44 protein-coding genes and 1 tRNA gene are annotated in these 49,097 nt (G+C 71.4%); 12 read left to right on the top strand and 33 right to left on the bottom strand.

Going from position 1 to position 49,097, the window contains the following annotated elements; all coding sequences use genetic code 11:
- Positions 1–14 precede the first annotated feature (14 nt).
- On the bottom strand, positions 15–620 hold the full coding sequence (locus AB0B83_RS17220) for a transposase family protein (protein ID WP_357579015.1): 606 nt from the start codon (positions 618–620) through the stop codon (positions 15–17).
- A gap of 229 nt (positions 621–849) precedes the next feature.
- On the bottom strand, positions 850–1,356 hold the full coding sequence (locus AB0B83_RS17215; RefSeq protein WP_357579014.1) for a DUF2690 domain-containing protein: 507 nt from the start codon (positions 1,354–1,356) through the stop codon (positions 850–852).
- Positions 1,357–1,982: 626 nt separating this feature from the next.
- Here AB0B83_RS17215 and AB0B83_RS17210 point away from each other — a divergent pair.
- Genes AB0B83_RS17210 through AB0B83_RS17200 form a run of 3 tightly spaced genes read left to right on the top strand, consistent with a single transcriptional unit; the run spans position 1,983 to position 5,545 of the window.
- Entirely contained in the window at positions 1,983–4,364 is a 2,382-nt protein-coding gene (locus tag AB0B83_RS17210; RefSeq protein ID WP_357579013.1) for a glycoside hydrolase domain-containing protein, read from the top strand.
- A gap of 27 nt (positions 4,365–4,391) precedes the next feature.
- Complete coding sequence (locus AB0B83_RS17205) at positions 4,392–4,787, top strand: hypothetical protein (protein ID WP_357579012.1); 396 nt, start codon at positions 4,392–4,394, stop codon at positions 4,785–4,787.
- A gap of 44 nt (positions 4,788–4,831) precedes the next feature.
- Positions 4,832–5,545, top strand: a complete 714-nt coding sequence (locus AB0B83_RS17200) for a hypothetical protein (RefSeq protein WP_357579011.1) — start codon at positions 4,832–4,834, stop codon at positions 5,543–5,545.
- A gap of 302 nt (positions 5,546–5,847) precedes the next feature.
- Here AB0B83_RS17200 and AB0B83_RS17195 read toward each other — a convergent pair whose 3' ends face one another.
- Positions 5,848–6,627, bottom strand: a complete 780-nt coding sequence (locus tag AB0B83_RS17195; RefSeq protein ID WP_357579020.1) for a transposase family protein — start codon at positions 6,625–6,627, stop codon at positions 5,848–5,850.
- A 301-nt stretch (positions 6,628–6,928) separates the two neighbouring features.
- Between AB0B83_RS17195 and AB0B83_RS17190 the strand changes: the two genes are divergently transcribed.
- On the top strand, positions 6,929–7,789 hold the full coding sequence (locus AB0B83_RS17190) for an AfsR/SARP family transcriptional regulator (RefSeq protein ID WP_357579010.1): 861 nt from the start codon (positions 6,929–6,931) through the stop codon (positions 7,787–7,789).
- Positions 7,790–7,853: 64 nt separating this feature from the next.
- Here AB0B83_RS17190 and AB0B83_RS17185 read toward each other — a convergent pair whose 3' ends face one another.
- The 9 genes from AB0B83_RS17185 to AB0B83_RS17145 all read right to left on the bottom strand — a co-directional run bounded on the left by AB0B83_RS17185 (position 7,854) and on the right by AB0B83_RS17145 (position 19,754).
- Positions 7,854–9,134 (bottom strand): ABC transporter permease, encoded by a 1,281-nt coding sequence (locus tag AB0B83_RS17185; protein ID WP_357579009.1) that lies wholly within the window; start codon positions 9,132–9,134, stop codon positions 7,854–7,856.
- 3 nt (positions 9,135–9,137) lie between these two features.
- Positions 9,138–10,463 (bottom strand): ABC transporter permease, encoded by a 1,326-nt coding sequence (locus AB0B83_RS17180; RefSeq protein ID WP_357579008.1) that lies wholly within the window; start codon positions 10,461–10,463, stop codon positions 9,138–9,140.
- Positions 10,460–12,010 carry an ABC transporter ATP-binding protein gene (locus AB0B83_RS17175; RefSeq protein ID WP_357579019.1) on the bottom strand — a complete coding sequence of 517 codons (1,551 nt, stop codon included), beginning with the start codon at positions 12,008–12,010 and terminating at the stop codon, positions 10,460–10,462. Before AB0B83_RS17175 ends, AB0B83_RS17180 begins: the two co-directional genes overlap by 4 nt.
- Before the next feature lie 266 nt (positions 12,011–12,276).
- Positions 12,277–13,341: a BMP family ABC transporter substrate-binding protein gene (locus tag AB0B83_RS17170; RefSeq protein WP_357579018.1), complete on the bottom strand. Its 1,065-nt coding sequence runs from the start codon at positions 13,339–13,341 to the stop codon at positions 12,277–12,279.
- A 277-nt stretch (positions 13,342–13,618) separates the two neighbouring features.
- Positions 13,619–13,960 carry a hypothetical protein gene (locus AB0B83_RS17165; RefSeq protein ID WP_089003690.1) on the bottom strand — a complete coding sequence of 114 codons (342 nt, stop codon included), beginning with the start codon at positions 13,958–13,960 and terminating at the stop codon, positions 13,619–13,621.
- Between the two features lie 53 nt (positions 13,961–14,013).
- Complete coding sequence (locus AB0B83_RS17160) at positions 14,014–15,825, bottom strand: glycoside hydrolase family 13 protein (RefSeq protein WP_357579007.1); 1,812 nt, start codon at positions 15,823–15,825, stop codon at positions 14,014–14,016.
- A gap of 142 nt (positions 15,826–15,967) precedes the next feature.
- A complete protein-coding gene (locus AB0B83_RS17155) occupies positions 15,968–16,864 on the bottom strand; it encodes a sugar ABC transporter permease (RefSeq protein WP_357579006.1) in 897 nt (298 codons plus the stop codon).
- The gene (locus AB0B83_RS17150) at positions 16,861–18,501 is read right to left on the bottom strand and encodes an ABC transporter permease subunit (protein ID WP_357579005.1); all 1,641 of its coding nucleotides are present in this window, start codon (positions 18,499–18,501) and stop codon (positions 16,861–16,863) included. Before AB0B83_RS17150 ends, AB0B83_RS17155 begins: the two co-directional genes overlap by 4 nt.
- Positions 18,501–19,754, bottom strand: a complete 1,254-nt coding sequence (locus AB0B83_RS17145; protein WP_357579004.1) for a maltose ABC transporter substrate-binding protein — start codon at positions 19,752–19,754, stop codon at positions 18,501–18,503. Before AB0B83_RS17145 ends, AB0B83_RS17150 begins: the two co-directional genes overlap by 1 nt.
- 200 nt (positions 19,755–19,954) lie before the next feature.
- Here AB0B83_RS17145 and AB0B83_RS17140 point away from each other — a divergent pair, with 200 nt between their 5' ends.
- Both AB0B83_RS17140 and AB0B83_RS17135 read left to right on the top strand, forming a co-directional pair.
- The gene (locus tag AB0B83_RS17140; protein ID WP_357579003.1) at positions 19,955–21,043 is read left to right on the top strand and encodes a LacI family DNA-binding transcriptional regulator; all 1,089 of its coding nucleotides are present in this window, start codon (positions 19,955–19,957) and stop codon (positions 21,041–21,043) included.
- Between the two features lie 214 nt (positions 21,044–21,257).
- The gene (locus tag AB0B83_RS17135; RefSeq protein ID WP_357579002.1) at positions 21,258–22,892 is read left to right on the top strand and encodes a glycoside hydrolase family 13 protein; all 1,635 of its coding nucleotides are present in this window, start codon (positions 21,258–21,260) and stop codon (positions 22,890–22,892) included.
- A 158-nt stretch (positions 22,893–23,050) separates the two neighbouring features.
- On the opposite strand, the gene AB0B83_RS17130 is transcribed toward AB0B83_RS17135, so the two are convergent.
- From AB0B83_RS17130 to AB0B83_RS17105, 6 genes are all read right to left on the bottom strand, one after another.
- Positions 23,051–23,491 (bottom strand): hypothetical protein, encoded by a 441-nt coding sequence (locus AB0B83_RS17130; RefSeq protein WP_357579001.1) that lies wholly within the window; start codon positions 23,489–23,491, stop codon positions 23,051–23,053.
- Between the two features lie 87 nt (positions 23,492–23,578).
- The gene (locus tag AB0B83_RS17125) at positions 23,579–23,965 is read right to left on the bottom strand and encodes a GntR family transcriptional regulator (RefSeq protein WP_311413716.1); all 387 of its coding nucleotides are present in this window, start codon (positions 23,963–23,965) and stop codon (positions 23,579–23,581) included.
- Positions 23,962–24,885 carry a YihY/virulence factor BrkB family protein gene (locus AB0B83_RS17120; RefSeq protein WP_357579000.1) on the bottom strand — a complete coding sequence of 308 codons (924 nt, stop codon included), beginning with the start codon at positions 24,883–24,885 and terminating at the stop codon, positions 23,962–23,964. Before AB0B83_RS17120 ends, AB0B83_RS17125 begins: the two co-directional genes overlap by 4 nt.
- A gap of 134 nt (positions 24,886–25,019) precedes the next feature.
- Positions 25,020–25,577, bottom strand: a complete 558-nt coding sequence (locus tag AB0B83_RS17115; protein WP_357578999.1) for a 2'-5' RNA ligase family protein — start codon at positions 25,575–25,577, stop codon at positions 25,020–25,022.
- 46 nt (positions 25,578–25,623) lie between these two features.
- A complete protein-coding gene (trpS, locus tag AB0B83_RS17110; protein WP_357578998.1) occupies positions 25,624–26,649 on the bottom strand; it encodes a tryptophan--tRNA ligase in 1,026 nt (341 codons plus the stop codon).
- A 33-nt stretch (positions 26,650–26,682) separates the two neighbouring features.
- Positions 26,683–27,618: a hemolysin family protein gene (locus AB0B83_RS17105; protein ID WP_357579017.1), complete on the bottom strand. Its 936-nt coding sequence runs from the start codon at positions 27,616–27,618 to the stop codon at positions 26,683–26,685.
- A gap of 265 nt (positions 27,619–27,883) precedes the next feature.
- Here AB0B83_RS17105 and galE point away from each other — a divergent pair, with 265 nt between their 5' ends.
- Both galE and galK read left to right on the top strand, forming a co-directional pair.
- On the top strand, positions 27,884–28,867 hold the full coding sequence (gene galE, locus AB0B83_RS17100; protein WP_357578997.1) for a UDP-glucose 4-epimerase GalE: 984 nt from the start codon (positions 27,884–27,886) through the stop codon (positions 28,865–28,867).
- Positions 28,864–30,024, top strand: a complete 1,161-nt coding sequence (gene galK / locus AB0B83_RS17095; RefSeq protein ID WP_357578996.1) for a galactokinase — start codon at positions 28,864–28,866, stop codon at positions 30,022–30,024. Before galE ends, galK begins: the two co-directional genes overlap by 4 nt.
- A gap of 124 nt (positions 30,025–30,148) precedes the next feature.
- Here galK and AB0B83_RS17090 read toward each other — a convergent pair whose 3' ends face one another.
- The 9 genes from AB0B83_RS17090 to AB0B83_RS17050 form a co-directional block, all read right to left on the bottom strand.
- Complete coding sequence (locus tag AB0B83_RS17090; protein ID WP_311413709.1) at positions 30,149–31,453, bottom strand: GTP-binding protein; 1,305 nt, start codon at positions 31,451–31,453, stop codon at positions 30,149–30,151.
- Positions 31,453–32,364 carry a sulfate adenylyltransferase subunit CysD gene (gene cysD, locus AB0B83_RS17085; RefSeq protein ID WP_357578995.1) on the bottom strand — a complete coding sequence of 304 codons (912 nt, stop codon included), beginning with the start codon at positions 32,362–32,364 and terminating at the stop codon, positions 31,453–31,455. The genes AB0B83_RS17090 and cysD overlap by 1 nt, the downstream gene beginning before the upstream one ends.
- Positions 32,365–32,445: 81 nt before the next feature.
- On the bottom strand, positions 32,446–33,279 hold the full coding sequence (locus AB0B83_RS17080) for an inositol monophosphatase family protein (protein WP_151453458.1): 834 nt from the start codon (positions 33,277–33,279) through the stop codon (positions 32,446–32,448).
- A gap of 122 nt (positions 33,280–33,401) precedes the next feature.
- Entirely contained in the window at positions 33,402–33,992 is a 591-nt protein-coding gene (pth, locus tag AB0B83_RS17075) for an aminoacyl-tRNA hydrolase (protein ID WP_132231500.1), read from the bottom strand.
- A 105-nt stretch (positions 33,993–34,097) separates the two neighbouring features.
- The gene (locus tag AB0B83_RS17070; RefSeq protein ID WP_357578994.1) at positions 34,098–34,787 is read right to left on the bottom strand and encodes a 50S ribosomal protein L25/general stress protein Ctc; all 690 of its coding nucleotides are present in this window, start codon (positions 34,785–34,787) and stop codon (positions 34,098–34,100) included.
- Between the two features lie 420 nt (positions 34,788–35,207).
- Positions 35,208–36,188 (bottom strand): ribose-phosphate diphosphokinase, encoded by a 981-nt coding sequence (locus AB0B83_RS17065; RefSeq protein ID WP_132231504.1) that lies wholly within the window; start codon positions 36,186–36,188, stop codon positions 35,208–35,210.
- 55 nt (positions 36,189–36,243) lie between these two features.
- On the bottom strand, positions 36,244–37,821 hold the full coding sequence (gene glmU, locus AB0B83_RS17060) for a bifunctional UDP-N-acetylglucosamine diphosphorylase/glucosamine-1-phosphate N-acetyltransferase GlmU (protein WP_357578993.1): 1,578 nt from the start codon (positions 37,819–37,821) through the stop codon (positions 36,244–36,246).
- A gap of 63 nt (positions 37,822–37,884) precedes the next feature.
- Positions 37,885–37,956: transfer RNA gene (locus AB0B83_RS17055), tRNA-Gln, on the bottom strand.
- 8 nt (positions 37,957–37,964) lie between these two features.
- Positions 37,965–38,831 carry a helix-turn-helix domain-containing protein gene (locus tag AB0B83_RS17050; protein ID WP_357579016.1) on the bottom strand — a complete coding sequence of 289 codons (867 nt, stop codon included), beginning with the start codon at positions 38,829–38,831 and terminating at the stop codon, positions 37,965–37,967.
- A 135-nt stretch (positions 38,832–38,966) separates the two neighbouring features.
- Between AB0B83_RS17050 and AB0B83_RS17045 the strand changes: the two genes are divergently transcribed.
- Together AB0B83_RS17045 and AB0B83_RS17040 are read left to right on the top strand one after the other, a co-directional pair.
- On the top strand, positions 38,967–39,923 hold the full coding sequence (locus tag AB0B83_RS17045) for an acyl-CoA desaturase (RefSeq protein WP_357578992.1): 957 nt from the start codon (positions 38,967–38,969) through the stop codon (positions 39,921–39,923).
- A gap of 71 nt (positions 39,924–39,994) precedes the next feature.
- On the top strand, positions 39,995–40,684 hold the full coding sequence (locus tag AB0B83_RS17040) for a TetR/AcrR family transcriptional regulator (protein WP_357578991.1): 690 nt from the start codon (positions 39,995–39,997) through the stop codon (positions 40,682–40,684).
- Between the two features lie 12 nt (positions 40,685–40,696).
- Here AB0B83_RS17040 and AB0B83_RS17035 read toward each other — a convergent pair whose 3' ends face one another.
- From AB0B83_RS17035 to AB0B83_RS17010, 6 genes are all read right to left on the bottom strand, one after another.
- Complete coding sequence (locus tag AB0B83_RS17035; RefSeq protein WP_132231511.1) at positions 40,697–41,173, bottom strand: DUF4383 domain-containing protein; 477 nt, start codon at positions 41,171–41,173, stop codon at positions 40,697–40,699.
- Positions 41,174–41,403: 230 nt separating this feature from the next.
- Positions 41,404–41,859, bottom strand: a complete 456-nt coding sequence (locus AB0B83_RS17030; protein ID WP_357578990.1) for a DUF4383 domain-containing protein — start codon at positions 41,857–41,859, stop codon at positions 41,404–41,406.
- A gap of 115 nt (positions 41,860–41,974) precedes the next feature.
- Positions 41,975–43,780 carry an ABC-F family ATP-binding cassette domain-containing protein gene (locus AB0B83_RS17025; RefSeq protein WP_357578989.1) on the bottom strand — a complete coding sequence of 602 codons (1,806 nt, stop codon included), beginning with the start codon at positions 43,778–43,780 and terminating at the stop codon, positions 41,975–41,977.
- Positions 43,781–43,951: 171 nt separating this feature from the next.
- Positions 43,952–44,908, bottom strand: coding sequence for a 4-(cytidine 5'-diphospho)-2-C-methyl-D-erythritol kinase (locus AB0B83_RS17020; protein WP_357578988.1), 957 nt, complete (start codon positions 44,906–44,908; stop codon positions 43,952–43,954).
- Between the two features lie 10 nt (positions 44,909–44,918).
- Entirely contained in the window at positions 44,919–45,788 is an 870-nt protein-coding gene (rsmA, locus tag AB0B83_RS17015; protein ID WP_357578987.1) for a 16S rRNA (adenine(1518)-N(6)/adenine(1519)-N(6))-dimethyltransferase RsmA, read from the bottom strand.
- 55 nt (positions 45,789–45,843) lie between these two features.
- Positions 45,844–46,770, bottom strand: a complete 927-nt coding sequence (locus tag AB0B83_RS17010) for a TatD family hydrolase (RefSeq protein ID WP_357578986.1) — start codon at positions 46,768–46,770, stop codon at positions 45,844–45,846.
- Positions 46,771–46,852: 82 nt separating this feature from the next.
- On the opposite strand from AB0B83_RS17010, the gene AB0B83_RS17005 reads away from it, so the two are divergent.
- Both AB0B83_RS17005 and AB0B83_RS17000 read left to right on the top strand, forming a co-directional pair.
- Positions 46,853–48,085, top strand: a complete 1,233-nt coding sequence (locus tag AB0B83_RS17005; protein ID WP_357578985.1) for a hypothetical protein — start codon at positions 46,853–46,855, stop codon at positions 48,083–48,085.
- Between the two features lie 89 nt (positions 48,086–48,174).
- On the top strand, positions 48,175–49,026 hold the full coding sequence (locus AB0B83_RS17000; RefSeq protein ID WP_357578984.1) for an alpha/beta hydrolase: 852 nt from the start codon (positions 48,175–48,177) through the stop codon (positions 49,024–49,026).
- Positions 49,027–49,097: the final 71 nt, after the last annotated feature.

Below are 49,097 nucleotides of genomic sequence, written 5' to 3'. Positions count from 1 at the left end.
AAGACACGAGAGCATTACCGAGAAGCGACAGCCTTCCCGATTCCGGCCGGAGCCCTCGCCGCAGCTTGACAGTTACGCCCATCGGATGTCTTGTCCGCGAAGGTCATCACGTTCGCGCTGGTCAGCGCGTCGATGATGCCGTGGATGCGGGCAGCGGTCAGGTCGTGAGCCGATCCCGGTAGCGCCGGTGAAGCCCAGACGAGACGGCCTGCCGCGTCGGCGATGACCTGCACGTTCACGCCGTGGCGCTTGTGTTTTCCCGAGTAGTAGGGCTTCTGGTCGGCGACCCGGTCGATCGGAATCAGCGTGCCGTCCAGGATCGCGTACGCCAGCATGCGGATCCGCTTCATCGCGGTGACCAGGTCGTCGGCGGATGCCGCGAGCAGGGCGATCGCCTCCTGCACGTAGCGCCAAGCGGTGGCGACGCCGATCGCGAATCCGCAGGCCAGCCGGGTGTAGGTGTCGCCGTTACGTAGATGGGCAAGGGCGAGTAGTGCCTGGCGTCCCGCGTCGAGGCGCCGCCATCGCGATCGTTGCTGGCTACGGTGCTGGCGGATGCGGTCGGCCAGGTGGTTGAGGGTCCGGTTGGACAACGAGATCGTGGACGGGTAAGACAGCACAGGCGAGGCTCCCGGTCGGGGCATCGGGTTTTGGTCGATTTGCTGTCTTACCTGGAGCCTCGCCCTCATCGACCCCCGGGCTACGCACACCGCCCCTGACCTGCAAGGTCAGGATGAAGAAGGCTCAGTCAAGGCCATGCAGACTGAGGTTGGAGACGGAATGCGACAGGCAGGCAACGAGCACCGCCTGTCGCAATATGCCGCAGTCAAGGCAGCGGCAGGCCACCCGTCAGTAGATCCAGGCGGTGCAGTCCCAAGCCGAGGTCCCGATCCGCTCGCAGGAACGGTGCCGGTCGTCCGAGGTGTTCTGGGTCATTACCGTCCACCACGATCCCTCGAGGCCGGCTCCGACCTCTTTAGTGTAGTAGTGAGTGCGGGAGTATCCGTACGGGGTGTAGAGCTGCCGCTCGATGGAGATCGAAATGGATAGGCAACAGGTCGGCAGGTAGTCATCGATCGTCACCCGTGTCCAGATCGCGGCACAGTTCGACGATCGGCGCATCTCGACGCTGTAGCTGCTGTGCCAGAACGCCGCCCCGGACGGGGTCGTCGCCGTACAGCCGTTGGCGTTCGGGTCCTTGCCATTACAACTCGAACCGGAGCAGGCCGCCAGGGCCGGGGACGCCGGCCCTGCCACCACGGCCAGCCCGGTGCCGAGGGCCAGCACCGCCGCGAACACGGACAGAAGGCGCTTGGCTCGTTCCTTGAGAATCATTTCCGCCGTCACTTTCCACATCGATCCGTCAGTACGGTCTGATGAGTGGAAGGTAGGGCGAGCGGCCACCAATTCCTCACCGGCGGGCCATCATCCTGCTCTCGCGGCGCACCGAGGCTTCCCGGGTAACAGCCTCGACTCCGCGTACTGCCCCGTTTCAGGGCGGTTCACTCGTGTCTCGACGTGGAAGATCACCAAGGCGGCGACCGTGCCGATCTCCCAGTCCTGACCGCGAACATCGCCTGCGACCTGACCGCCTGGACCCGACAACTCGGCCTACACGACCAGCCCGGCCCCGGTGACGCCGAATCCGACACTCTGCCGAACCCAACACTTTGCGGCACCGGCCACCGCGCCCACCCGCGAAACTCACCACCTACGTCCGACGCCTCCTTCCCATCCCTACACCTGGGCCTGGGCCACACATTCGGGCACTGTCGGGCAACGCCGCTGACGACCTGATCCACCCGAACTGCTGCCACCAGCAGAAAGGCAGCCCGGGTTTGAGAGACCCGAGGCCGTCGCAGCGACGCTCGTATTCAAGGACGACATGATTGTCGAGCGATGGGACCACGATGTCGGTCAAAGCTAGGGTCCCTGCTCCACCACCGTCCGCAACTCCAGCGACGAGACCAGAGCAGGTGACGATGTCAGATCCGAAGGTGCTCGAGGCACAAGAGTGGGTGAACTCCACCTACCAGAGCGTGCCGTATTACAACCCCTGCCCGGAGAACGGCAAGACCGGCTGGGCGACGATGTACTCGCTCACCCGGGCGCTGCAACATGAGCTCGGAATCGAGGTCCTCTCCGACGCATTCGGTCCGGGTACGATGTCCCGCCTCGCCACGCTGGGGGACATCGGACCAGACACCACAAACGGCAACATCGTGAACATCGTCCAGTACGCGCTCTTCTGCAAGGGCTACTGGGGCGGCCCGGGTGACGGGGTGTACGGCGTCGACACCGCGTCGGCAATCGCCCAACTCAAGGCTGACGCCGGCTTGGACGCCTCCAACACCGACGTGCAGCCCAAGGTGTTCAAGTCCCTGCTCACCATGGACGCCTACATCCTGGTGTCGGGAGGTCGGGCGGAGGTCCGAAACATCCAGCGCTGGCTCAACGGCCGCTACCTGAGCAAGTCGACGTTCTATATCGTCCCGTGCGACGGTCACTACACGCGGGACGTGCAGCAGGCTCTGATGAAGGCCATCCAGTACGAGATCGGGATCCCCCAGGACCAGGCCAACGGCAACTTCGGCCCCGGCACCCAACAGGGACTGCGGAACAACGAGGTCGCTCAGGGATCATCGGGCATCTTCGTCCAGATCTTCAGCGCCGCGTGCGTCTTCAACGGCACGGTGCGAGATGACGGTGACTCCTACACGACGGTCTTCAAGAGCACCTTTGACGCAGCACTCGCCACGTACGTGGCGGCGTTCCAACGCTTCTCCGTGCTCGACGACCACGGTCGGGGCGACTACCGTACCTGGGCCCAACTTCTGGTTTCCACAGGTGATGCTGACCGGCCGGCACACGCCTGTGACACCCGCTACCACATCTCGGAAAGCCGGGCGCGGGCACTGGTGACCGCTGGCTATCACACCGTCGGCCGCTACCTGGACGAGGACGAGCCGAAGGAGATGCAGAAGGAGATCCAGCCGGGCGAGTTGAACGCCATCTTCGCAGGCGGCATGCGGATGTTTCCCATCTCGCAGTACCGCGGCAGATATCTGAGCGACTTCACGTACTCCCAGGGCTACAGCCACGCGGTCCGGGCCCACGACCGGGCCCTCGGCTACGGATTCAACCGCGGTACCATCATCTACTTCGCTGTTGACTACGACGCCACCGACGAAGAGATCACCAGCAACATCATTCCGTATTTCCGAGGCGTACAAGCCGGCCTGTCAGGCCGCGGCAAGCGGTATCTCGCTGGCGTCTACGGTTCTCGCAATGTCTGCTCACGCGCCACCAGCGAGGCGTACGCGCGGTTTTCGTTCGTGTCCGGGATGTCGTGGGGCTTCTCCGGCAACCTCGGGTTTCCAATGCCGGACAACTGGTCGTTTACCCAGATCAAGGAATTTCGGTTCACCGCCGGAGCCGACTCGTTCGACCTCGACCGCAACGTCCACCGGCCCGGTACCGACCCGGGGGTGGGCCCGGAGAACATCGGCGGCACCGGCACACCGCTCGCGGCATTCCTGACCTACATCGACCAACTCTACGCCACCGCTGTGTCGTACGGCCACGGCGCGGATCCGAATCGGCTCGTCCTCGATTTCCTGCGCTACCCCCAGTACGACGGGGAGCGCAGCGGGTGGAACACCCTACTGGATACCACAGGGGTCAGCAGGGAGTGGATCGCGTACGCGGTCGCGAACGGTCCCGCCAGACGGCCTACCTTCATCGATCCCGCGTACGGTGTGCAGGTGAACGTCGACCACCTCGCCGCCACGGCTTGCGCGGTGTATGCCAAGGGCAGTGGCGGCACGACTCCCGGCGGCTCGGGATGGCGGGGCGACTTCGGCGGTTGGGGCGGCGACCTGACGACCTTCTACGCCGACTGGTGGAACAACGAGGACTCCTACGCGTCCGGCTACGCGTTCTGCATGGACCGGCTCGCGAAAATCAACGTCGACTCGTCGTTCTCGTTCGGTGATCTGATAGAGGACGCTGACGGGTATCTCGTCGGCATGGCCCTGCGGGGTGGGGCAAAGGTGCACGAGGCGATCCGCGGCCATCTCGGTGGCACCGGCCATCTCAGCCGGTTCCGGAATTTCTTCACGCGGCGCTACGGCAGTACGGCCGGCGCCACCAGCGCAGCCCGTACGCTGCTCTGTGGCACCAACGACCTCATCACCGACGGCCTGCGGGTAATAGCGATTGAGTTGAAGACGCACGGTGCCCTGCTCCCGCACCTGCTGCCGGACAGCAAACTCAATCCATTCATTCAGGGATACGTCGACACGCTGCAGAACCTCGTAGGCCAGGAGGCGAGGATCAGCCGTCGCACCGTCCTCGGTCGCTAACCCACGGATAGGAGTCCTATGCTGCCTATGCTGGTCGTAGCCCTGACCGCGCCCGCCGCCGTCCTGGCCTTCGGGGCAATTCGCCGTAGGTCACGGGAGCTGCCTACCGCCCCACGTTTCTGGGTCCGGGCAGCCGGAATTCTCCTCCTCTCCGCAGCCGAGGTGTATCTGTTCGGCCTCGTGTATGTAGCGGTTTTCTGGTCCCACGTCCGCGATGTGTGCGTCTCTCGCTACCAGAACTGGGACAGCGCGTACGGCCAGGCACGCTACTGGCCGCTGGAACGAAAGTGCACGGCGCACATCGACATGGTGCCCGGATACGTCAACCCGCTTATCGTGGTTCTGCTCGTCGCGACGTCGGTGGCCGCCCTGCTGGCTCTCGGTCGAGCGGTCCTGAGCAGGAAACTTCGCGGCGCGTCGTGAGGCACCGATCCGACCTAGCCCAACTCTTGACAAGGAACGAAGCTATGAATGAGACGGATCCCCCCGGCCACCCGTGGCAGCGCCGGCGCTTGCTGGCCGTTATCGGTGCTGGCGTCGGCACCGCCGCGCTCGGGACGGTCCCGACCGGTGCCTCCGCCGCACCGCGCCCCAGCCGCCCCTCGGCGGCGACGCGGACCGACTGGGCGGCGGCCACCACCCAGAACGGATGGCCCGTCATCGACTCCGCCCGCGCGACCGGGCACCGGATCGAGGGGTCGAACGCGACGGTCGCGCTCGTGCCCGGTCCGGTGGCGATCGTTCTCCTGCATGTCGCCCGACGCTTTCATTACGAGGTCGACAGCGTCGAGGCCATCAACGGCCACCGATCGGACCGACGCGTCACCGCCGCCTACGAGTCGAACTACCTGTCCGGTAGCGCGATCGAGATCCTTCCCGGACGCTTCCCGATAGGCGCCCGGGATGGTCTCTTCCCGCACGAGCTGGCCACCGTCCGCGACATCCTCGCCGAGTGCGACGGGGTAGTGCGCTGGGGTGGTGACCATCGCACGCTGCCCAAGGAAGGGCACTTCCAGATCGACGTGCGGCCCGGCGACGGGCGCCTCCGGCGGATCGCGGAAAAGATCTCGTCCTGGACGGAGAAGCCGGGCCGAGGAGCCGGAACACCTCCGGACATCTTCAGCGGCTTCCGCCGCGCGGCAGCAACCGGTCTAGCCGACCGGCAGCGCGCCTCGGCGTGACGCGGATCGGTGTCGCCTCTCCTACTTCGCGCAGCGAGCGCGGGAGGGGCGACACCTTCGGCCAAGTTGCCCCGCACCGGCTGGCCCGCCGAGACAGAGGTCTCGACCTCGCCGAACGGGTGCTACTGGTGGTCGCGTGCCGACACAAACCTGACGATACGGCAGCCTACAAGCGACGCCTCGCCGGGACATATTGCACGGATCCTGCGCGACTACCGCCCCATCTCCCACACGTAGACGAAGCCATTTCTAAGGGACGTCTCGTAACTGGGTGGAGGCGTTGCCTGGTACCGGGTCGGTGGTCAGCCGGCGAGGATGATGTTGTGGAGGTTGGCGATGCCGGAAGCGGCGTCGGTCAATGTGTGGGCGGCGCGGCGGTAGTCGCGCAGAATCTTGAAGCACTTCATCCTGGCCAGGGCGTGTTCGACGCCTGCTCGGACGGTGCGGTGCTGGACGTTGAGGGCTTCCTTCCAGTCCGGCAGGTCGCTGCCGTCGGTGGGTTTGCGGTACGGCATGATCACCTCGGGGTTGCCGCGGTAGCCGCCGTCGGCCATCACTGGCCGGCCGTCCAGCTTCTCGGCGATGCCTGAGGTGCGGTAGACGATCGTGTCGTTGCGGTTGCCGGGCTGGGGGTCGCCGACGGCGATGACCAGGCGGGTGGAGGCGTCGATGGCGACCTGCAGGTTCGTCGAGTACCGGTAGTTCTTACTCCGGGCGGCCAGCCGGTGGTCACGCGTGGGGATCAGCGTCCCATCGACGATCGCGATCTGCTCGACCGGCCGCTTCCGCACCGGCGCCAGGGCCAGCAACGGCGCGAGGGTGTCGATGACCCGGTGCGCAGCCGAGTGCGACACCCCGAACAGCGGGCCGATCTGGCGCATCGTCAGGTTCGTGCGCCAGTACGCGGCCACCAGTAGCACCCGATCCGGCAGGTCAAGGGCCCACTGCCGGCCCGGCCGGCCGTCGGCGATGCCGTCACCGCCACGCTCGGCGACCAGCCGGACCAGCTTGCGGAACTGAGCGGGCTGCAGCCCGGTGAAAGGGAAGACCCACTCCGGCTGGGCTGCGGTGATCACCTGCAGCCGCGCATCTTGCCTGATCGTCCTCAACAGACAGACGCCAGGGTTACGAGACGTCCCTTAGGACGCTTATCCCCACAATAACATCCTCGCGGAATGACGCCTGTAGTCGCCAGACCACGCCTCACCTGAGTCAGGGTACGTCCTTCGGTCAAGATCTTGACAGATTGATGAGCCCCTCTGGAAGATGACTGCATCCGGGGCTTCGTAACACCCGGTAGCAACGGGGGATCATATGCGTTTCCGCGTCCTTGGTTTGCCATACATCGAGAGGGCGGCAGGGGTGGCCGGTCGGCGAACCACCGTGCTCGCGTCGATGCTGGCGTTGCATGCCAACACACATGTTTCCCTAAACCGGCTGATCGACGCCGTCTGGGAGGAGCGACCACCCGCGACCGCCCGCGAACAGGTACAGAACTGCATCTCGGCACTTCGGCGATCGCTGGCCGACGGACCGACGGCCATCGCGATCCAACGGCTCGGTGCGGGCTATCGGCTCGATGTCGACGCGGATGAGGTCGACGCGCACCGTTTCGAGCGCGACTATCAGACCGCCACCGCACGAGCCGCCACCGGAGACCTCGAAGCGGCATCTGATCTTATGCGGGCAGCGCTAGCGCTATGGCGTGGTCCGGCGCTAGACGGGATGGAGTCCGCAGAGCTCAGGGCACATGCCTGCCGCCTGAACGACATGCGCACGACGGCGACCGGGCGGATGTTCGAGCTCCAACTGAAGCTGAAGTGCCACAACGAGGTCGTCCCCGAGCTTCGCTCGCTGGCCCAGCTCCATCCTCTGCACGAGCCATACATGTTGCTGTTGACCAAGGCCCTGCTGCAGGGAGGTAGGCACTTGGAAGCACTGTCCGCCTATGACGTTTTCGCTAGGCAGTTGGCGGCCGAGCTAGGGGCGGACCCGGGTTTTCAAGCACAGGCCAGAAGGGCCGAGATCCTGGCAGCGCTCCATCACGCAGCGTCCCCAACCCAGGCGCGGAACGGCCTGAGTGCCGGCGACCTGGACGCCTTTACTCAAGCGGCCCGACTGCTCGCCGACGCAGGACCTCGCCCCGAGCACGAACTGCTGCGCCACTTGGAGAGGGCGGTGCTGCACATTCGGGCAGCATCCGTCCTGCTCGCCTCGCCGGGCGGAAACCAATCGCCCGCATGACAGCGACTCCGGCTGGCCTGGAGGGAACGGTTACTTCGCCCTTCCCTCCAGGCCGAGTCGAGTGTCAGCCCTTGATGTACGGCTTGCCGTCGGCGGCCGGCGCCCGGACCCGACCGACGAGCCCGGCCACCGCCAGGATCGTCGCCAGGTAGGGCAGCATGGCCAGGAACTGGTTCGGGATCACGCTGTTGATGGCGCCCAGGTAGGTGGCGAGCTGGTCGGCGAAGCCGAAGAAGAGCGCCGCGAGCAGCGCCCCCGTCGGGCTCCACCGGCCGAAGATCAGCGCGGCCAGGGCGATGAAGCCCTTGCCGCCGATCATGTTCTTGGTGAACGAGTAGAGCGCCAGCGTGTAGGACGCGCCGCCGATGCCGGCGACCACCCCGGCGAGCAGCACGTTGCGGTAGCGCAGCCCGAGCACCTTGACGCCCAGGGTGTCGGCGGCGGTGGGGTGCTCGCCGACCGAGCGGGTGCGCAGGCCCCACCGGGTGCGGAACAGCGCGATGTGGATGACCAGCACCAGCAGCAGGCCGAGGTAGAGGAAGATGTTGCCCCGGAACAGCGCCGGGCCGAGCAGCGGGATGTCCGACAGCAGCGGGATCTCCCAGTTGCCGAACCGGGGGGCGCTGTTGTACTTCTGCGCGTTGGTCTGCATCAGCCGCTCGTAGAGGAAGCCGGTGACGCCGACGGCCAGCAGGTTGAGCACGATGCCCATGACGACCTGGTCGACCAGGTAGCGGATCGAGAAGACGGCCAGCAGCAGCGAGATGAACGCGCCGCCGATCGCCGCCGCGACCAGACCCACCCAGACGTTGCCGGAGAGGCTGCCGAAGAGCGCGCCGCTGAAGGCGCCCATCAGGAGCTGCCCCTCGATGGCCACGTTGACCACGCCGGAACGCTCGCAGAGCACGCCGGCCAGGGCGCCGAAGACCAGCGGCAGGGCCAGGATGAAGGTGCCCCGGAGGATGTTGACCAGCGGCATGAAGTTCTGCCCGGCCGGCGCGTCGGAGACCTGCCAGCAGAGGAACGACAGCACGAAGCCGACCAGGCCGACGCCGAGCACGAGGGTGAACCAGCGCTTCGGCAGCCCGGCGAGCATCGCGACGCCGGCGGCGACCGCGACGAGGCCGAAGAGGATCGCGCCGAGGGTGCCGTGGATCTCGAGCGCGGCGCCGGCGGCGTCCTCGCTGAGGGTGAACCGGGCCTGCTCGCCGGTGGCGAGCGCCCCGAACAGCACCGTCGCCAGCAGGCCGAGGGCGAGCAGCACGGCGCCGACCTTGCGGGTACGGGTCCAGAAGCCCTGGTCGACGGGGGCGACCGCGACGTCTTCGACAGCCATGGTGGACATGAGTTACCAGCCCTTCGCCAGGCTCGTCTGCAACCGGGCGGCGCGGGCGGCCCGGAGCTGGAAGATCGCCTTCACCAGGGCCGGCGCGGCGATGAAGATGACGATCAGCGCCTGGAGCACGGTGACCAGCTCCAGCGAGATCCCCGAGTAGGACTGCATACGGTTGCCGCCGGCCTGGAGCGCGCCGAAGAGCAGCGCGGCCAGCGCGACGCCCCACGGCTTCACGCGGCCGAGCAGCGCCACGAGGATGCCGTCGAAGCCGATCTGGGCGACCACCAGCGGGGTCAGCGCGCTGGCGGTGGAGCCGAGCACCATGTTGGAGCCGCCGAGGCCGGCCAGGATCCCGGCGAAGACCATGATCAGGACGTACGTCCGGGTGACGCTGATGCCGGCGGTCCGCGCGGCGTCGGGGTTGGCGCCGACGGCGCGCAGCTCGAAGCCGAGCGTGGAGCGGTTGAGCAGCCACCACACCGCCCAGGTGGCCAGCACCGCCAGGATGATGCCGGCGTGCACCCGCAGCCCGTCGCCGAGCAGCCGGGGCAGTTGGGCCGAGCCGTCGACCGGCTTGCTGATCGCGTCCGTACGGTTCGGGTCCTGGACGCCGTTCTGCACGATGATCCAGGTCAGGAAGTACGTGGCGACGTAGTTGAGCATGATCGTGTTGATCACCTCGTGGGCGCCGGTGCGCGCCTTGAGGATGCCCGGGATGAAGCCCCAGATCGCCCCGCCGAGCGCGCCGGCGAGCACCGCGACGAGCAGGTGCAGGCCGGGCGGCAGCGGCAGCAGGAAGCCCGCCAGCGCGGCCAGGATCACGCCCATGGTGGCCTGGCCCTGGGCGCCGATGTTGAACAGGCCGCCCCGGAAGGCCAGCGCCACCGACAGGCCGGTGAAGACCAGCGGCGCGGTGTAGGTGAGCGTCTCCGAGATCGGGCTCATCACCGCCTGGAAGCCGACCGCCTCCGGGTCGAAGACCGCGCCCTTGAACAGGTTGCCGTACGCCTCGCTGACCAGCGTCCAGCTCGCGTTGAGCGCGTCGGCCGGGCGGGCCGTGATGTAGCTGTAGGTGGCGAGCACCTCGGGGTCGGACACGATCATCAGGATCGCGCCGACGACCATCGCCAGCACCAGCGACAGCAGGGTCACCGTGAAGGTGTTCGCCGCCCAGAGGTTGTCCAGGAACAGCCGGCCCAGCGAGGGCTTCGCCTCCGGGGCCGGGGCCTTCGGGGAGGTGGCCGTCCCGGCGCGCTCGGTGTTGCCGAGCGCGGTCCGCGCGGCCTGCGCCTCGGTCGCCGGCTCCTTGTCCGGGGAGCCCGGGTTCGGGTTGGTCATGCCTCGTCCTCGTTGCCAGGGCCCTCGGCGGTCGGGGCCGCCGAGGCGCCGTCGGCCGTCGGCGCGGCCGGGGTCGTGCCGGTCGCGGCGGCGGGCGCCGCGTCGGGGGTGATGCCGGCCATCAGCAGGCCGATCTCCTCGCGGGGGGTGTCCGGGCCGACGATGCCGATGATCCGGCCGCGGTACATGACCGCGATCCGGTCGGCCAGGCCGATCACCTCGTCGAGCTCGCTGGAGACCACCATGACGGCGGTGCCGACGTCCCGTTCCCGGATGACCTGGCTGTGGATGAACTCGATCGACCCGACGTCGACGCCGCGGGTCGGCTGGGCGGCGATGAAGAGCTTCAGCGGCCGGGACAGCTCCCGGGCCACGATCACCTTCTGCTGGTTGCCGCCGGAGAGGGTGCCGACGGGGGCGTCGGCCGAGGAGGTGCGGACGTCGAACTGCGCGATCCGCTCCTTCGCCGACTTGGCGATGGCGTCCGGCTTCAGCGCCAGGCCCTTGCCGAAGGGCGGCCGGTCGTAGATGTCGAGCACCAGGTTCTCCGCGACGGAGAACTCCTTGACGACGCCGTCGACGCTGCGGTCCTCCGGCACGTAGCCGACGCCGGCGCGCAGCACCTTCTTGGTCGACCAGCCGTTGACCCGCTGCCCGTCGAGGGTGACCGTGCCGGCGAGCGTCGGGCGCAGCCCCATGATCGCCTCGATCAGCTCGGTCTGGCCGTTGCCCTGCACGCCCGCGACCCCGAGCACCTCGCCCGCGCGTACGGTCAGGTCGACCCCGTCGACCGCCCGGATCTGCCGGTCGTCGTCGACGACCAGGCCGGAGACCTCCAGGACCGGCTTGCCGGGGGTGGCGGCCTCCTTGTCGACGGTGAGCCGCACGCTGCGGCCGACCATGAGCGCGGCCAGCTCGTCACGGCTCGCCTCGGGGGAGGCGGTGCCGACGGTCTTCCCCCGCCGGATCACGGTGATCCGGTCGGCGATGGCCTTGACCTCGCCCAGCTTGTGGGTGATGAAGACGATCGACTTGCCGGCGGCCTTGAGCGACCGCATCACGGTGAGCAGTTCCTCGGTCTCCTGCGGCGTGAGCACGGCCGTCGGCTCGTCGAGGATGAGCAGGTCGACGTCGCGGGTGAGCGCCTTGACGATCTCCACCCGCTGCTGGATGCCGACCGGCAGGTCCTCGATCACCGCGTCCGGGTCGACCCGCAGGTTGTACCGCTCGGAGACCTCGGCGACCTCGCGCCGGGCCCGCCGCCGGTCCAGGAAGCCGGCGATGCCGCCCCGGACCTGCTCGGCGCCGAGCATGATGTTCTCGGTGACGGTGAAGACGGGCACCAGCATGAAGTGCTGGTGCACCATGCCGATCCCGGCACCGATGGCGTCGGACGGCCCCCGCAGCTTCAGCGGCGCGCCGTCGACCAGGATCTCGCCCTCGTCGGGCTGGTAGAGCCCGTAGAGCACGTTCATCAGGGTCGACTTGCCGGCGCCGTTCTCGCCGAGCAGGGCGTGGATCTCTCCAGGCTCCACCGTCAGGTCGATGTGATCGTTGGCGACCAGATCACCGAACCGCTTGGTGATGCCGCGCAGTTCGAGTCTCAGCGCAACCTCCTGGAGTACGAAGCGATGGTGCAGCGTAGCTGCCGGTGGACCGCTCGCGGCGCGGGGCCGTCGTCGGGTGGAGCGGATCGGCCGCCCCGGCGCCGTGGGGTGGATTCCCCCACGACGCCGGGGCGGCCGGATCGTCGTGCTGTACCGCCCGCCGGCCTACCGGGGTGATCGTCTCACCACGGGCGGCCGGCGGAGCCTCACTTCGGCTGGGCCGCGGAGGTGACGGTGACGGTGCCGGCGGCGATGTCCGCCTTCAGCTTGTCGATCTCGGCCTTCAGCTCGGCCGGGACCTTGCCGTCGAACTCGTGGTACGGGGCGAGCCCGACGCCGTTGTTGGACAGGTTGCCGAGGTAGCCCGGGGTGGCCGACAGCTTCTCGCCGCCGGCGGCCTTGACGACGGCCTCCTTGACGGCGTCCGGGATGTTCTTCTCGACGGTGGTGATGATCGCCGCGCAGTCCTGGGTGCTCTCGCAGCCGTCGACGTCCACCCAGATGGTGTTGTACTTGCCGCCCGACGCCTTCGCGGCGCCGGTGGTGCCGAGGCCCGCGCCGCCGGCGACCGGCATGACGATGTCGGCGCCCTGGGCGACCAGCGCGTCGCTGACCTTCTTGCCCTCGTCCTGCTTGACGAAGTCGTTGGTGAACGACCCGTTCTGCGCGGCCTTGTCCCAGCCGACGAGCTTGACCGTCTTGCTCTTGGTCTTGTTGTAGTGCGCGACGCCGTCGGCGTAGCCGTCCATGAAGATGGTGACCGGCGGGATCTTCACGGCGCCGTAGGTGCCCACCGTGCCGCTCTTGGTCATGCCAGCGGCCAGGTAGCCGGCGAGGAAGCCGGCCTGGGCGGTGTCGAACTGCATCGGGAAGACGTTGGTCTCCTCGACCTTCGCGTCGACGATGCCGAACTGCTGGTTCGGGTTCGCCTTGGCGATCTTGGAGGTGGCGGTACCCATCAGGCCGCCGACGGCCAGGATGAAGTCGCACTTCTGGTTGACGTACTGGGTCAGGTTGACCTCGTAGTCCGCCTCGGCCTTCGACGCGACGTACTTGATGTCGATCTTGTCGTTGGCCTTCTTCGCCTCCTCCAGGCCCTTCCAGGCGGAGGCGTTGAACGACTTGTCGTCGATGCCGCCGACGTCGGTCACCATGCAGGCGCTGTACTTCTTGTCGCCACTGCCGGCGTTGTTGTTCTCTTCGGGAGCCTCGCCACACGCGGCGGCACTCAGCACGAGCCCACCCATCGCGAAGACGGAGGCAATCCGCATCCCACGCACAGAGCGCAAGACGTCTCCTTCCCATTGCACACCGCGTCCTGCACGGTGGCAGCCCTTTGAGCCGGCCTGCGCTGCGCCGCCGGCGTCCCACGTTACGGACGGGAGCGTACGCCCGCGCCCACCCACCGGCCGACAATCGTGCACGACTGTTGAGCGCCTGTTACCCCTACGTAACCCTTAGGTGGGGCAGATCACTCTCAGTGCTGGTAGGTGCGCGGCGGGGCGTCGCGGAACGTCCGGTTCTGCGCGTCGTCCCCTGCCGGTGACGTTACCGCCAGAAGACGGCCACCGCCGCGTTGACCAGGGTCAACCCGACGATTGCCAGGAAGTGCCCACGGTTGACCACGTCGCGCTTCCGGGAAAAGAAGACCATGACAAAGATCAGTATGGCGAGCACCAACTTGGTAACAAGTTTCGCGGGGGCCGGCTCGTCGCCGTCACGCAGCGGCGCCGAGAGGCCGATCCCGGTCGCCAGCATGATCACGGACCCCCAGAGCATGGCCGGGTTGATCCGCAGCTTCCCGCTGACGTACTGGACGATCGCGCCGCCGAGCAGCAGGGCGAAACCAATCAAATGGACGTAGCGAAGTATCAGTCTCAGAGCTTCCACGCCCACCATCCTCCCCCATCAACGACGGATTGTAGTAGCGGGGCGGTAGGGGGTCAGGGAAGCCGCCATGCCTGGAAGGTGGGGCCGTCCGCTGGGAGGGTGACCGCGCCGTCGGCGTCGGGGCGCAGGGCGGGGGCGCCGCCGTACAGGTTCTCGGCCGGACCCAGCCCGGTCAGGCGCAGCGGCTCCCCGGCGGCACGGCGGGCCAGCACCAGCACCGTGCCGGTCGGGGCCTCCCGCAGGAAGACCAGGGTGTCCGCGTCGGCGCGCAGCCAGCGCAGGCCCCCGTGGCGCAGCGCGGGCTCCGCGCGGCGCAGCGCGACCAGGGCGCGGTACGCGGCGAACGTCGCGGCGTCCCAGCTCTCCGGCCGGTGCCACGGCATCGGCGTACGCGAGCCCTCGCCGTTGCTGCCGGTCAGGCCCAACTCGTCGCCCGCGAAGATCATCGGGGTGCCGGGCATGGTGGCGAGCAGGCCGGCGGCCACCTCCTGCCGCGCGGCGTCGCCGACCACGGTGCGGATCCGGGCGGAGTCGTGCGACCCGAGCAGCTGCCACGAGTGGGTGTACGACCGCCAGGAGACAAGCGAGCGGTAGGCGTCCATGGTGGCGAGCACCGCGTCCGCGTCCCGGCGTACCACCCCGCCCGGCGTACCGAGGAAGTTCGGTACGGGCTGGTCGCCGTGCCGCAGCCAGGACCAGACCGGGTCGGTGAAGCCGACGTAGTTCATCGTGCCGTGCCAGCCGTCGCGGTCGAGGTCGCCGGTGTGGTCGTGACCGTGCTCGGCCATCAGCAGGGCGTCGGCCCGGGTCCGGGCGACCACCTCACGCAGCAGCGCCGCCACCTCGTGCGTGTACGCGTCGGCGCCCCGCCGCCCGGTCATGTTCGCCACGTCCACCCGCCAGCCGTCCAGCCCGTACGGGGGGCGCAGCCAGCGGCGCAGCAGCGAGTCGTCGGCGGTGGCGAAGCGCCGGCGCAGCTCGGCGCTGCCCCAGTTCAGCTTGGGCAGCGACTTGACCCCGTTCCAGGACTCGTAGTCACCGGAGACCTCGTCGAAGTAGTACAGCTCCCGCTCGGGCGCGGACACGTCGGAGGCGGCCCTGGTGAACCACTCGTGCGCGTCGCCGGTGTGGTTGCTGGTGATGTCGCCGAGCAGCCGCCAGCCCCGGGCGCGTACGGCGTCGGCGAGGCGGGCCAGCGCGGCGTCCCCGCCGAGCAGCGGGTCGACGGTGTCGAAGCTGGCCGCGTCGTAGCGGTGGTTGGAGCGGGCCGGGAAGACCGGGGTCAGGTAGACGGTGTTCACCCCGAGGCGGTCCAGGTGGTCCAGCCGCTCGGCGACGCCGTCCAGGTCGCCGCCGTAGAACTGCCGGGGCGTCTCGGGCCCGCGCCCGATGACGGGGGTGTCCCAGTCGCACGGGATCGCCCAGTCCGGCACCTCGCGGCCCTCGGCGGCGGCGGAGCGGGCGAACCGGTCCGGGAAGATCTGGTAGATCACCGCGTCGCGGGCCCAGGCGGGCGGCGGGGCGTGGGTGACCAGCTTGAAGTCGCCGTTGTCGGGCACGTCGTGGCTCACCACGCCGGCGGCGTTCAACCAGCGGCTGCCGTGGCTGCCGGTGAGCATGAACCGGTAGTTGCTGACCGGGTTGCGGGCCTCGACGGGCACCCGCCACCAGACGTCGGCGCCGTCGGTGCGGTCGACGACCGCCTCGGTGAACCGGGGCTCGCCGTCGCCGGTGGTGCGCACGTGCACCTGCCGGACGTCGGCGCCGGCCGGCACCCGGACGAAGACGTCGACGACGTCGCCGAGGGCGGGCTCCTGCTCGGGGACGTACAGGGCGGAGCCGTCGTGGTGCGGCAACAGGGACATGGTGGCGCCTTTCGCGTCGGTCGGACGGGAGAGAAATGGGTCTCCCGCCGCGGCCGGTTCCCCGACCGCGGCGGTCGATCCGTGACTGCTCCGGTGTACGTCGGACGCCGACGCCCTTGCCGCAGCGGTGAGCCGAGGAGGCTCAGCCCTTTACGGCTCCGGCGGTGAGACCGTTGACGATGTAGCGCTGGAGGAGTTGGAACACCAGCACCGTCGGGATGGCGGTGAGCAGCGTGCCCGCCGCGAAGATCCCGAAGTTGTTGTTGCGTTCGCCGGCCACCAGCCCGAACATGCCGACCGCGAGGGTCTTCGAGTTGGTGTTCGTGAGGAACACGTTGGCGATCACGAACTCGTTGATCGAACCGATGAAGGCGAGCAGGCCGGTCACCGCCAGGATCGGCGCCACCAGCGGCAGCATGATCCGGAAGAAGATCTGGGCGTGCGAGGCGCCGTCCATGGTGGCGGACTCGTCCAGCTCCTTCGGCAGCGTGTCGAAGAAGCCCTTCATCAGCCAGGTGTTCGCGCCGAGGGCGGCACCCATGTAGAGCAGGAAGAGACCCCACGGGGTGTTGAAGCCGATCACCGGCCACAGGTCGGTGACCTTCGTGAAGATCAGGAAGATCGCCACGATCGCCAGGAACTGCGGGAACATCTGGATCAGCAGCAGGGAGAGCAGCCCGACGCGGCGGCCGGCGAAGCGCATCCGGGAGAAGGCGTACGCCGCCAGCGCCGACAGGAAGATCGACGCGAAGCTGGCCACCCCCGCCAGGAGCAGCGAGTTGAGGAACCAGCGACCGAAGGCGGTCCGCTCGAAGAGGTTGGTGAAGTTCTCCAGCGAGGCACCGGTCGGCACCAGCTCCGTGGAGGAGAGCGTGCCGAGCGGGTTGAGCGCCGCCGAGACGACGAACAGGATCGGGAAGAGGCTGAACGCCACCGCCAGGATGCCGACCAAGTGCCGCCATCCCACCTGCGCGAACCAGCGGTTCCGCCGTCCGGTCGCGTTGCGGTTGGCGACGGGCGCTTCGGTGCGGGTGCTCACGAGTACACCTCCTCCTGCTTGCGGGTCCGGGAGAAGCTGATCGCCGACACCGTCGCCACGATCGCGAAGATGAAGATCGAGACAGCGGCGGCCAGTCCGTACTCGGCGCCCTGGGCGCCGAAGGCCAGCCGGTAGGTGTAGGTGATCAGCAGGTCGGTGGCGCCGGCCGTCGGGTTGTCCGCCGGGAACGGTCCGCCCTCGGTGACGAACTGGATCGCGTTGAAGTTGTTGAAGTTGTACGCGAAGGACGCGATCAGCAGCGGCGAGATCGCCACCAGCAGCAGCGGCATGGTCACCGCGCGGAACGACTGGAACGGCGACGCCCCGTCGACCGAGGTGGCCTCGGTCAGCTCGCGTGGGATGGCCTGCAACGCGCCGGTCGTCACCAGGAACATGTACGGGTAGCCGAGCCAGAGCTGCACCAGCAGCACCGCGAGCCGGGCCGACCAGGTCTCGCCGAACCAGTCCACCCCCAGCCCGAACAGGTTGTTGATCAGGCCGAAGTCGGTGTTGAACATGTCCCGCCAGACCAGCAGCATCGCGAACGACGGCATGGCGTAGGGCAGGATCAGCAGCACCCGGTAGAAGTTCGTGCCCCGCATCCGGGGCGAGTGCAGCGCCAGCGCGATGCCCATGCCGAGCAGGAACGTGAAGCCGGTGGAACCGAGCGCGAAGGCGAAGTTCCAGATCAGCGTGCTGAAGAACGGGCCGGAGATGGCCGGGTCGGTGAGCACGTCGGCGAAGTTGCGCAGCCCGACGTTTACCTGCCAGCCCTGGGCCAGCGTCTCGCCGTCCGCGGCGACGAAGGAGCCGACCTTCCCGTCGGCGGTCCAGGTCTTACCGGTCTCGCTGTCGCGGATGCAGTCGCAGCCCGCGTCGTACGCCCGGACCGCCTTGCCCTCGTAGGCGCGCGACAGGCCGGACGAGCGCAGCGCGCCCCCGGAGGTCGGCACCACCAGGTCGGTGATGTCCTTGCTCCGATTGCTGGCCTCGCCGAAGTTGAGGATCTGGTAGCCGTCGGCGGCGGTGACCTTGCCGCCCGGCGCGACGGTGACGCTGCCGGCGTCGAGCGGGCGCAGGCCCTCGGTGTCGCCGACGGAGACGGTGTTCGTCTGCGGGTCGGTGACCAGGAAGACCAGCGCGCCGGTGGCCGGGTCGCCCTTCGTGGCGACGGTCAGCGGGTACTGGACCGAGCCGGGGACCTGCGTCACCGAGCCGCTCTGGATGGCGACGATGGCGTCGTCCTTGCTGCCCCGGTGGCCGTCGCCGAAGTTCGTGAAGGCGGTGCTCGCGGTGTAGAGCACCGGGATGATCTGGAACGCCACCAGGAAGAGCGTGCCCGGGAACAGGTACTTGACGGGGATGTGCCGGGGCGTCAGGTAGAGGTAGAAGAGGCCGGCGGTGGTCGCCAGCAGGACCGCCAACCCGACCCAGAGTTCGGCCTCGATGAGCGGGAAGGCCGCCCAGACCGCGATCCCGGCCACGAGGCCGAGCAGGACCACCTTGACCAGCATGCCGGTCAGGGTGATCGGCGCGTGGTTCCGCGCGGTACGGGACGTGCGCGGGGACCCGGACCGTACGGGCCCCCGGCCCGGGGGCTGCGTGGCAGTCCCCGGGCCGGACGACGGCGTGCTCATTACTTGATCTGGCCGGCGATCGTCTTACCGGCGGCGGTGATCGTCTTGGCCGGGTCGGCGCCGCCGATGATGGCGGCCTCCGCCTTGCCGAACGGGTCCCAGATCGCGGCCATGGCCGGGATCGCCGGGAGCACCTGGCCGTTCTTGCCGGCCTCCTGGAACTTGGCCAGGTCCGGGTCGCTGCCCTTGACCTGGTCGAGCGCGGCGGTCAGCGCCGGGGGACGCGGCTCGGCGTTGTAGAGCGCCATGGCGAGGTCCGGGGTGGTCACGTGGTTCGCGACGAACTCCTGCGCCAGGGCCTTGTTCTGCCCCTTGGCCGCGACGTAGAAGGACTGGACGCCCACGAACGGCTGGGCCTCCTTGCCGCCGGCGAAGCCGGGGACCGGGGAGATGTCGTACTTGATGTTGGCCTTCTTGGCGTCGGCGATGGCCCACGGGCCGGAGACCAGGAAGGCGCACTTCTTGCCGGTGAAGGTGGCGATGGAGTTCTCGCCGGTGATGGAGCGCTTCAGCGCACCCTCGCCCTTCTCACCCAGCTTGGCGATCTTCTGGAACGCCGCGATCGACTCCGGCTTGCCCACGCCCAGGTCCTTCGGGTCGTAGTCGCCGTTGGCGGCGGTGCCGAAGAGGTAGCCGCCGGCCGAGGTGTAGAGCGGGTAGATGTGGTACGCGTCGCCGTTCTGGCCGGACTGGAGGCAGAGGATCTCGCTGGCCTTCTTCTCGGCCTTGAGCTTCTTGCCGGTGGCGACCAGCTCCTCGATGGTCTTCGGCGCCTCGGGGGCCAGCTCGGTGTTGCGGATCAGCGCCAGGTTCTCCATGGCGTAGGGCACGCCGTAGAGCTGGCCGTTGAACGTGACGGCCTTGACGGCGGTCTCGTTGAAGGCGCTCTTCTGCTCGGCGGCGAGCTGGACCGGGTCGATGGCGCCGTTCTGCACCAGGTTGCCGATCCAGTCGTGCGCGCCGACCACGACGTCCGGGCCGCTGCCCTGCTGGGAGGCGGTGACGAAGTTGGTCTGGAGGTCCTTGGAGACGGCCTGGACGTCGACCGTGACGCCGTTCTCCTTGCCGAACTTCTCACCGAACGGCTTGAGGGCGGCGGCGCGCTTGTCGTCGGCCCAGATCACCAGCTTGCCGCCGGTGGCGGCCTTGCTGGATTCCTTCGCGGCCGGCTCGTCGTTGCTGTCGCCACCACAGCCGGAGGCGGCGAGCGCCAGGCCGAGGACGGCGACCACACCCGCGGTACGGATGCGCATCGGTACTCCTGTCGTCATGGCGGCACGCCGGGGGAGGGGCGGACCCGCCAGTGGAAGCTCTGTAAGTTTCTTGCCAACCGGCGCTCGGCGTGCTGCGCCGCTGCTCTCGCGTGTTGCGGGGACGTTAGCAAGAGGTTGCAGAGAATGGAAGGGCTTGCAGAAGTGTACGCAAGAACTTGCCTTTGAGCTAAAGTGCGCCCATGCGCGCTCGACTGTCCGACATCGCCCAACAGGCCGAAGTCAGCGAGGCCACGGTGTCGCGGGTGCTCAACGACCGCCCGGGAGTGGCCCCCGAGACCCGGCAAGCCGTACTCACCGCCCTCGATGTGCTCGGCTACGAGCGCCCGGCCCGGCTACGCAAGCGCAGCGCCGGCCTCGTGGGTCTGGTGGTCCCCGAACTCGACAACCCGATCTTCCCCGCCTTCGCCCAGGTGATCGAGTCGACCCTGGCGCAGAGCGGCTTCACCCCCGTGCTGTGCACCCAGACGGCCGGCGGGGTCACCGAGGACGAGTACGTCGAGATGCTGCTGGACCGGCAGGTCTCCGGAATAGTCTTCGTCTCCGGCCTGCACGCCGACACCGCCGCCAACCACGACCGCTACCGGGCCCTGATCGCCCGCCCGCTGCCCGTCGTGATGATCAACGGGTACGCGCCCGGCATTCCCGCGCCCTTCGTCTCCTGCGACGACGGCGAGGCCACCGAGCTGGCCGTGGCCCACCTGGTGGCGCTCGGGCACCGCCGCATCGGCCTGATCACCGGACCGGACCGGTTCGTGCCGGTGCAGCGCCGGGTGGCCGGCTTCCGGGCCGCGATGGGCCGGCTGGTCGGCGTCGACGAGGCCGGCCTCGACGAGCTGGCCGAGCTCTCCCTGTTCGGTGTGGAGGGTGGCGAGGCCGCCGCCGCCCGGCTGCTGGAGCGCGGCGTCACCGGCATCGTCTGCGGCTCCGACCTGATGGCGCTCGGCGCGATCCGGGCCGCCCGGCAGCGCGGCATGTCGGTGCCCGGCGAGCTGTCGGTGGTCGGCTACGACGACTCCCCGCTGATGGCCTTCACCGACCCGCCGCTGACCACGATGCGGCAGCCGGTGGCCGCGATGGCCGTCGCCGCCGTGCGGGCCCTGGTCGACGAGATCAACGGGCACGCCGCCCCGCACTCGGAGTACGTGTTCCGCCCGGAACTGGTGGTGCGCGGCTCCACCGCGGTCGCCCCCACCGACGCCGCGCGGCCGACCCCTGGCGGCCCGACGCGGCAGCGCCCGGCCCCGCCCGCGCTCGCCGTCCCGGCCTGACCGCCCCGCCCGCGCTCGCCGTCCCGGCCCTGACAGCCCGCTCTGGGGAGGGCCGGGCGGTCGAGGGTCGCCGCGCGCCGTGACCCACGCCATTTCTTGCGCAAGGAATGCTTGACTCTTGCAGTCACGGGCGGCATTCTGCTCAGACACCGCACCCGCACCCGCGCCACGCCGGGTGCCGCCGTCCCGCGCCACAGAACGGGGAACGCCACCGATGACCGTCAGCAACCCCACGCCGCTGACCTCCGACGACGACTGGTGGCGCTCCGCGGTCGTCTACCAGGTGTACGTACGCAGCTTCGCCGACTCCAACGGCGACGGCGTCGGCGACCTCCAGGGCATCCGTGAGCGCCTGCCGTACCTGCGCGACCTCGGGGTGGACGCCCTCTGGCTGACCCCCTTCTACACCTCCCCGATGATCGACGGCGGGTACGACGTCGCCGACTACCGCGACGTCGACCCGATGTTCGGCACCCTCACCGACTTCGACAACATGATCACCGACGCGCACGCCCTCGGCCTGCGGATCATCGTCGACCTGGTGCCCAACCACACCTCCAGCGCGCACCCGTGGTTCCAGGCGGCGCTGGCCGCCGGACCGGGCTCCGCCGAGCGCGAGCGCTACCTCTTCGCCGAGGGCAAGGGCGAGAACGGCGAGCTGCCCCCGAACGACTGGGAGAGCATCTTCGGCGGCCCCGCCTGGACGCGCATCGACGACGGCCAGTGGTACCTGCACCTCTTCGACCCGGCCCAGCCGGACCTGAACTGGCGCCACCCCGAGGTGCGCGCCGAGTTCGAGGGCGTCCTGCGCTTCTGGCTCGACCGGGGCGTGGACGGCTTCCGGATCGACGTGGCGCACGGCATGATCAAGGCCGAAGGGCTGCCGGACGTCGGGTTCAACTCGATGACCACCGGTCAGCGCCAGGCGGAGCTGCTCGGCAAGGGCCGGCTCCCCTACTTCGACCAGGACGAGGTGCACGACATCTACCGCGCCTGGCGGCCGATCCTGGACAGCTACCCGGGCGGCCGGATGGCGGTCGCCGAGGCGTGGGCCGAGACCCCGCAGCGCCTCGCCCGCTACATCGGCCCGGACGAGCTGCACCAGGCGTTCAGCTTCGACTTCCTCGACGCGACCTGGTCGGCCGACTCGTTCCGCAAGGTCATCGACACCGCGCTCGCCGAGTCGACGATCGTCGGCGCGCCCACCACCTGGGTGCTGTCCAACCACGACAAGCAGCGGCACGTCACCCGCTACGGCGACGGCGCCGAGGGGCTGCGCCGGGCGCGGGCCGCCACCCTGCTGATGCTCGCCCTGCCCGGCTGCGCCTACATCTACCAGGGCGAGGAACTGGGCCTGCCGGAGGTGCTCGATCTGCCGGACGAGCTGCGCCAGGACCCGGCGTTCCTGCGCACCGGCGAGAGCCGGGACGGCTGCCGGGTGCCGATCCCGTGGAGCGGCGAGCTGGCCCCGTACGGCTTCGGGCCGCAGGGCAGCGAGCTGAGCTGGCTGCCGGCCCCGGCGACCTGGCGCGGCCTCTCGGTCGCCACCCAGGCCGGCGTGCCCGGCTCGACGCTGGAGCTCTACCGCACCGCGCTGCGGATCCGCCGGGAACACCCGGCGCTGGCCGCCGACGCGGGCGGAGTCACCTGGTTGGAGGCCGGGCCGGGCGTGCTCGCCTTCAGCCGCGCCGCCGGCGACACCGTGCTGACCTGCGTGGTCAACATCAGCGGTGCGCCGGCCCTGATCGACGGGTACGGCGTGCCGATCGCCGCCAGCGAGCCGCTCACCGGGCAGGGCTCCGGCCATCTGCTCGGAATCGACGCGGCAGCCTGGTTCGAACGGCGCTGAGCGGGTAACCCGTCATCGACCTGGTCGTCCGTCGTGCCCCGCGCCGACGGGCGACTGGGCCATCGACCCCTTGTGGTGGGGGGTGAGGTGGCGCCGGCGTCATCGGAGTCCGCTCCGGCGGCGCCGGCGTCCATCTGGATGCGCCCACCCGGCTGGGCTCAGACCCCGCCGGTGAGTTTCGCGGCGATGCGCCCGAAGCCGGCCCGCAGCTCGGCCTCGGTGGGCGGGGCCAGCGGTTCCGCCCGGTCGGCCTCCTCGGCCGCCGCCTCCAGTTCCTCGTCGATGGTGTCCTCGAAGTCGCCGTAGAGGTCGGCCTGGTCGAGCTGCGCCGCCTCGTCCTCGGCGGCGACCTGCGCCGCGGCGATCTCGCCCCGGATCTCCTCGGCCGAGACCGCGGGCAGCAGCGGCTCGACCACCGCCATCAGCTGCTCCTCGGCGACGATCGCCTCGGCCAGCGCGAGGGCGTGCGGCCGCTCGTAGGGGCCGCAGACCACCGGCTCCCACTCGTCGACGTCGCCGAGCGGACCGAAGGTGATGATCCACGGCAGGCCGAGCATCGGCGAGTCGTCCGGCAGGTCCAGTGTCACGAGTGCGCCCACGCGCCCATCATGGTCCGTCACGCCCCCGGACCGGGAGGCATTCGCCCCTATTTCACCGCCGTCGTGGCTGTCGGCATTCCGCGCGCGTCAGCCCGGCCGGGCCGCGTCCAACGCCGCGCGGACCAGGGCCAGCGCCGCCGCGGGCGGCACGCCCAACCGGGCGGCCTCGGCGGCGTAGTCGGCCGCGACCCGCTGCAACCGGTCCGTCGCGTCGTCGCGCCCGGGCGCGACGAAGGTGCCGTGCCGGCCGCGGGTCTCCAGCAGACCGGCCGCCTCCAGCTCCCGGTAGGCCCGCGCCACGGTGTTGACCGCCAGCCCGAGGTCGGCCGCGAACGCTCGGACCGTGGGCAGCCGGGTGCCCACCGCCAACCGGCCCGTCCCGATCAGCTCCGCGAGCTGCCCGCGCACCTGCTCGTACGGCGGCACCGCCGAGGCCTGGTCGACCGAGATCCGCACGCCCGCTCCCCCGCTCATCCGGCCCCGCCCGGGGTGCCGGGATCCGTCTCCGCGTCCGTCTCGGCCGGCGCCGGGCTCGCCGCCAGGTCCACCACCCGGCCGCGCGGGCTGGTCGCGGCCAGCGCCGCGCCGAAGAGCACCAGCTGGTTGAGCAGGTAGAGGTAGAGCAGCAGGCCCACGGCGCCCGCCACGACCGTGTACGCCGGGTTCCGCTCGGTGCGTACCACGTAGAAGCGCCCGACGGTGTTCAGCAGCGTGATGCCGACCGCGACCAGCAGCACCACGGGGCGCAGCCGGGACCGGGTCATCCGCAGCCTCGGCACCGCCACCAGCAGCAGGGTGGCCAGCACCGCGTTGACCAGCACGCTGAGCACCGCGCTGACCGTGGTCAGGCCCGCCGAGCCGGTGCTGCGCAGCAGGAAGCGCAGCAGCGACTCCAGGGTGTCCACCGCCGCCACCGAGACGCCGAGCAGCACGAAGATGACCACCAGCACGCCGAGGTCGACCAGGCGGCGGACCACCAGGTTGCCGGGTTGCTGGTTGAGCCCGTACATGAGCCGCTGGGAGGAACGGATCGCCTCGACCCAGCCGATCCCGGTGAACGCCAGGATGATCAGGCCGACCACCCCGACCGTGCCGCTGCTGTCGGCGATCTGCACGGGGTCGAGGAACGGCAGGTTCTCCCGGAGGAAGTCGGCGGCGGCGTCGCTGACCTCGTCGTTGTCCTCCAGGATGGCCCCGAAGATCGAGTACCCGACCAGCGCCAGCGCGAAGACCGCGAAGAAGCCGTAGTAGGCGATCGCGGCGGCCAGCCGCCCGCCCAGCACGTCGGTGTAGAGCACGCCGGCCCGCCACAGGTGGTCCGCGACGCCCCACCGGCGGCGCGCGGCGCTGATCCTGCTGTCGATACCCGCCTCGATGCGGCCCAGCACGTTCACGCCGTCATCCTCGCCGATCTTTCGCCCCCGCGCGGGCAACCGGACGCCGCCCCGTACCGGGCGGCGGTCCTCCGGCCCGCACCGGCCTCGGCGAAGTGGGCGCCGTGGCGCTCGTGGCGCACCCGGGCGACCGCTCAGCCGCCCAGCCGGAAGTCCCGGCGCGGCTGCCACCGGGTCTGCCCGCTGTGCGAGAAGAGGGTGAACGCCTCGACCTCGAACATGGCCGAGAAGTCGGCCAGGTCCTCGTACGCCCTGTCCAGCGCCTCCGGCGCGACGTCCTGCGCGACCGTGACGTGCGGGTGGTACGGGAAGCGCGTCTCGCGGTGCAGCTCGGGGGCGGCGCTGATCGCGGCGGCGAGCAGCTCGCACTCGCTGATCCCGGCGGCCACCGCCACGAAGACGACCTGGGTCACCGGCCGGAACGTGCCGGTGCCCCGCAGGTGCAGGGTGAACGGCAGATGGGCGGCGGCGACCGACCCGAGGTGCCGTTCCACCGTCGGCAGCGTCGCCACCGGGATCTCGGTCGGCCCGAGCAGGGTCACGTGCGCGGGCACGACCCGAGGGTCGCCGGCCTCGACCCGCCGCCGGGTGAGCATGCCGCCCCACGGCTCCGGGATGTCGACCGCGATGCCGATCTCGATGGTGTCACCGGCGTCCGGCGTCCCGTCCCTGCGATCCACGCTGTGCGTCATCCCTCCGGCCACCGGCCCGTCCGCCCTCACCCGTCGCGCCGGGGCGCTACTCGCCGCGCACCGGCGGGAAGAAGCCCACCCGCTCGTACACGGTGCGCAGCGTCTCGCCGGCGGTCGCGCGGGCCTTCTCCGCGCCGGCGGCGAGCAGCTTGTCCAGCTGCGCCGGGTCGTCGAGGTAGGTCCGGGTGCGCTCCTGGATGGGGCCGACGAACTCCCGCACGACCTCGCCGAGGTCCTTCTTCAGGTCGCCGTAGCCCTTGCCGGCGTACGCGGCGACCAGGTCGTCGACGCTGCGCCCGCTCAGGGCCGAGTAGATGGTCAGCAGGTTGGAGATGCCGGGCTTGGTCTCGGTGTCGAAGACGATCTCCCGCCCCGTGTCCGTGACCGCGGAACGGATCTTCTTGGCCGAGCGGGCCGGATCCTCCAGCAGGTTGACGATGCCGGCCGGCGACGAGGACGACTTCGACATCTTGGCCGTCGGGTCCTGGAGGTCGGTGATCTTGGCGGTGTCCTTGACGATGTGCGGCGCGGGCACCGTCAGGGTCGGCCCGAACAGCGAGTTGAACCGCTGGGCCAGGTCGCGGGAGAGCTCCAGGTGCTGGCGCTGGTCCTCGCCCACCGGCACGGCGTTGGCCTGGTAGAGCAGGATGTCGGCGGCCTGCAGGACCGGGTAGGTGAACAGGCCCACGCTCGCCCGCTCGCCACCCTGCTTCTGCGACTTGTCCTTGAACTGCGTCATCCGGCTCGCCTCGCCGAACCCGGTGATGCAGCCCAGCACCCAGGCGAGCTGCGAGTGCTCGGGCACCTGCGACTGCACGAAGAGCGTGCTGCGTTCCGCGTCGAGGCCGACGGCGAAGAGCTGGGCGGCCGCCATCCGGGAGCGCTGCATGAGCGTCTTCGGGTCGTGCCCCGCGGTGATCGCGTGCAGGTCGACCACGCAGTAGTAGGCGTCGTGGGTGTTCTGCAACGCCACCCAGTGCCGCACGGCGCCCAGGTAGTTGCCGAGGTGGAACGAGTCGGCCGTCGGCTGGATGCCGGAGAAGACGCGGGGGCGGGCGGGTACGTCGGACATGGCGGCAATTCTGTCAGCAAGACCCGGTGCGCGTCATGACGGGCCGGCGGGTCGGCTCCGCCCCGTCGGTGTCGGGGCGGCGGCCTCGCGCCGTGGCTCCGGCAGGCGCCCGGCGGTGACCGTGAGCCGGGCCACCCGTCGCCCCTCCAGCGTGAGCACCCGCAGCAGCCATCCGCCGGACGGGTCGTCGGGTGCCGCGCCGCCGTCGCCGGCCGGGCTCCCGGTCACCGCCACCTCGTCGCCGGCGACCGGGAGCCGGCCCAGCGCGGCCATCACGAATCCGCCGACCGTCTCGTAAGGGCCGGGCGGCAGGCTCACCCCGGTGCGCTCGGCGAAGTCGGCGAGGTTGAGCCGGCCGTCCACCACGGCGGGCAGGCCCGCGTGCACCGGCTCGGGGGCGGTGTCGTACTCGTCGTGGATCTCCCCGATCAGCTCCTCGATCAGGTCCTCCAGGGTGACGATCCCGGCGGTGCCGCCGTACTCGTCGACCACCACGGCGAGGTGGTGGCGTTCCCGGCGCATCTCGCTGAGCGCGGCGAGCACCCGTTTGCTGCCGGGCAGCCGCTTCACCTCCCGGATCAGCTCGCCGACGGTGGTGCGGGGGTCGAGGTCGGGGCGGAGCAGCACGTCGCGCAGGTGCACGAAGCCGACCACGTCGTCGTGGGTGCCGTCGACCACGGGGTAGCGGGTGTGCGTCTCGGCCCGGACCAGCCGCTCCGCCTCGGCGATGGTGTGCCGGGCGGAGAGGAAGACGACCTCGGTGCGCGGCATCATCACCTCGCGGACCAGGCTCGCGCCCGCGACCAGCACCTCGTCGATGATCCGGCGCTCGACCGGGTCGAGCAGGGTGTTGGCGGCGACCAGGTCGCGCAGCTCCGCCTCGCTGATCCGCTCCCGGCCGGCCGCCGGGCTGGCGCCGAGCAGGGCCGTCACCGCCCGGGTGGCGGCGTCGGCGGTGCGCACCACCATCCGGGCGACGGCCCGGGGTAGCGGCCCCGGCTCGCGGCGTGGCCGGCTCCGGGCGCGTCGCCGCGGCCCGGGAGCATCCGCTTCCCGCATGACTGTGATGGTAGACAGCACGGCGCCAACGGGCTGCCCGTGTTCGGCTCTGTTCGAAGTTGGTGGATCATGCTGGAATGGCAAGGTCGCCGACGGAGGGCGGCCACCGGGCGACCGGCCGTAGGGTGATCACGACACGGGCCGCGACACGGCGGCCAGGCAGGAGGAGACCGACGTGAAACTGCTCGTCACCGGCGGCGCCGGCTTCATCGGCAGCGTGGTGACCCGGATGCTGCTCGACGCCGGCCACGAGGTGGTGGTGCTCGACGACCTGCGCACCGGCCACCGGCAGGCGCTCGCCCCCGACGCGACGTACGTCGACGCGTCCGTCCACGACGCCGCGCGGGTGCTCACCCCGGGCGCGGGCTTCGACGGGGTGCTGCACTTCGCCGCGCTGATCGCCGCAGGCGAGTCGATGACCAGGCCCGAGCTCTACTGGCACGCCAACACGGTCGGCTCGATCGCCCTGATCGACGCCGTCCGGGCCGCCGGCGTACCCCGCCTGGTCTTCTCCTCCACCGCCGCCGTCTACGGCAACCCCACCGAGCTGCCGATCCCGGAGACCGCGGTCAAGGCCCCCACCAACACGTACGGCGCCACCAAGCTCGCCGTCGACATGGCCCTCACCTCCGAGGCGATCGGGCACGGCCTGGCCGCCGTCTCGCTGCGCTACTTCAACGTGGCCGGCGCGTACCTCGACGGCGACGTCGCGCTCGGCGAGCGGCACGACCCCGAGACCCACCTGATCCCGATCGCGCTGGAGGTGGCCGCCGGCCGGCGGGAGAAGCTCCAGCTCTTCGGCGACGACTACCCGACCGTCGACGGCACCTGCGTGCGCGACTACATCCACGTCGCCGACCTGGCCCGCGCCCACCTGCTGGCGCTCGGCGCCGCCACCGCCGGCCAGCACCGGATCTACAACCTGGGCAACGGCAACGGCTTCACCAACCGGCAGGTGGTCGACGTGGTCCGCGAGGTCACCGGCCACCCCGTGCCGGTCGAGGTGGCGCCGCGCCGCGAGGGCGACCCCGCCGAGCTGGTCGCGTCGTCCGCGCTGGCCCGCGAGGAGCTGGGCTGGGTGCCGCAGAAGCCGACCCTGCCCGACATCGTCGCCGACGCCTGGGCCTTCTACCGCACGCACGTCGTGGGGCCGCGGTGACCGACGACGTCGCGGCCCGCGCCACCGCCGGCTTCCGTTCCGCGTACGGCGGGCCGCCCGCCGGCCGCTGGGCGGCTCCCGGGCGGGCGAACCTCATCGGCGAGCACACCGACTACAACGACGGCTTCGTGCTCCCCTTCGCCCTGCCGCTGCGCACGGTGGTGGCAGCCGCCCCGCAGCCCGGCGACACCTGGACGGTCTGCTCCGAGCTCACCGGCGAGACGGTCGCCTTCGGCGCCGACGAGCTGGCCGGGCCCGGCCGGGTCGACGGCTGGGGCGCGTACGTGGCGGGGGTCGTCTGGGCGCTGCGGGAAGCGGGGCACACGCCACCCGGCGCGCGCCTGGCGATCGCCTCCGACGTGCCGCTGGGCGCCGGGCTGTCCTCCTCGGCCGCGCTGGAGGCCGCCGTGCTGGCCGCCCTGGTCGACCTCGGCGGGCTGGACCTGCCCGCCGAGCGACGACCCCGGCTGGCCCAGCGGGCGGAGAACGACTACGTGGGCGCGCCGACCGGGATCATGGACCAGTCGGCGGTGATCCGGTGCCGCGCCGGGCACGCGCTCTTCCTCGACTGCCGGGACGAGTCCGTCGAGCAGGTCCCCTTCGACCTGGACGCCGCCGGTCTCGCCGTGCTGGTCGTCGACAGCCGGGCCCCGCACCGGCACGCCGACGGCGAGTACGCCGCCCGCCGCGGCTCCTGCGAGCGGGCCGCCGGGCTGCTCGGCGTCGCGGCGCTGCGCGACGTCCCCGCCGACGGGCTGGCCGACGCCCTGGCCCGGCTCGACGAGGACGAGACCCGCCGCCGGGTACGGCACGTCGTCACCGAGAACCAGCGGGTGCTCGACACGGTCGCGCTGCTGCGCGCCGGGCGGGTACGCGAGATCGGCCCGCTGCTGACCGCCTCGCACACCTCGATGCGCGACGACTTCGAGATCACCGTCCCGGAGATCGACACGGCCGTCGAGGCGGCCCTGGGCGCCGGGGCGCTCGGTGCCCGGATGACCGGCGGCGGCTTCGGTGGCTGCGTGCTCGCCCTCGTCGACGCGGAACGGGCCGACGCGGTCGCCGCCGCCGTCACGGCCGCCTACGCCGAGCGGGGCTTCGCCGCGCCCGGCCACGTCACCGTCCTGCCCGGCCCCGGGGCGACCCGGCTGGACTGAGCACCGACGCGGCGACCCGCCGGCCGGCCGCTGCCCGCCCGGCGGGCAGCGGCGGCTGCCGGCGTGGGGCACGGTCAGCCCGGCAGGCGACGGGCGGGCGTCGGCACCCGCCCGTCGGCAGGACTCACTGCGCCTCGACGATCATCCCCGCGCCGACCGTACGGTTGGTGGCCTCATCGATGATCACGAAGCCGCCGGTGGTGCGGTTGCGGCGGTACTCGTCCGCGAGCAGCGGCACGGTGGTCCGCAACCGCACCCGGCCGATCTCGTTGAGCCCGAGCCCGTCGGCGGACTCGTCGCGGTGCAGCGAGTTGACGTCCAGCCGGTAGTGCAGCCCGCGCACGATCGCCCGCGCGGAACGGGTGGTGTGCTTGATCGCGTACCTGCCGCCGACCTGGAGCGGACGGGTCTCGTCCATCCAGCAGACCATCGCCTCGATGTCCTGGGACACCGCCGGGGCGTTGTTCGGGCGGCAGATCATGTCGCCCCGGGAGATGTCGATCTCGTCTTCCAGGCGTACGGTCACCGACATCGGCGGAAACGCCTCCGCGACCGGCCCGTCGGCGGTCTCCACGGCGGCGATCCGGCTGGTGAACCCGGACGGCAGCACCATCACCTCGTCGCCCGGCTTGAGCACGCCGGAGGCGACCTGACCGGCGTAGCCCCGGTAGTCGGTGACGGTGGTCGACTGCGGGCGGATCACGTACTGCACCGGGAACCGGACGTCGACCAGGTTGCGGTCGCTCGCGATGTGCACCCGCTCCAGGTGGTGCAGCAGCGACGGGCCCTCGTACCAGGGCATGTTCTCCGACCGGGCGACGATGTTGTCGCCGCGCAGCGCCGAGATCGGCACCACCGTCAGGTCGGGCACGTCGAGCTTCGCGGCGAACGCGGTGAACTCGTCCGCGATCCGCTCGAAGACCTCCTGCGAGAAGTCGACCAGGTCCATCTTGTTGACGCAGAGGACCAGGTGCGGCACGCGCAGCAGCGAGCAGAGGAACGCGTGCCGCCGGGACTGCTCGACCAGGCCCTTGCGGGCGTCCACCAGGATCAGCGCCAGGTCCGCCGTTGACGCCCCGGTGACCATGTTGCGGGTGTACTGGATGTGCCCCGGGGTGTCCGCGATGATGAACTTCCGCCGGGGGGTGGCGAAGTAGCGGTACGCCACGTCGATGGTGATGCCCTGCTCACGCTCGGCCCGCAGGCCGTCCGTGAGCAGCGCCAGGTTCGTGTACTCGTCGCCCCGGGCCGCGCTTACCGCCTCGACGGCGGCGAGCTGGTCGGTGAAGAGCGACTTCGTGTCGTAGAGCAGCCGGCCGATCAGGGTCGACTTGCCGTCGTCGACGCTGCCGGCGGTGGCGAAGCGCAGCAGGTCCATCGGCCTGCCGGGCGTCTCGGTGGCCGTGGGCGCGACGGTCTCGGTGGTCATCAGAAGTAGCCCTCCCGCTTGCGGTCCTCCATGGCGGCCTCGCTGACCCGGTCGTCGCCCCGGGTGGCGCCGCGCTCGGTGATCCGGGTGGCGGCGACCTCCTCGATGACCTTCTCGACCGTGTCGGCGTCGGAACGGACCGCCGCCGTGCAGGACGCGTCGCCCACCGTCCGGTAGCGCACCCGCGCCTTGAACCGGTCCTCGCCCGCCCGGGGACGGAAGAACTCGTTGACCGCGTAGAGCATCCCGTCGCGCTCGACCACCTCGCGCTCGTGGGCGTAGTAGATCGACGGCAGGGCGATGCGCTCGCGCGCGATGTAGTGCCAGACGTCCAGCTCGGTCCAGTTGGACAGCGGGAAGACCCGGATCGACTCGCCCGGGTGGTGGCGGCCGTTGTAGAGCGACCACAGCTCCGGGCGCTGGTTCTTCGGGTCCCACTGGCCGAACTCGTCGCGGAAGCTGAACACCCGCTCCTTGGCGCGGGCCTTCTCCTCGTCGCGGCGGGCGCCGCCGAAGAGCGCGTCGAACCGGTGCTTCTCCACCGCGTCCAGCAGCACCGGCGTCTGGATCCGGTTGCGCATCCCGTCGCCCGACTCCCGCACCAGCCCGCTGGCCAGCGCCTCCGGCACGCTTGCCACCACCAGTTGCAGCCCCAGCTCGACGACCCGCTGGTCCCGGTATTCCAGGACCTCAGGGAAGTTGTGCCCGGTGTCCACGTGCATGACCGGGAACGGGATGTTGGCCGGGGCGAACGCCTTCTGGGCCAGCCGGAGCATCACGATCGAGTCCTTGCCGCCCGAGAAGAGCAGCACCGGCCGCTCCATCTCGGCGACCACCTCGCGCATCACGAAGATGCTCTCGGCCTCCAGCGCGTCGAGGTGCGACACCTGGTAGGCGGCGGGGGCGGTCATGACACGGGCTCGCTTCGCTCGAATCCGCTCATCGATATTCCAGACCTTTCCGGTCGGGCATGCCAAGAAGTGCCGCTCAGGCTACCCGGAATGACGCTGCAACGCTGCAAGCAACCGACTGGCGAGATCCTCGCGGCAGACCAGCAGGTCCGGCAGGCGCGGATCCGCCTCGTTGTATCTCAGCGCAGAACCGTCGATCCGGGAAGCGTGCAGCCCGGTGGCCGTCGCCACAGCGACCGGCGCGGCCGAATCCCACTCGTACTGGCCGCCCGCGTGGATGTAGGCGTCCACCTCACCGGTGACCACCGCGGCGATCTTCGCCCCGGCCGAGCCCATCGGCACCAGGTGCGCCCCGACGTCCTCCGCCAGGTCGGTCAGGAACACCGGCGGCCGGCTCCGGCTCGCCGCCAGGCGGATCGTCCGCCCGCCGGGCGCCGCGGCCGCCTCCGGGGTCAGCTGCGGGTACGCCGGCGGATAGTCGGTGCCCAGCACCCGTTGCTGCGCCGGCAGCCCGACCGCGCCCGCCACCAGCCCGTGCGGCGTCGGCGCGTCCCGCGCCCAGAGCGCCACGTGCACCGCCCAGTCCGAACGGCCCTCCTCGGCGAACTCCCGGGTGCCGTCCAACGGGTCGATGATCCACACCCGGTCGGCCGCCAGCCGGGAGACCGCCTCGGCGTTCACCTCCGCCGCCCAGGCCAGCCGCGAGCCCTCGTCCTCCTCGGAGAGGACCGCGTCACCCGGCCGCCACTTCGCCAGCTCGGTGCGGATCAGGTCGTGCGAGACCTTGTCGCCCGCCGACTTCAACGCTCCCGCGTCGGCGAAACCCATCTCGGACCGCAGGCCGAGCAGCGCCTGACCGGCCCGGGCCGCCAGCCACCGGGCGAAAGCGCCGTCGATCATCGGAGGACTGCCCATGACTCCTGCTCCCGTCGCCTCGCCGTGCTCCGCACCCGGCACGTCGCCGCCGACGAGCCGCCCCGACGGTCGCGTCGCGCCGAAAGGCGAAGACTACCGGCCCCCGGCGCCCGACCCTGCCCTCACACCCCGTGGTAGAGGTTCTGCGTCGGCTCCACGCCCCTGGTGATCACCGACTCCACCACATCCGCGGCCCGGTCCACCAGGAACTCCAGCTCCTTGCGCTCCGCCGCGCCGAAATCCGACAGTACGTAGTCCGCCGGGTCCTGCCGCCCCGGGGGCCGGCCGATGCCGAACCGCACCCGGACGTACTCCTTCGTGCCCAGCGACTTCGACATCGAGCGCAGGCCGTTGTGCCCGCCCTCGCCACCGCCGCACTTCACCCGCACCTGCCCGTAGCCGATGTCCAACTCGTCGTGCACCGCGACCACCCGGCCCGGCGGCACCTTGTGGAACTGGGCCAGCCCGGTCACCGGCCCGCCGGACAGGTTCATGTACGTCAGCGGCTTGACCAGCACCAGCTTCGGCCCGCCGAGACCGAGCCGCCCCTCGGCGACCTCCGCCACCGCCCGCTTGTGCCGGCCGAACCTCGCGCCGAGCCGGCCCGCCAGCAGGTCGGCCACCATGAAGCCGACGTTGTGCCGGTTGCCGGCGTACTCCCGACCCGGGTTGCCCAGGCCGACCACCAGCCACGGCCCCGTCTCGTCCGTCACGCCCCGCCCCTCCCGCTGCTCGCCGTCACCCGCCCGCCCGGACACCGATACGCCGACAGGCGCCCCCGATCGCGCGGGGACGCCTGTCGCAACGATGCGAACCGATCAGGCCTCGGTCTTCGCCTCGGCGTTCTCCTCGCCCTCCGCGGCCGGAGCCTCGGCGGCCTCGGCGGTCTCCTCGCCGACACCGGCCTCGGCCTCCTCGGCGGCCTCCTCGACCTCGGGGAGGGTGGCCTCGAGCTGCTCGGCGGTCGGCGCGGCGGTCACCGAAGCGACCGTCTGGTCCGCGTCGGCGGCCAGCTCGACGCCGGCCGGCAGCTCCACGTCGCCGGCGGTGACCTGGGTGCCGGCCTCCAGGCCCTCGATCGAGGCCTCCAGGTGGTCCGGCACCTTGGTGGCGTCGGCGGTGACCGACAGGGTGTCGTGGTCGTGCACGATCAGGGTGTCCCGCGCGGCCTCGCCGGTCAGCTGCACCGGGACCTCGACGGTGACCTTCTCGCCCCGGCGGACCAGCAGCAGGTCCACGTGCTCGAAGGTGTCCTTGATCGGGTCGCGCTGGATCGCCTTCGGCAGCGCCAGCACCTGGGTGCCGTCGCTGACCTCGATCGCGAAGAGCTGGTTGGCGCCGCCCTTGCGGATCGCGGCGGCGAACTCACGCGACGGCAGCGCGATGTGCTTGGGCTTCTCGCCGTGGCCGTACAGCACGGCGGGCACCTTGCCGGCCCGGCGGGTACGACGGGCACCACCCTTGCCGAACTCGGTGCGGGGCTCGGCGCTGATCTTTACCTCGGACACGGGAGAACTCCTGATGCTTTCGCTGCGGCGGCTTGTCGTCTGGCGGTGCTGGGGCGAGGGGCTCGCTGGGGCTCATGCGTCGAGAACGACTGCCCGGAGCACCGCGTCGATGACGGTGCCTCCGTGCGGCGCTTCTCAGCGGCCCGCCGGGCACCCTCGCCGTGGCAACCGCACCAGTCTACCCGAGCTGATTCCGCGCGTTCCGGCAGTCCCCTTATCACCGTTCCCGCAGCCCCGCAGGGCGATTTCGGCCTGCCCCGGCGGCACCCGCCGCCGGGCGCCGCGCCGGCCCGGCGCCGACCGGCCTTCCCGCCCGTGACCGGCCTCCCCGCCCGTGACCGGTCGACGCAGCGACGCCGCTGCCGGAGCGCCGACGCCGGACCGGGGGCGGCGGTGCCCGCCCGGCCCGGCGTCAGACGGTCAGCTCAGGCCGCCGAAGAGGGTCGTCACGGAACCGTCGTCGAAGACCTCACGGATCGCCCGCGCCAGCAGCGGCGCGATCGACAGCACGGTGATCTTGTCGAGCTGCTTCTCCGGCGGCAGCGGCAGCGTGTTGGTCACCACGACCTCGCTGATCGGGGCGTTCTTCAGCCGCTCGGTCGCCGGGTCGGAGAGCAGCGCGTGCGTCGAGGCCACGATCACGTCGGCCGCGCCGGACTCCCGGAGGATGTCCGCCGCCCCGCAGATCGTGCCGCCCGTGTCGATCATGTCGTCGACGATCAGGCAGACCCGGCCCTCGACCTCGCCGACCACCCGGTTCGCCACCACCTGGTTCGGCTTCAACGGGTCCCGGGTCTTGTGGATGAACGCCAGCGGGCAGCCGCCCAGCCGGTCCGTCCACCGCTCGGCCACCCGCACCCGGCCCGAGTCCGGCGCGACCACCGTCATCGGGCGGCCGGCGTACTTGTGCTGGACGTACTCGGCGAGGATGTCCATCGCGAAGAGGTGGTCGACGGGGCCGTCGAAGAAGCCCTGGATCTGCGCGGTGTGCAGGTCGACGGTCAGGATCCGGTTCGCCCCGGCCGTCTTCAGCAGGTCCGCCACCAGCCGGGCCGAGATCGGCTCCCGGCCGCGGTGCTTCTTGTCCTGCCGCGCGTACGGGTAGAACGGCAGGACCACCGTGATCCGCTTGGCCGAACCGCGCTTCAGCGCGTCGATCATGATCAGGGTCTCCATGACCCAGGTGTTCACCCCGTGCGTCACGGACTGCACCACGAAGGCGTCCGAACCGCGTACCGAGTCCTTGAACCGTACGAAGATCTCACCGTTGGCGAACTCGTACGCGTCGGCCGGCGTCGGCGCGACGCCGAGCACCTCACCGATCTCCTTGGCCAACTCCGGAAAGCCACGTCCGGAAAAAAGCATCAGGCTCTTGCGGTTTTCGGCGACGATGCTGCCCATGGGCCCGTCTGCTCCCGTTGGTCGGTGGTACCCGGCGGTGGTGGTGGGCCGGGGACTATTCGGTTGCAGTATCCCCCGCGCCCGGGGCCGACCTGACCGGCTCGGCATCCCCGTGGATTGCCTCACCTTCACTTGCCCCGGATCCCGGCGCCGACGCACCCTCATCCGCTGCCTGGGCCCGCGCGGCCGCCTCGGCGGAGACCGTGCCCGCCCGCTTGCGGGCCACCCAACCGTCGATGTTGCGCTGCGGCGCACGGGTCACCCCGAGCGCGCCCGCCGGCACGTCCTGCGCGATCGCGCTGCCCGCCGCCACGTACGCCCCGGCGCCCACCTCGACGGGCGCGATGAGGCTGGTGTCGCAGCCGACGAACGCGCCCTCGCCGACCGTGGTGCGGTGCTTGTTCACCCCGTCGTAGTTCACGAAGATCGTCGCCGCGCCGATGTTCGCCTTCGCGCCGATCGTCGCGTCCCCCACGTACGACAGGTGCGGCACCTTCGCGCCCGCACCCACCTCCGAGTTCTTCACCTCGACGAACGTGCCGACCTTGGCCTTCTCGGCGAGCCGGGCGTCCGGCCGCAGGTACGCGTACGGCCCGACGCTGGCGCCCGCACCGACCTCCGCGCCCACCGCGTGGCTGCGCAGCACGGTGGCGCCCGGGCCGACGACGGTGTCGACAAGCGTCACGTCGGGCCCGACGACCGCGCCCGTGCCGACCACCGTGCCGCCGCGCAGTTGGGTGTTCTGGTCGACCACCGCGTCCCGGTCGAGGGCGACCGTCACGTCGATCCAGGTGGTGTCCGGGTCGAGCAGGCTGACCCCGGTACGCATCCACGCCTCGTTGACCCGGTCGCGCAGCAGCCGGCGCAGGGCGGCCAGCTCGACCCGGTCGTTGCAGCCCAGCGTCTCCACGTGGTCCGCCGCCACGTGCACCGCCACCGGCTCGCCGGCCGAGCCCAGCAGGGCGAAGACGTCGGTCAGGTACTCCTCGCCCTGGTCGTTGTCGGTCGACAGCTTGCCCAGCGCGTCGCGCAGCCGGGCCACGTCGAACGCGTAGATGCCGGCGTTGATCTCCCGGATCGCCCGCTGCGCGGGGGTCGCGTCGCGCTCCTCGACGATCTGCTCCAGCCGCCCGTCGGTGTCGCGCACGATCCGGCCCAGGCCGGTCGGGTCGGGCACCTCGGCGGCGAGCACGGTCGCCGCCGCGCGTGCCTCCTCGTGCGCCGCCACCAGCGCGGCCACCGTCTCCGGGCGGAGCAGCGGCACGTCGCCGTTGATCACGATCACGGTGCCGGTGGCGTCCGGCGCGGCGTCCAGCGCGATCCGGACGGCGTGCCCGGTGCCGAGCTGCTCGGCCTGGAGCACCGGGGTGGCGTCGGGGGCGATCTCCGCGAGGTGCGCGCGGACCTGGTCGGCGCCGTGCCCCACCACGACCACCGTGCGGTCCGCGGCCAGCGGAGCGGCGGCGGCGAGCACGTGGCCGACGAGGGTACGGCCGAGCAGCGGGTGCAGCACCTTGGGCAGCGCCGACTTCATCCGCTTGCCCTCACCGGCGGCGAGCACGACAACGGTGCGGAGGTGGGGCTGGGACACGACACGGGCTCCCGTCGGGACGGCGAACAGTCTCGCGGCCATGCTAACCAGACGGCGAGCCGCCGTTCGGCATGGCCACACGAATGCCGTGAGACGCGGTCTGAGCTGGGGTGCCTGGATTCGAACCAGGAGCTCAAGGCTCCAAAGGCCTGCGGGTTGCCGTTACCCCACACCCCATAAAAATGTCAAGCTTCGCGCACCGCCATTGACGGTTCGCCTCGCTCGACGGTCTGGAACAGCTCGGCGATCATACCTTCGATCCGCCAGTAGAGCTCGCGGCTACGCGGCACGGTGATCACCAGGCAGCCACGATAGTCGTCCCCGACGTTGCGCCGCAGCGTGGCCGGACGGTGTTTCTTGAGATTGGCGCGCTGGAAGCGACCGACCGGCAGGTCGAGCTTCCGGGCCCACCATTTCAGCGCCGCGTCGAGGTCGGCCGTCTCATGGATGCTGATGCGATAGCTGGGCACGGCACGGTCGACCCCGCACACCTCGAGAAAACGCAGGAAGAGCGCGAGCAGCCCCGGATCGCTGTTGACGAACTGGAGGCGGTCGTCCCGCCGCCACGGCTTGGACTTCGTCCCCTCGCACCAGTAGATCGCCGCACCGAGGAGGAGGAGATCCCGGTCGGCGAGGGAGCCCACCAGGCCGGCCGCACGCACCTGCTCCGCGGTCCGGGCCGCGTCGCGGGCCCTTCGGTGCGCCGACCACCGCGCCTCGGTCATCAGCGCCGCGTGGGCCCGGCGCCGCTCAGCGCCCACCCCCTCCTCGACCAGCGGCAGATGCCTGACCCACTGGTAGGCGGTCGACTTCGCCACGCCGAGTTGGCGGGCTATGTCGTTGACGGAACGCCCCTCGGCGCGCAGCTCGACCGCCGCCGCCCTGAGGTCGTCCTTGGCATTGGGTCGGCGGGTCCGCTCGGGCGCCGGCACGCCCCGGAGAAGGTCGTGGACCCGGTTGCGCCCGAGCCCGGTCCGTGCCCGGATCTCGCGGACGGAGAGCTGCTCGACGGTGCGCAGCCGGCGCACCTCGTCAGCCAGAGGATCGCTCATGAGCAGCACTTTAGAACGTACGTACGACAGTGTCAGACATTCATCCCTGACGCTGTCCCATGCGCCTCGCCAGCGCCTAAGTTACGGTGACGTAGGCGTAACTTCGTGATCACTCCGTCCCTCTGCGAGGTGCCCATGTCCGCTACGTCCCTCGACCCCGCCGCCGGACCGAAGCCCCTCACCCAGGGCACCCAGTCCCGGGGCATCCTCATCGCCCTCTGGGCGTTCGTGGTGATCCCATTCCTGGCCCTCGTCGCCGCCGTACCGGTCGCCTGGGGTGGCTGGCTGAACTGGACCGACGTGGCCGTCGCCGGGTTCTGGTACGTGCTCTCCGGGCTGGGCATCACGGTGGGCTACCACCGGTACTTCACGCACGGGTCGTTCAAGGCGAAGCGCTGGCTGCGGATCGCGCTGGCGGTGTCCGGCTCGCTTGCGGTGCAGGGCGAGATCATCCAGTGGGTGGCCGACCACCGACGCCACCACGCATTCTCCGACCTGGAGGGCGACCCGCACTCGCCGTGGCGGTTCGGGGAGAGCGTCCGCGGCCTGACGAAGGGCCTGTTCCACGCGCACGTCGGCTGGCTCTTCGGCCGGGAGCTGTCCAACCGGAAGCGCTTCGCCCCGGACCTGCTCGCCGACCGGGACATCAGCCGGGTGGACCGGCTGTTCCCGCTGCTGGTGGTGGTCTCGGTGCTCGGTCCCGCGCTGATGGGCGGCCTGCTCACCTGGTCGTGGCGGGGAGCGCTGTCCGCGCTCTTCTGGGCCGGCCTGGTGCGCATCGCCCTCCTGCACCACGTGACGTGGTCCATCAACTCCGTCTGCCACGTCTACGGGGAGCGGCCGTTCGCGATGCGCCAGGGCGACCGCGCGTCGAACTTCTGGCCGCTGGCGATCGTGTCGTTCGGCGAGAGCTGGCACAACCTGCACCACGCCGACCCGACCAGCGCCCGGCACGGCGTGCTGCGCGGCCAGGTGGACATCTCGGCCCGGGTGATCTGGCTGTTCGAGAGGCTCGGCGCGGCGTGGGACGTGCGCTGGCCGAAGCCCGAACGCATCGCGGCGAAGCTCGTCGCACCGGCCACCGGCCGGTAGCGCGGTCGATGGGCGCGGAGGCCGCCTGGCAGGATGGCCGGGTGACCGAGCGCCGGCGGAATGACGAGAACATGGCGGATGTCCCTGGCAACGACGGCACGACCGGCCGGCGGCGGGTGGTTCCCGCCGCGGCCCCCAAACCCTCCTCACGCGTACGCATGTCGGCAGCCCAGCGCCGGGAGCAGCTGATCTCGACCGCCCGGCAGATCTTCGCCGAGCGCGGCTTCGACGCCACCTCCATCGAGGAGGTGGCGGCCCGCGCGAAGGTCTCCAAGCCGGTGGTCTACGAGCACTTCGGCGGCAAGGAGGGGCTCTACGCGGTGGTGGTGGACCGGGAGGTCCGCGCCCTGCTGGACCGGATCACCACGGCCCTGACCGCCGGGCACCCCCGCGAGTTGCTGGAGCAGGCGGCGCTGGCCCTGCTGACGTACATCGAGGAGGAGACCAGCGGCTTCCGGGTGCTGGTGCGGGAGTCGCCGGTGCTGTCGGCGGCGGGCAACTTCAGCAGCGTCATGAACGACGTGGCGCACCAGGTGGAGCACATCCTGGGCGCCGAGTTCTCCAGCCGGGGCTACGACCCGAAGCTGGCCGAGCTCTACTCGCAGGCGCTGGTGGGGATGGTGGCGCTGACCGGCCGCTGGTGGCTGGAGGTGCGCAAGCCGCGCAAGGAGACGGTGGCGGCGCACCTGGTCAACCTGGCCTGGAGCGGGCTGTCGCACCTGGAGGCCAAGCCGAGCCTGATCACGGTGCGGGGTCGCTGACCCCGACGTCGGTCAGCGGCCGTGGGCCTCGGAGACCGGGTGGTGCCGCAGCCGCCGTTCCTCCTCGGCGTGCTCGTCGGTGCCGACCTTGTCGTACAGGCCGGTGCCGAGCAGGAGCAGGCCGAAGAGCATCGACACGATGACCGTGGACATCGAGAAGTTGAGGAAGTTGGCCTCGGTCTGGAGCACGGACATCATGAGGACGCTGGTGACCAGGAAGACGACCCCGGCGGTCAGGTTCATGTAGTGGCCGAGGTTGCCGCGCCGGGACGCGCCGATGATGAGCACGATCCCGAAGGCGACGGAGGCCAGCGAGAAGGCCAGGTTGGTGCGGAGCCCGAGGGCCCAGTTGTCGCCCCGGTCGAAGAGCGGGTCGCCCGCCGTCAGGGCGACGCCCCAGACGCCGAAGACCAGGATGTAGAGCCCCACCAGGCCGGCGAGGACCCGGTAGACCGGCCGCGCCGGATGGTTCACGGGAAAGTGCGGCATGACCCCTCCACCAGTCAGGACATTCGCCCCGATTGTCCCCCGGAAGAGGTCGCCCGTCCGCCGAACGCCCGACAACAGGCACAACCACGAAGATCCCGCCTCACCGGGCAGCAACGGGCCAGATGGAGCGGGACCACGACAGGTTTTCGCCGGAGCCCGACCCGCGCAGGGATCAAGCCTGATCGCCCGGAGCGGGTCGGGCTCCGGCGAAAACCCAGCAGCAGGAGGGATCAGAGCACGAGCCGGGCCTTCTGCCAGGCCTCCTGCTCCTCGTCCGTGCCGACCTTGCCGTACATGCCGACCATCAGCAGGACCAGGCTGACCACCATCAGCGCGATGACGGTGAAGATGCTGAAGTTGAAGATGTTGGCCTCGGTCTGGATGAAGGCGAGACCGGCGAGGCTGATCACCATGATGGCGTACGCCAGCCACTGGTTGATCATGACGTCGATGTTGCGGCCGATCGCGGTGCCGGCCAGCACCGCAGCCCCCAGCAGGGCGCTGAGCAGCGAGAAACCGAGGTTCGTGCCTTGGCCGAGGACCTGGGTGTCATCCTGGGCGAGGGCCTCGTTGCCGGCGCTCGCGATGATGCCGAGCACGCCGAAGGCCACCAGGTACAGACCGGTCAGCCCGCCGATCGCCCGGTAGACCGGCCGCGCGGGGTGGTTGACGGGGGTGTGGGCCATGTCTGAGTCTCCAACGCCGTTCGGGTGAGGGGTCGCCGACGATTGTCCCGCACCCCGGAGTGTGACGCCGCACACGGGGGCCTCCGGTGTGCGGCGCCGCGACCAGGGGGGCGACTCAGGTCGCCGGGATCTCCTCGGCCAGGGCCAGCCAGGACTCCTCGGTCCGCTCCCGCTCGGCCCGCAGCTCCTTGAGCTGGGCGTCGAGCTCGGCGACCTTCGCGTAGTCGGTGGCGTGCGTGGCGAGCTGGTCGAGCAGCGTCGCCTCCTTCTGCTCCAGCTTGCCGACCTGCCGTTCCAGCCGGGCCAGTTCCTTGCGGGCCTGCCGCGCCTCGGCGGCGGACATGCCGGTCGCGGCGGGGGTGTCGGCGCCGCCCCCGGGGGCCGTCTCCGGCATCGCGGGGCCGGGCTGGCCGGCGGCCCGGGCGAGGTACTCGTCGACGCCCCCGGGCAGGTGCACCAGCCGCCCGTCGCCGAACATCCCGTACGCGACCTCGGTGACCCGCTCGATGAGGTACCGGTCGTGGCTGGCCACGATGACGGTGCCGGGCCAGGAGTCGAGCAGGTCCTCCAGCGCGGCGAGGGTGTCGGTGTCCAGGTCGTTGGTGGGCTCGTCGAACAGCAGCACGTTCGGCTCCCCCGCCAGCAGGCGGAGCATCTGCAACCGGCGACGCTCGCCGCCGGAGAGGTCGCTGACGGGCGTCCAGAGCCGCCGGTCGTCGAAGCCGAAGACCTCGGCGAGTTGGGCGGCGGAGACCTCCCGGTCGCCGAGTTGCACCCGCCGGGCGACCTCCTCCACCGCTTCGAGCACCCGCAGGTGGCCGGGCAGTTCGGCCAGCTCCTGGGAGAGGAAGGCCGGCCGGACGGTCGAGCCGGTGGCGAAGCGCCCGCCGTCGGGGCGGGTGATGCCGGCCAGCATCCGCAGCAGGGTGGTCTTGCCGGCCCCGTTGCGGCCGAGGATGGCGATCCGGTCGCCGGGGCCGACCTGCCAGGTGGTGTCGCGCAGGATCTCCTTCGGGCCGGCGTGCAGGGTGACCTGCGCCAGGTCGTACACCTGCTTGCCGAGCCGGGCGGTGGCGAGCCGTTGCAGCGACATGGTGTCGCGCGCCGGCGGGACGTCGGCGATGAGGGCGTTGGCGGCGTCGATGCGGAACTGCGGCTTGGAGGTGCGGGCGGGCGGGCCGCGCCGCAGCCAGGCGATCTCCTTGCGGAGCAGGTTCTGCCGGCGGGCCTCGGTGGCCGCGGCGACCCGGTCCCGCTCGGCGCGGGCGAGGGTCCAGGCGGCGAAGCCGCCCTCGTACGCCCGGACGGTCTGGTCGGCGACCTCCCAGGTGGTGGTGCAGACGGCGTCGAGGAACCACCGGTCGTGGGTGACCACGACGAGCGCGCCCTTGCGGCCGACGAGGTACTTCGCCAGCCAGTCGACGCCGCCGACGTCGAGGTGGTTGGTGGGCTCGTCGAGGATGAGCAGGTCGGACTCGCGGACCAGCAGCGCGGCCAGCGCGACCCGCCGCCGCTCGCCGCCGGACATCGGGCCGACGGGCTGGTCGAGGCCGAGGTGGGGCATGCCAAGGCCGTCGAGGATGGCCCGCACGCCGGCGTCACCGGCCCACTCGTGCTCGGCGCCCATGCTCTCGCCGAGCCAGGCGGTGCCGAGCACCACGTCCCGGACGGTGGCCTCGGGGGCGAGCTGGAGGCTCTGCGGCAGCCAGGCGACCCGCAGGTCGCGGCGGTGGGTGACCCGCCCCTCGTCCGGTTCCTCGATGCGGGTGAGCAGCCGCAGCAGGGTGGACTTGCCTGCGCCGTTGAGGCCGACCACGCCGATCCGGTCGGCGTCGTCCAGGCCGAGCGAGACGTCGGTGAGCAGCGGCCCGGCGGCGCCGTAGCCCTTGGACACCCGGTCCAGGTTGACGATGTTGGCCACGACCTCACCTCCCATGATCAAGGCGTCCCGGTGCCGGCCGGCACCTGGGACGCCTGAGTCTCCAGCGTACGCGGACCGCCCCGCTGCCCGCCGGGCGCGGGCTCCACCCGGCGCCGCCTGGAGAGGCGGTACCGGGGGGCCGGGAGCGCGGGATCGGGCGGGGTGGGCCGGTCAGGCGATGCGCGCGCCGGGCACCGGGCCGTGCGCGGTGCGCGCCTCGCGGCACACGTCGGCGGACGTCAGCTCCGCGGCGATCCGCTCGGCGTCGGCGGCGTCCGCCGCGAGGAAGACGCAGGTCGGCCCCGAGCCGGAGACGATGCCGGCCAGCGCGCCGGCCGCCTCGCCGGCCTTCAGCGTCTCCGCCAGCGACGGGCGCATGGCCAGGGCGGCGTCCTGGAGGTCGTTGCCGAGGGCCGCGGCGAGCACCCGCGGGTCCCGCTGGCGCAGCGCGGCGAAGAGCGCGTCGGTGCTGCCCAGCGGCTCGCCGGCCGCGCCGGCCGCGCGCAGCCGGTCCAGTTCCCGGTAGGCGACCGGGGTGGAGAGGCCGCTGTCGGCCACGGCCACCACCCAGTGCCAGGTGGTGGGGCGGGCCAGCACGGGGCTGACCGACTCGCCCCGGCCGGTGCCGAGCGCGGTGCCGCCGTGGATCAGGAACGGCACGTCGGAGCCGAGGTCGGCGGCGATCCGGGCCAGCTCGTCGCGGGACAGCCCGGTCCCCCAGAGCGTGTCGCAGGCGACCAGCGCCGCGGCCGCGTCGGCGCTGCCTCCGGCCAGCCCACCGGCAAGCGGGATCTGCTTGCGCAGGTGCAGCCGGGCGTGCGGCGGCACCCCCGCGTAGCCGGCGAGGGCGCGGGCCGCCCGGATGGCCAGGTTGGTGTCGTCCAGGGCCAGCTCGCCGGCGCCCTCGCCCTCCATGGTCAGGGTGAGCGTGTCGCCCCGGCGGGCGGTCAGCTCGTCGTGGATGGAGATGGCGTGGTAGACGGTGTTCAGCTCGTGGTAGCCGTCGGGGCGCAGCGGTCCCACCCCGAGGTGCAGGTTGACCTTGGCGGGCACCCGGACCCGCACCGGTCCGCTGGCTCCGCGCCGCCGCTGCTCGTCCTCGTCGTCCGGTCCCCAGGCCTCGGTCACGGGCGTCAGCCTACTGCGCTGCGGGTGGGGCGGTCGGGGCCGACGCGGCGATGGCGGCGAACTGCTCGACGGTGAGCGACTCCCCGCGTGCGCCGGGGTCGACGCCGGCGGCGGTGAGCGCGTCGGCCGCCCGGTCCGCGCCGCCGGCCCAGCCGGCCAACGCGGCGCGCAGGGTCTTGCGGCGCTGCGCGAAGGCCGCGTCCACCACGGCGAAGACCCGTTGCCGGGGTACGTCGGCGCGGGGCGGCTCGCGGCGGGTGAAGGCGACCAGCCCGGAGTCGACGTTCGGCACCGGCCAGAAGACGTTCGGCGGGACCTTCCCGGCGGCGCGGGACGAGGCGTACCAGGCGAGCTTGACCGACGGCACGCCGTACACCTTGGAGCCGGGGCCGGCGACGAGCCGGTCGGCGACCTCCTTCTGCACCATCACGAGCCCGTGCCGCAGGCTGGGCAGCTCGGCGAGCAGGTGCAGCACCACCGGCACGGCCACGTTGTAGGGCAGGTTCGCCACCAGCGCGGTCGGCGCGGGTTCGGCCAACTCGGTGGCGCGGACGCGCAGCGCGTCGGCGTGGTGCACGGTGAGCCGCGCGGCGTCGGGCCCGGCGTGCCGGGCGGCGGTGTCGGGCAGCGCGCCGGCCAGCGTCGCGTCGAGTTCCACGGCGTGCACGTGCGCGGCGGCCGGGAGCAGGGCGAGGGTGAGGGAGCCGAGGCCGGGGCCGACCTCCAGCGCCACGTCGTCCGGGGCCAGGCCGGCGGCGGTGACGATGCGCCGGACGGTGTTCGGGTCGTGCACGAAGTTCTGGCCGAGCCTCTTGGTGGGGGTGACGCCCAGCCGGGCGGCCAGTTCCCGGATCTCCGCCGGGCCGAGGAGACCGGTCACGCCCCGTAGCCTATGCGGACCGCCTTCCGGGCGCGCGGGCCAGGGGTCCCGACCGTCACCACGGGCCGAAGGCGCGGTCGCCGGTGGCGGAGACGGCGGCGCAGAGCTCGTCCAGGTCCGTGCCCGTCGTCTCGGCCAGCGACCGTACGGTCAGCGGGATCAGGTACGAGGCGTTCGGCCGGCCCCGGTGCGGCATCGGGGTCAGGTAGGGCGCGTCGGTCTCCACCAGGATCTGCTCGACCGGGGTCAGCGCGGCGGCCTCCCGCAGCGCGGCGGCGCTGCCGAAGGTGACCGTGCCGGCGAAGCTGAGCAGGTAGCCCCGGCGGACGCACTCGCGGGCGAAGTCGGCGTCGCCGGAGAAGCAGTGCAGCACCACGGTGTCCGGGGCGCCCTCGTCGTCGAGGATCCGCAGCACGTCGGCGTGCGCGTCGCGGTCGTGGACGACCAGCGCCTTGCCGTACCGCTTGGCGATGGCGATGTGCGCCCGGAAGCTCTCCTCCTGGACGGCGCGGCCCTCCTCGCCGGTGCGGAAGAAGTCCATTCCCGTCTCGCCGATCCCCCGCACCCGGTCCCGGGCGGCGAGCGCCTCGATCTCGCGCAGCGCCTCGTCCAGGTCGGGCAGGCGGGGGGCCTCGTTCGGGTGCAGCGCCACGGTGGCCAGCACGGCCGGGTGGTTGTCGGCGACGTCGGCCCCCCAGCGGGAGGAGGCGACGTCCACCCCGACCTGCACGAGTCGGTCGACGCCCACCGAGGCGGCGACGGCCACGGCCACGGCGACCGGGTCCTCGACGGGCACGACGTCCGGGTCCCCGTCCGCCTGCGGCTGCGGGGGCACGCCGGCCTCGCTGACGGTGATGTCGAGGTGGGTGTGGCTGTCCAGCACGGGGCGGGGCAGCGGCTCGGGCACGGGCGGGAACTCCCCGGCCCGGCGGGCGGCGCGCTGCTTGCGGGTTTCGGTGGGCTCGCTCATCGCGGTCAGCATCACACACCGCCGATGGTCCGCGTCGTGGGGACGCCACCGCCTGTTCACCGGGACGGCACATCCCACGCCTAGCGTCGTCGGCGTGACCATCACCCCTCAGGCCAGCGGAAACGGCCCGCGTGTGACGTACGGGGGCGTGGTGTACCCGGCGGAGGAGATCGCCCGGGGCGCGGCGTACGAGCTGTTCAGTGCCGAGGAGGCGCCCGGCTTCGAGTGGGCGCCCCGGCCCGGGGTCACGCTGCCGTGGCGCAGGTTCGTGCACGCCACCGAGGTCACCGTCGTGCCTCCCGTGGCCGAGCCGGGCGACGAGGCGGAGTCCCCGCTGCTGGTGCCGCTGCACCGGGAGCGGGGCTGGGCGTACGTGCAGCAGCTCAGCCAGCAACCCGCGGCGGCCGGGGACCCGACGCTGGCGGCGGTGCGCGCCTCCGCGGTCATCCGGCGGGGCACCCGGATGGTGAAGGTGCTCTCCGCGCGGCAGCTCGCCGGTTACGTGCGCGGGTGGCTGCCGCACGGTTTCTGCTATCGGGAGCACGACGTGGCGCACCTGCGTACGCCGTCGGCGACGGCCGTGCTGCGCACCGACGGCGCGGCCGGTCCCGACGGCGCGGACGTGACGTACGCGCTGCGCTGGCGGGCGGCCGACCCGTCCGACTACGACGTGCCGGTCGGCGGGGCGCACCGGGGGCTGACCGCGCTCGCGCCCCGGGACCGGCTGGGCGGGGCGGTGCTCGGCACCGGTTTCGTGCCCAGCAGCACCCAGCTCGTCCCGGAGTTCGTCACCCGGGACTTCGCGGACCTGCCGATGCCGGCGAACGCCACCCTGCTCGCGTACCCGGCCGACGGCGTGGAGGTGGTGCTCTACAGCTACCAGGCCGAGCAGCGCGGCTGGCTGCGGATGGCCGGCCCGCAGTGGCGGCACCTGCTGGCGGCGGTGCCGGGGCTCTCCCCCGACCAGGAGTACGTGCCGACCGGCGAGGCGCCCCGCTCCACGCGGCTGGTCGGCGACTACGCCGGCGGCGAGTACGAGGCGGTGGCCGACCAGCCCGGCGGGTTCCGGGTGCTGGCGATGACCCGGGCCGCCCGGTACCCGGTGGAGTCGGCGGCCCGCCGGCTGCGGCTGGCCGACTGGCGGGGCGTGCCCTGCCTGGTGCTGCGGGAGGAGTCCGGGTGGCTGCGCCTGCGCCTGCGTCGGCCCGGCCCGGACGCGGTGGCCGAGACCGGGGCGCAGTGCCAGGAGCGGGGCGTCCACGAGACGTGGGCGCCCGCGTCCGAGGTCACCGACGACCGGGTGGTGGACCTGCCGTACGCGCTCTGAGCAGGGCCGGGCGCCGGTTTCGGGCGGCATAACCCCGGGTGGGGTGGGAAAGCACGGGCGTCCGACCGTCACGTGACCAGGAGACGCGCATGCCTTTCATCACCGTGGGGACGGAGAACTCCGCCCCCGTCGACCTGTACTACGAGGACCACGGCTCCGGTCAGCCGATCGTGCTGATCCACGGTTTCCCGTTCAACGGGGCGACCTGGGAGAAGCAGGTCGGACCGCTGCTGGCTGCCGGGTACCGGACGATCACGTACGACCGGCGGGGCTTCGGCAGCTCGGCGCAGCCGGCGTCCGGGTACGACTACGACACGTTCGCCGCCGACCTCGACGTGCTGATGACGGAGCTGGACCTGCGGAACGCGATCCTGGTCGGTCACTCGATGGGCACCGGCGAGGTGACCCGCTACCTGGGCGTGTACGGCTCGCAGCGGGTGGACCGGGCGGTGCTGCTGGCCCCGCTCGCGCCGTTCCTGCTGAAGACCTCGGACGACCCGGAGGGGGTCGAGAAGAGCCTCTTCCAGGGCTTCCAGCAGGCCATCATCGACGACCGGTTCGCCTACCTCACCACCTTCTGCGAGGCGTTCTTCAACTACCAGGAGAACAAGGGCAGGCTGGTCAGCGAGGAGGCGTTCCGGGCGCACTGGGAGATCGGCGCCCGGGCCTCGGCGAAGGGCACCCACGACAGCGTGGACGCCTGGCAGACCGACTTCCGGGGCGACGTGTCCCGCATCGACGTGCCGGTGCTCATCGTGCAGGGCGACGCCGACGCGGTGCTGCCGTACCCGGCGACCGGTCAGCGGCTCCAGCCGATGCTGCCCGGCAGCCAGCTGGTGACGCTGAAGGGCGCGCCGCACGGCATCCCGTGGACGAACGCGGCCGAGGTCAACCGCAGCATCATGGACTTCATCGGCGCGCCGGCGATGGCCCGGGCCTGACGCGCCACCGGCGCCAGGTCCGGACGCGGCGGCCACCTGCGCGCCGACGGGCGCGACCCCCGAGGGGGTCG

Source organism: Micromonospora sp. NPDC049060, assembly GCF_040649055.1.
GTDB lineage: Bacteria > Actinomycetota > Actinomycetes > Mycobacteriales > Micromonosporaceae > Micromonospora > Micromonospora reichwaldensis.
The sequence above is the reverse complement of the archived record's forward strand: the minus strand, read 5'-3'. Positions and strand labels throughout refer to the sequence as shown.

Coding starts and splice junctions, on each gene's coding strand:
- glmU (WP_357578993.1), bottom strand. CDS start 37,821: ATGGCCGCGAGACTGTTCGCCGTCCCGACGGGAGCCCGTGTCGTGTCC.
- AB0B83_RS17210 (WP_357579013.1), top strand. CDS start 1,983: ATGTCAGATCCGAAGGTGCTCGAGGCACAAGAGTGGGTGAACTCCACC.
- AB0B83_RS17000 (WP_357578984.1), top strand. CDS start 48,175: ATGCCTTTCATCACCGTGGGGACGGAGAACTCCGCCCCCGTCGACCTG.
- AB0B83_RS17040 (WP_357578991.1), top strand. CDS start 39,995: ATGGCGGATGTCCCTGGCAACGACGGCACGACCGGCCGGCGGCGGGTG.
- AB0B83_RS17010 (WP_357578986.1), bottom strand. CDS start 46,770: ATGCTGACCGCGATGAGCGAGCCCACCGAAACCCGCAAGCAGCGCGCC.
- AB0B83_RS17200 (WP_357579011.1), top strand. CDS start 4,832: ATGAATGAGACGGATCCCCCCGGCCACCCGTGGCAGCGCCGGCGCTTG.
- AB0B83_RS17045 (WP_357578992.1), top strand. CDS start 38,967: ATGTCCGCTACGTCCCTCGACCCCGCCGCCGGACCGAAGCCCCTCACC.
- AB0B83_RS17090 (WP_311413709.1), bottom strand. CDS start 31,453: ATGACCACCGAGACCGTCGCGCCCACGGCCACCGAGACGCCCGGCAGG.
- AB0B83_RS17035 (WP_132231511.1), bottom strand. CDS start 41,173: ATGCCGCACTTTCCCGTGAACCATCCGGCGCGGCCGGTCTACCGGGTC.
- AB0B83_RS17145 (WP_357579004.1), bottom strand. CDS start 19,754: ATGCGCATCCGTACCGCGGGTGTGGTCGCCGTCCTCGGCCTGGCGCTC.
- AB0B83_RS17160 (WP_357579007.1), bottom strand. CDS start 15,825: ATGTCCCTGTTGCCGCACCACGACGGCTCCGCCCTGTACGTCCCCGAG.
- AB0B83_RS17185 (WP_357579009.1), bottom strand. CDS start 9,134: ATGTCCACCATGGCTGTCGAAGACGTCGCGGTCGCCCCCGTCGACCAG.
- AB0B83_RS17050 (WP_357579016.1), bottom strand. CDS start 38,831: ATGAGCGATCCTCTGGCTGACGAGGTGCGCCGGCTGCGCACCGTCGAG.
- AB0B83_RS17030 (WP_357578990.1), bottom strand. CDS start 41,859: ATGGCCCACACCCCCGTCAACCACCCCGCGCGGCCGGTCTACCGGGCG.
- AB0B83_RS17105 (WP_357579017.1), bottom strand. CDS start 27,618: ATGGTGGTGCGCACCGCCGACGCCGCCACCCGGGCGGTGACGGCCCTG.
- AB0B83_RS17205 (WP_357579012.1), top strand. CDS start 4,392: ATGCTGGTCGTAGCCCTGACCGCGCCCGCCGCCGTCCTGGCCTTCGGG.
- AB0B83_RS17170 (WP_357579018.1), bottom strand. CDS start 13,341: ATGCGGATTGCCTCCGTCTTCGCGATGGGTGGGCTCGTGCTGAGTGCC.
- AB0B83_RS17065 (WP_132231504.1), bottom strand. CDS start 36,188: ATGGGCAGCATCGTCGCCGAAAACCGCAAGAGCCTGATGCTTTTTTCC.
- cysD (WP_357578995.1), bottom strand. CDS start 32,364: ATGACCGCCCCCGCCGCCTACCAGGTGTCGCACCTCGACGCGCTGGAG.
- AB0B83_RS17115 (WP_357578999.1), bottom strand. CDS start 25,577: ATGACGCACAGCGTGGATCGCAGGGACGGGACGCCGGACGCCGGTGAC.
- AB0B83_RS17150 (WP_357579005.1), bottom strand. CDS start 18,501: ATGAGCACGCCGTCGTCCGGCCCGGGGACTGCCACGCAGCCCCCGGGC.
- AB0B83_RS17125 (WP_311413716.1), bottom strand. CDS start 23,965: ATGAGCGGGGGAGCGGGCGTGCGGATCTCGGTCGACCAGGCCTCGGCG.
- AB0B83_RS17080 (WP_151453458.1), bottom strand. CDS start 33,279: ATGGGCAGTCCTCCGATGATCGACGGCGCTTTCGCCCGGTGGCTGGCG.
- AB0B83_RS17135 (WP_357579002.1), top strand. CDS start 21,258: ATGACCGTCAGCAACCCCACGCCGCTGACCTCCGACGACGACTGGTGG.
- trpS (WP_357578998.1), bottom strand. CDS start 26,649: ATGTCCGACGTACCCGCCCGCCCCCGCGTCTTCTCCGGCATCCAGCCG.
- AB0B83_RS17180 (WP_357579008.1), bottom strand. CDS start 10,463: ATGACCAACCCGAACCCGGGCTCCCCGGACAAGGAGCCGGCGACCGAG.
- AB0B83_RS17215 (WP_357579014.1), bottom strand. CDS start 1,356: ATGTGGAAAGTGACGGCGGAAATGATTCTCAAGGAACGAGCCAAGCGC.
- AB0B83_RS17140 (WP_357579003.1), top strand. CDS start 19,955: ATGCGCGCTCGACTGTCCGACATCGCCCAACAGGCCGAAGTCAGCGAG.